Below are 57,671 nucleotides of genomic sequence, written 5' to 3' on the forward strand. Positions count from 1 at the left end.
GCCATCCATAATTGCGTCGATAGCATCCTGGGTTGAACGTTCCAGATCGGTATCTTCGATACGCAGAACGAACTCACCGCCCGCATGACGGGTGAACAACCAGGAGTAAAGCGCAGTACGGGCGCCACCGACGTGAAGATAGCCGGTTGGGCTCGGTGCAAAACGGGTTTTGATTTTCATTGGGTTCACTGCCTTATTACGCAACGCGTGTCGGCGGTTGCCGACGATTGCTCGGAATTTAAAAAAGTGGGCAACATTGTACCACCACGCGCTAATTCCTCAACGCTGACACGATATTGCGATGGCTGATTTCATCATCTCTGCGGCGCTTTACGCATAACAATGTGCAAAGATTCGACATTGCAGGCGATAAATATCGCATCCTGTTTAAATTTGCGGCGAACGATTGAAATCATTTTAAAAACCGTTGACTCACTTTCAACTATCCCTATAATGCGACTCCAACAAGACGGGGCGATTAGCTCAGTTGGTAGAGCATCTCCTTTACACGGAGGGGGTCGGCGGTTCGAGCCCGTCATCGCCCACCATCTTGTTGAGCAGTAAAGCAGTAAGAAATGAGAAGAATGAGGGTGATTAGCTCAGTTGGTAGAGCATCTCCTTTACACGGAGGGGGTCGGCGGTTCGAGCCCGTCATCACCCACCACTCATTCTCTTGTTTGGCAGTACCCGGAAGTTCTGAAGTGGGTGATTAGCTCAGTTGGTAGAGCATCTCCTTTACACGGAGGGGGTCGGCGGTTCGAGCCCGTCATCACCCACCACTTCTGCGGGTCGTTAGCTCAGTTGGTAGAGCAGTTGACTTTTAATCAATTGGTCGCAGGTTCGAATCCCGCACGACCCACCAATACAGAAAAAAGCGCCTTTTGGCGCTTTTTTCGCATCTACAGCACCGTAATCATCTCAAACACCGTTCTAACATAGCGCAGAGTGTCGTGCTGGATGAGAACCTGTGCAGGTTCGACAAAATTGCCCCGCCAATTTTGAACAGCGCTTGCGCTGGCCCGAAGGGTGAGGCCAAAGGCCGAGTTAATCCCGCACGACCCACCAATACAGAAAAAAGCGCCTTTTGGCGCTTTTTTCGCATCTGTCGTCCGGAAGTCATCCAGATCGCTATAACTCCCCTTTACCTCATAATGTTGCCAACCAGCGTAGGCACTTAATTGGTAGGGGTCGAACATGTTCGACCCGATGTAACCTATTAATCATTCAATCGGGCGCAGCATGCGGCGCCCCTACGATTAGCCACAAGGTAAAACCTGATGATCAGGCCGCCAGCGTCGCCCCACCATCAATCACAATATCCTGCATGGTGATATGGCTGGCGCGATCGGAAGCCAGGAACAAAATGGCATCGGCGATTTCCTGTGGCTGAGCAATTTTACCCAGCGGAATACCCAGTTTGAACTGTTCCGGGAAACCGTTAATGGTGTTCTGCTCACCGGATTCATCCTGCCACATACCGCGCTGCATCGGCGTATTGGTCGATCCTGGTGAAACCAGGTTACAACGTACGCCATAAGGGGCCATCTCCAGCCCTACGGTGTTGCACAGGCTGCGTAATGCCGCCTTGGAGGCACAGTAGGCCGCCATCCCTACACGCGGCACATGCGCGGCGTTAGACGCCACGCTAACAATCGCGCCGCGTCGTTGACGGCGGAATACCGGCAAGGCGTGGCGGAACATATTAAATGCCCCACCGGCATTGACGGCCAGGCAAGCCAGCCAGTCTGCGGTGCTGGTTTCATCCGCCAGCCCCATACGCAGAATACCGGCACCGTTGACCAGCACGTCCAATTCACCCTGCTCCACCAGCAAGCGTCCGCAAACCCGGTCTACGGCGTCACTGTCGGCGATATCCAGCACTTCGGTGCGGAATGCGTATTCCGGCTCACCAAAATGTTTATCAAAGCCAATCACTTCGGCACCGGCCTGCACAAATGCCAATGCCGTTGCCAGACCAATCCCGGCCCCAGCACCAGTGACCCAGACTCGCTTACCGGCGAAATCGCCCCGTTGTTCCATCAGGCATTTCCCTCCGACAACAGCGCCCACCAGCCATCGATGGTTGGGTTCTTGGCCAGCGCGATAAAATCAATATCGCCACGAATTTTACGCCAGCGTGCCGCCAACTCCATGATGCGAACCGAATCCAGACCGTAGTCGATCAGGTTCTCATCGTCGCCCATGTCTTCGCTGTCTTCATCGAGGAAAGGCATGATTTGCTGGCGCAGCGCAGCCTTGTTGGCAATGCCCGGCAACAGTTCGGCGGTGGTCACCACGCGGCCACAACGGCCTGCGGTATAGCGCAGCGCCATCAGATGCTCTTCACGAGAGAAATCGGCCAGGCCGTCAGCCACCATAAACGGCTGAATATTGCGCATGAAGGCGTCGATAGCCGTAGTCATGCAGCCGATATGGGCGTAGACACCACAGATAATCAACTGATCGCGTCCCGACTCCTGCAAAATTTCCTGCAGCGGTGAGCGGTGGAAAGCACTGTAACGCCACTTCACCAGCACCGTATCGTCTTCTTCCGGTGCCAGAGCGGCGACCACCGCCTGCTGTTCCGGGTGCTTGTTCAGGCCCGGTCCCCACATGTCATTCAACAAGGCACGATCTTCATCGCTCTGCTGATTAGGCTGCGCGGTGTAAAACACCGGAATACCCTGTGATTTGCAGTAACGACGCAGGTTGGCGATATTCTCCACCACCTGCTTGATCAATGGGCTGTCTTCACCCCAGAAATTCAGGAAATACTGCTGCATATCATGGATCAACAGTGCAGCGCGCTGCGGTTCTACCGTCCAGCTCACTTTGTTGGTCGGCAGTTCAGCCTGAGTCGGCAACGCGTAATCATTAAGTTTTGGAATGGCCATGACTTATTCTCCCTGGACCAGAGTCAGTTGTTGCGCCTCCAGGCGTTGGCGCAACAGTTTTTTATCCACTTTGCCAACCGGGGTGAGCGGCAGCGTATCAACCTGTATAAAGCGATCGGGTAATTTAAATTCGGCCACGCCCTCGCCACGTAAATGGCGGCGCAACACCACCGGCTTTAACGCGCTGGTCGCGATGATATAGGCGCAGCTTTTTTCACCCATCAGCTCGTCCGGCATCGACACCAACGCCGCATTGATCACTTCCGGGTGGCGCAATAACAGGTTTTCGATTTCTTCCGCCGCGATCTTTTCTCCACCGCGGTTAATCTGATCTTTCTGGCGCCCTTCAACTTTCACATAGCCATCTTCGGTCAGGCTGATCAAATCGCCGGAACAGTAGAAACCGTCCTTATCAAAGGCGGCGGCGTTGTGCTCCGGACTTTGGTAATAGCCGCGGAAGGTATAAGGGCCACGGGTCATCAGACGCCCGGTTTCTCCCACCGGCAGCGGGTTGCCGTCTTCGTCCGCGACCCACAGCTCGTCATCCGGTGACATCGGGCAGCCCTGGGTGGTTAGAATATGCTGGTCGTCGTCGTCCAGGCGGGTGTAGTTCACCAGGCCTTCCGCCATGCCGAACACCTGCTGCAGCTGGCAGCCGATCTCGGCCGGAATGCGTGCCGCCAGGGTTTCGCCCAGCTTGGCGCCGCCCACCTGCAGCAGCTTAAGGCTGGCCAGTTGCTGGCAACCGCCCCACTCTTCAATCGCCTGCAGCCACAGCGTCACCGCCGGCGGCACCAGCGCCGTCACGTTAATCTGATGCTGCTCGATCAAACGGAAACATTGTCCGGCATCCGGGTCGCTGGCAAACACCACCAGGCCGGCGCCATAAAACACGCCCAGAATGCCCGGAGAACTCATCGGATAGTTGTGGGCCACCGGCAGCGCGCACAGGTAACGGGTATCGACATCGAAATGGCAAATTTCCACGCTGCGGCGAATGCTGTAGTAGTAATCGTTGTGGGTCCGCGGGATCAGCTTTGGCGTGCCGGTGCTGCCACCGGAAAGCTGGAAAAACGCTACCTGATCGGCCGGGCTTGGCGTCGCGACAAAACCACTGCTGTCCTCTTCCAGCCAGGCCGCCAGCGACTGCTCGCCCCCGTCCTGATTGCGCAATGCCACCACGCGCAATGAAGGATGCTCGGCGCGAAACGCCGTCAGAAACTCGTCGTTGCCAAACAGCCCATGCTGGCGATCGGCAATCAGCAATGCCGGTTTGATCTGTACGGCGTAGGCGTTCAGCTCGTTGCGTTGATGGCTGAACAGCGCATTCACCGGCACCACACCAATTTTCAACAACGCAAAAAAGGTCACATAGAACTCAACCACGTTGCCCAACTGCACCAGCGCAGTCTCTCCGCTTTGAATGCCACGGCGCTGCAGGGCGGCAGCCAGCCGATCGGAGAGCTGATTAAGCCGCCGATAGCTCAGGATTTGCTCCGGGTCGATCAGCGCGATAGCGTCATTTTTGGCCTGGCGAGTGATGATGTCGGTCAGGGGCCGGTCGGTCCAATAGCCGCGTTCGCGATAACGATGGGCTAACGCCTCAGGCCAGGGGGTAAAAGCAATGGTCATGGGAATGTCTATCCTTGGTTCAGGCCAAACGCCCGCGAAATGGTACTGAGTTTGGTGCCGGTTTCATGCCATTCGGATTCCGGCGAAGAGTCTTGCACAATGCCGGCACCGGCAAACAGTCGCACCTGATTGCCCTGCACCGTGCCGCAACGGATGGTCACTACCCACTCACCGTTGCCTTCGGCGTCACACCAGCCGACGATGCCGCCAAACAGGCCGCGATCGAACGGCTCCAACTGCTTGATCACCTGATGCGCCAACGCGGTCGGCGTCCCGCACAGTGCCGGTGTCGGGTGCAGCAGGCAGGCCAGCGACAGCGCATTTTCAGCGCGGCTGGCGGCTTCACCGTCGATAGGCGTGGACAGGTGCCACAGAGTGGTGGTGCTCAATAATTCAGGCTCGGTGGGAATATTCAGATAGCGGCAGCGATCGGCCAACACCTGCCGCATTCCTTCAGTGACAAACTGGTGCTCATAGCGATCTTTTTCTGACACCAACAGCTGTTGGCTGACTTCCAGATCCCGCTGCGGATCGGCATCACGACGGGCAGAACCGGCCAGCGGATTGGAATAGAACTGCGCGCCGGATTTGCGTAACAGCAATTCCGGGCTGGCTCCCAGTAATGCCCCCTGTTCCAGCGGGACATGGAAGTGGAAGCCATGAGGATTCTGGGCGATGATCCGTGCCATCAACGCCTGGCGGTCTACCGGCTCACGCGTTTCAATCTCCAGCAGGCGCGACAGCACCACTTTATCCAACTGGTCACCGCGGGTCGCTTCCACCGCATCCGCCACCATTTGCATAAAGGGTTGTTGGGCAGGCACTTCATTTTGGCGGATAATTTCCGGCAACGCGTCTTGCGGGGAAGTTACGCCAGCCAGAAAGGCATCGCGCTCAAACCACTGGGTTTGTTGGGGAATAAACAGCGCAGAGGGCTGATGAGTGTCAAACGGGATCGCGCCGCACAGTACCGGGTTTTTAACCCCCGCCAGCCTGGCTTCGGCAAAAGCATGTTGTACCGCCTGCTGGAACTCGCCGTTAAGCTGATCCCCTCCCTGAGCCGGCAGGGTGATTTTGGCGAAACAACCTTGGGTGCTCAGGCTACGGAAAGGAGAGGTGAAGAAAAAGCCGGAGGTCGGCGACACATTTGCAGCAGGTTGTTCGCTATCCTGGCTTTGCGGCCTCTTCTGCCCGGTACTGTTTAATGTAACGCTCATCGGTGCTCCCTTTCGTATCATGAACAATAACCTGTATAATAATGATTATCATTTGTATTGAATCGCGTTAAATTACCCTCGTGAATATGCTATGTCAATAAATGTAAACAGTTCTTCTATTCATAATCGTGATATAAAACCAGCAGCTTTCATTATATAAATGATAAGTATTACTATTTAACTTCTAAGGAATGCATTGTGAAGAAGAACCCCGTCTTCAGCCTGATGCTGTTTGGGCTGATGCTGATTGGCTCGGCCCATGCCGCAGACGCCGGTTGGCCACGAAAAATTGAAACCTCACACGGCGTAGTGACCCTCGCGCAGCCCCCTACCCGCATCGTTTCTACCAGCGTCACCGTTACCGGTACCCTGCTGGCGATTGATGCCCCGGTGATCGCCAGTGGCGCCACCACCCCCAACAACCGGGTGGCAGACTCACAAGGGTTCTTCCATCAATGGAGCGCTGTCGCGACCCAGCGCGGCGTTAAGCGTCTGTATATCGGCGAACCCAACGCAGAAACCATTGCGGGTGTGGCTCCCGATCTGATTATCATCTCGGCTACCGGTGCCGATTCCGCCCTGCGTCTGTACGATCAGCTTTCCGCCATTGCCCCGGTGCTGGTGGTCAATTACGACGACAAAAGCTGGCAGGCACTGGCACTCGAGTTGGGCCAGGCCACCGGGCATGAAGCTCAGGCGCAGAAAGTGGTCAGTGATTTCGATGCGCGCGAACAATCGCTGAAGCAACACATGAAACTGCCGGAACAACCGGTTTCCGCCCTGGTCTTCAACGCCGACGGCAAATCCGCCAACCTGTGGACCGCCGCCTCTTCCCAGGGGCAAATGCTAAAACAGTTGGGTTTTACGCTGGCGACGCTACCGGCCAAGCTGAACAACAGCCGCAGCCAAGGGATCCGCAAAGATATTATTCAACTGGGCGGTGAGAACCTGGCGGAAGGCCTGAACGGCCAGACGCTAATGCTGTTCGCCAACAACGACAGCGATGTCCAGCGGCTGATGGCCAATCCTTTCCTGGCGGACCTGCCGGCGGTGCAGCACAAGCGGGTTTACGCATTGGGCAGCGACACCTTCCGGCTCGATTACTACAGCGCCAGCAACCTGCTGACGCTGTTGGAAAAGCAGTTTATTTCTCAGTAGTTCCCGCGGCGGGCTGGAGATCGCTTTCTTGCCCGCCACTGCCCACCTGACGCAAACCGCGCATCGCAAAAGCCAGCACCACGCCGAGCAGCGCCACGCCAAAACCAAAGCTGGTGGAGGTCATTGCCGGTAGCATAAACGCCCCCATCGCCCCCAGCAGCAGCGCGCCCAGTGCGTCACCCACCACGTTTTGCGCCGTCCACAGGCCATTGATACGGCCGAGGAACGCATCCGGCGTCAGGTTCTGGATCAAGCCGTATTGCAGCAGTGAATTCAGCGCGCTCAGGTAGCCGAAAACCACCAGGAAGAACAGTGCCAGGCCGTACCACGGCATCAGTCCGAACAGGCCAATAGCGACAAAAGCGCCAATCGCCGTCATCAGCATCATCCAGCCCGGCCGCGCGACATGAGCCACCCGGCCGCTGGTAAAGGCACCAATGGCTGCGCCCAGTGGCACCGCCGAATACATAAAGCCCAGCTGGGCCGCACTGACCTGCCACATACCGGACATCGCCGGATACAGCACCCGCACCGCACTGGCCATGGTCAACAGCGCGCCGATCAGCGCCACCATGCCAATCACCCGGTTACGAAACAGGAAACCAAAGCCACCGGCCAGCGCGCGTAGCGGATGTTCACGCGGCTGCGGGGGCGGCAGCAACTGTGGCAGACGTAGTAACGGGATCAGCGTCAGCAAGGTGCCAAATGCGGCCAGACCGTAGTTCCATGCCACACCGGCGTTGGCAATCACCAGCCCGCCGATCGCCGGAGAGAGGATCGAACCAAAGCGCACCGTCAGCATGCTGATGGCCCCGGCCTGCACGATATTTTCACGCCCTACCAACGCCGGTGTCGCCGCCAGCAGCGCCGTGACGCCAACCGCACCGAAAAAGCCGTCCCAGACTGCCAGCAGGTAAATCAGCGTTAATGAAGGCGTGGGCAGTGCGGCATTCAGGCACAGGCCGACAAAGCCAATGCCGCAGGTAGAGCGGGCGAACAGTATCAGGCGACGGCGTTCGTAGCGGTCGGCCAGTACGCCCCCCATCAGCAAACCGGCAAACATGCCGCTACCCGCCAGCGTTACCGATAACCCGACCAGCAACGTCGACCCGGTCAAGGCCTGGATCTGCACCGGGATCGCAATGGCCATCAACCCCAACGCTAAAATCGAAATAAAGCGCGCGCAAAAAACGGCACGAAAAGCGCCATTGGTCTTAAGCAGGCCAAAATCAAGCAAAATAGAGGGCTTACTCATGTGCTTTCTCACCAAAACTAAAGAAAAAGGGGCAGCGTCTGGGCTGCAATAGCGAAGGGACTCATGGTACCATAGATGAAAGCAATCAATAATGATAATAAAACTCATTTATATTCAATTAAATAATGGATTGGTATGTTACGGATTACACGCCCAGGCACACAGCCCGTCCCCGCTCCCCAGGAGCGCCTTATTGGCGGCACTTCCCGTTCATTTCGTCGCAGGCTGTTTGGCCTGCTGATTGCCGTTGGTGCGCTACTGATCGTTATGCTGCTCAGCCTGTCACTCGGCGCTAAATCTATTCCCTTCGACACGGTTATCCAGGCGCTGAAAGGCCAGTGCAGCGGCGCGGACTGCACCATCATCACCCACGCCCGGCTGCCACGTACGCTGGTTGGTATACTGGCCGGCATCGCGCTGGGCCTGTCCGGCGTGCTGATGCAAACCCTCACCCGCAACCCACTGGCCGATCCGGGCATTCTCGGGGTTAACGCCGGAGCAGGCTTTGCCGTGGTGCTGGGGATCACCTTCTTTGGTGCCGTCGACGTCGGCCAATATTTGTGGTTCGCCTTTGCCGGCGCGATGTTTGCTGCACTGCTGGTGGCGCTAATAGGCGCTCTGGGTGGCAGCAGCCTCAACCCGGTGCGCCTGACACTGGCCGGTGTCGCGCTGGCGGCGGTGCTGGAAGGCATGACCTCTGGGATTTCCCTGTTGAACCCACTGGTTTTCGACCAGCTCCGTTTTTGGCAGGCCGGTTCGCTGGATATTCAAAATATGCAGGTGGTGCGCACCGTCGCCCTGCCGATCCTGTTGGGTACGCTGATTACGCTGTGGATGAGCAAGTCGCTGAACAGCCTGAGCATGGGCAATGAATTAGCTACCGCGCTGGGTACCGGCATTGTCCGTACTCAGTTGCTGGGCCTGCTGGCGATTACCCTGCTGTGCGGCGGGGCTACCGCTGCCGTCGGCCCGATTGCCTTTGTCGGTCTGATGATGCCGCACATCGCCCGGCGACTGGGCGGTTCCGAACTGCACTGGATGCTGCCATGGACGCTGGTACTGACCCCTATCCTGCTGCTGAGTGCCGATCTGCTCGGCCGCTTCCTGGTGGCCGGTGAACTGCGCGTTTCCATCGTCACCGCCCTGATTGGTGCCCCGCTGCTGATCATGCTGGTGCGACAACGCCATATGTTCAGGAGGCAGCGCTAATGTCGACGTCCGCGGCCCGTCTGATGGCCATTCACAAAATGCGCGCCCTGTCGCGCCCAGTGCTGACCGTCCTGCTGCTGTTGCTGGCGGCTTTAGCGCTGGCGATTTACGCCCTGGGTTCAGGTGCCTTGTCACTGACGGCTGCACAGGTGATTGACGCCTTGCGTGGCGAAGGCCCGGCCAATCTGGCGGTGATCGTCACCCAATGGCGCTTGCCACGCGTGATTATGGCGCTGCTACTGGGGGCGGCACTGGGTCTCAGTGGGGCCATTTTCCAGTCGATACTGCGCAACCCGCTCGGCAGCCCGGACGTGATTGGCTTTAATACCGGTGCCTACAGCGGCGTACTGGTGGCCATAGTGCTGTTTAACGGTGGCGTTATCGGCATCACCGCCGGGGCGCTAGCCGGCGGCCTGTTAACCGCTGCGCTGATTTATCTGCTGGCATGGCGCAACGGCGTCGAGTCATTCCGTTTGATTATCGTCGGTATCGCGGTGCGCGCCCTGCTGGTGGCCGGCAATACCTGGCTTATTATCAGCGCCTCGCTGGAATCCGCCATGACCGCCGGACTGTGGAGCGCCGGCTCACTTAACGGCGTCAACTGGGCGAAAAGTCTGCCGGTGTTGGCGGTGATTGCGCTGTGCTGTCTGCTGCTGCTTACCCTGACCCGCCGTATGCGCCTGCTGGAGATGGGTGACGATACCGCCTGCGCGCTGGGCGTGCCGGTGGAACGCTCGCGCATTATGCTGCTGTTGATCGGCGTAACGCTAACGGCCGCAGCCACCGCCGTGGCCGGGCCAATCTCTTTTATTGCGCTGGTGGCCCCGCAGATTGCGCGACGTCTGTGTGCCAACCGTAGCGTGCTGCTGCTGACCGCTCTGATCGGCGCCCTGCTGCTGCTGCTCGCCGATATCGCGGCGCAGCGCCTGTTTATGCCTTATCAGTTGCCGGTCGGGGTGTTGACCGTCAGCCTGGGCGGCATTTATCTGATTTGGCTATTAATCCGTGAGTCACGAAAAAAATGAATGCTGAACCCCTGCAGTCCGCGCCGTTACGCGCCGAACACCTGACGCTGGGCTACGACAAAAAGATTGTCGCCAGCGACCTGTCCGTCTCTATCCCGCACGGCGAACTGACGGTGATTATCGGGCCAAATGCCTGCGGCAAATCCACCCTGCTGCGCACCCTCAGCCGCCTGATGCAACCGCAGGCCGGGGCTGTCTGGCTGAACGGTAAACACATCAGCGAATACGCCACCAAAGAGGTGGCGCGCCAGTTGGGGCTGCTGCCGCAAAGCTCCACCGCGCCGGGGGATATCACCGTGTTTGATCTGGTGGCCCGCGGTCGCTATCCGCATCAGCGCCTGTTCAGTCGTTGGAGCGAAGAAGATCAGCAGGCTGTAGAACAGGCGATGCGCTCCACCGGCGTATTCGAACTGGCCGAACAGCCGGTCGATACCCTCTCCGGCGGACAACGTCAAAGAGTGTGGATTGCGATGGTGCTGGCGCAGCAAACACCGCTGCTGCTGCTGGATGAGCCGACCACCTGGCTGGACATCACCCATCAGATCGATCTGCTGGAGCTGATGCGTCAGCTAAACCGTGAAAACGGCCATACGCTGGTGGTGGTGCTGCACGACCTCAACCATGCCTGCCGTTACGCCACACATCTGATTGCCATGCGCGACGGTAAAGTGGTGGCCGAAGGGGCGCCGAAGGATATTGTGACTGCGGAACTGATCGAAGAGGTGTACGGCCTGCGCTGCATGATCATTGACGATCCGGTTTCGCATACGCCGTTGGTGGTACCGCTGGGCAAATGAAATAATAGGTAGAACCATAGGATATATCATCAAATTATACCCTATGGATTTCAAGTTGCAGCTAGGCGCCCAGCTCACTCATCCCCAGGCGCTTACTTGAGTAAGTAACTGGGGTGACAAATCTGCCGGGAGCAGATTTGAACGCTGCTAGCAGCGGCCCCAAAGGGGTGTGGCCCACCGACGGGCCACATAACTGAGTGCAGGTAACAACGCTGCAGCTTGAAAGACGACGGGTATTATAGAGCGCGGAGTATGCGGTTCAGCAACGGTCCTAGTACCTTGAACGACGCCGGGGACACAATATCGACGTGCGCGCAGTCCAGTTCATGCACCTGCAAGGCATCGACGTATTGCGACCAGGTCTGCTGCACGTCCATCCCTTCCTGCAACGTCTGACGCGCGACAAACAGCGTCGCCTGCCCTTTGAAGTTCGCCGTATGGGTTGCTGAAAGCAGGCGCACTGAATCGGCATAGTTGGCTTCGATATTATCGAACATCGCCACCCGGGTTTCGCCCAATGCCGGATCAAGCGCATCCTCGGAAACCGCCAGGAACTGCTCGCGCTCGCGCTGGACTTCTTTGAGCACGTTGTCATCGAGCATCACGTCCCAGTTCTGGGTTTCCGGCGGATAGGTATCCAGCAGCCCCAGGAAGGCCACCTCTTCCCCCCGCGCCTGCAATCTGGCGGCGATGCCCTGCGCCAGGGTGCCCCCCAGTGAATAACCGATAAAGTGATACGGGCCCTGCGGCTGTACCTGCAATACCTGCTCCAGATGCGCGTCGCACACCTGATCCATATTCTCGCTCAGCGCCAGTGGGCCATCGGGACGCGGTGACTGAATACCCACCAGCGACCAATGCTGGTCGATATAGCGCGGCAGCACGCTGAATTGCCAGGAGAATCCGGAGGCCGGATGCAGGCAGAACAGCGTTGGGCCTTCGGTGGTCCGTAACGGCAGTACGCTGTCGAAACCGGTCCGATCGGCCTCTTCCTGCGTGCGATCTTCCGCCAGCAGTTGCGCCAGCTGTTCCACGCGGGAAGCCACCATCACCTGCCCGACCGAAACCGCTTTACCCAGCTCACGACGCAGCTCTGCCGCCAGGCGCATCGCCAGCAGCGAGTGCCCACCAAGGGCAAAGAAATCATCATCGGCAAACACGGTTTCACGCTGTAGCAAACGGGCGAACACCGCCGCGATCGCCGTTTCCAGCCCCGCTTCAGGCTCGCGTCCTGCGGCCCTGACCCCGCCTTGCGGTTGCGGCAGCGCTTTGCGATCCAGCTTGCCATTGGCACTCAGCGGCAGGGACTCCATCTCGACCAGGGCTACCGGTACCATATGCGGCGGCAAACGATCGGCCAGGGCGGCCCGCAATACTTCCAGATCAAGGCGTACCCCCGGCTGCGCTACCAAATAGCCCACCAGTTGGCGGGCATCGCCACCGGCCGGATCTGTCGGCGTATTATCCAGCACCAGCGCATGGGTCACCGCCTGTTTGATGCCCGGCAGCGACAGCAACGCATGATCGATTTCACTCAGTTCTATGCGTTGTCCACGAATTTTCAGCTGATCGTCGCTGCGCCCGAGATACTCCACTTCCCCGCCCGGTAACCAGCGCGCGACGTCACCCGTGCGATACATCCGCCCACCGTCGCCTGCCGGATCAGCCACAAAGCGGCTGGCGGTCAGTTCTGGTCGCCCCAGATAGCCGTGCGCCAGCTGTACGCCGGTGAGATACAAATCACCCGCGACACCCGGCGGCACTGGCCGCAAGCGTGCGTCGAGAATGCGCAGACCAGTATTCCATACCGGCAGACCAATAGGCACGTTAGCCCCGGTTACAGCGGCCAACGCCTCACCCCAGGCGGGATGCCAGCTGACGTCCACTGCCGCTTCGGTCGGGCCGTACAGGTTATGCAACGGCACCCCGGTGCGGCTTTGCCACAGGCGGCACAGCTCGGCCGGCAAGGCTTCACCACTGCAGAACACCTGCCGCAACGGCGCACAACACGCCACCGCCTGCCGAGTGTCCAATGCGCCGACAAAGGCCGCCAGCATCGAAGGCACAAAGTGCATAGTGGTGACCCGATAGCGGTCAATCAGTTGCAGTAGCTGTTCCGGATCGCGATGCGCCTCCGGCGGTGCCATCACCAACCGGGCACCCACCATCAACGGCCAGAAGAACTCCCACACCGAGACGTCAAAACTGCAGGGGGTTTTTTGCAATACCACATCGCCCGCGGCCATCGGATACTGATGCTGCATCCACAGCAGTCGGTTGACGATCGCCTGATGCCCCACCAGCACGCCTTTCGGCCGTCCGGTCGAACCCGAGGTAAAGATAATATAGGCCGGATGATGTGGCGTGGGGCCGCTGAGCACCACCTCCGCCGCGCTGTCTGCGGCCAGCGGCGCGTCATACAGAAAAATTTCACCCTTGCCGACAAAACGTGCCTGCTGGCTGGCTTCGGTGATAATCAGACGCGGCGTAGCATCCTCCAGCATCATGCTGAGGCGTTCGTCAGGATAACCGGTATCCAGCGGTAAATAAGCCGCCCCGGCCTCGACAATGGCCATTAACGCCAGCGACAGAAACACCGAGCGCGGCAAGGCAACGGCAACGATATCGCCGGGCTGCACGCCCTGAGCCACCAGTTGGCGCGCCAACGCGCTGACCTGTTCGCGGGTCTCGCGGTAGTTAAATTGATACTGCGCATCGGCCAGCGCCGGGGCATCCGGGGTTTTCTGTGCCTGCTTCGCCAGCAGGCCGCTGAGGGTTTGCGGCGCCACCGGATAAGCGGTGTCGTTGACCCGAGCCAATAATTGGTGATCCTGTTCGGTGAGCAAATCGGCGTCACCGATCGGCATTTGCGGCTGCGCGGCGAACTGACGTAACAACAACGGCAGGCGTTGCAGATGAGCCGCCAACTCATCCCGCTGATAACGCTCGGCATTGGCCAGCAGATCGACCTTCAGCGTACCGGCCTCATCAAGGTACAGAGCAATCTCCAGGTCACGTACCGGGCCGGAGGCCAGCTCATGGGTAATGCCTTCGATATCGCCAAAGTCCAACTGAAAATCGAACATCTTAAAGTTGAAAACGGTGCCATACAGCGGCTGGGCATCGCCAATCCGCCCCAGATCACGTTGCACCTGTTCCGCCTCGTAACGCTGATGGCGACGGACGGTTTTCAGCTCACGGCCGATATTGCCGGCAACCTCGCTCAGCGTCGCCTGGGGATCGAGGTGCATTTCGATCGGCAGTACGTTAATCACCGGGCCGTTGGCGCATAACGCGGCCGAGCCGGTACGGCGCATAAAGATAAAGCCGGCGCTGAAGCTGGCGTGACCGCTCAGGCGAGACACCCACAGCGCCACCAGCGCCAACGCCATATCTGCCACGCTGAACTGCTGCTGACCGGCGTTCACCAGTTGGCTAAAGTCCTGGCGGTCGCACAGCTGTGATAATCGATGAATACGGGTGGTCGGCGTCTGGCCGGCCAGTGGCTGCGGACAGAGCGTGGCTGGCGCAGGCAACTGCTTTGCCTTGTTCAGCCAAAAGGCCGCGTCACGCTGGCAAGTCGCCGATTGTGCGTAGCGTTGATATTCTTCAACCACTTCACTGAAGCCACTAAACGGCGTCGGGTCCGGCTGTTCATTACGCGACATCCGGGTGTAAATATGAGAAATTCTGCGGGCAATGGCAGTGAAACTGAAGCCATCTACCAGAATATGGTGATAACGCTGATACCAGAACCAACGTTGGTCCGACAAGCGGATCAACATATGACGATACAGCGCATTGCCGCTGCCGATGCGTAAGTCACCGGACATATCCAGTTGCATCAAGGCACGGGCTGCCGCTGCGGCATCGGGGGAGTCGCGCAGATCAATCAACTCCACCGGCAGGATCGCCAGTTGCAGGTCTCGCCACTGCATCGGCACCCCGTCACGCTCTTCAAAGCGGAACTGCAGGGTATCCACTTCGGACAGCCCCTGCGCGATCGCCCGCAGCAGGCAATCCTGGCTCAGCGGCCCGCAGAGTTCGATATAGTGGGAAACCGCATAGGCGTTGGCGTGCGGTGAAATTTGGTCGGCAACCCAGATCCCGGGTTGCGCAGCGACCAACGGCAACTCAGTGGCGAGTGGCGGTTCGATTGATAATAAAGTGCTGTCTGACAAGGGACTGACTCCTGTTCTCGGTATTATTGCCATCACGCCTTACGCAGTGATGCGGGCCGCATATCCTGCCAGTGTTGTTCCAGCCACAGCACGCACAGCGGCCGCGCCGCCGGGCCGAATACCGGCGTCCACCCCGCCGGTACTGCGCTAAATTCAGGCCACAGGCTGTACTGCAGTTGGTCATTGCACACAATCAGGCAAATTTGTTGTTCGTCATCGAACGGGTTCTGAGTTTCCATCACGGACTCCCTGGACAGTGAAGGTGAGTTTGGCCGCAGAGGCAGGAAGGCTATTCGCCCACAGTGCTTGCAGCCCGTCGACCAGACCGCCACGCCAGCACAGGTAGTCATGCCCGCCCGCCACGACCCGGTATTGCACCCGATGACCGGCATCACGCAGCAAATCCGCCATCCGGTCATTTACCCGATGCGCCACTTTTTCGTGCACCCCGGCTTCCATAAACACCTTCAATTGCCCTTGGCCGACGCCTTGCTCAACCTGATGCAGCAGCCAGCCGGCATCTGCCGGTATTTCTTCGCGCTGATACATATCGCGACGCGGCCACCAGAATGAACCGGACTGGCTGATCACCCCGCCGAAGCACTGTGGCCAGTGCAAGCCGGCATACAGCGACGACAGGCCGCCAAAACTCTGGCCGCATACCAAAGTCGTGGCCGGATCTCGGCTGTGAGGTGCCCATTCGGCCACCTGCGGCAGCAGCTCTTCTTGCACCGCCAGCCAGAAATCCTCGTTGCAGGCCAGTTCCTGAGTGCGGTGCTTGAGACTGATAATGTCGATCAGCAGATACACCGCTTCCGGCAATTGGCCTTCACGGGTCAACTGCATCAGCGGATCCCAGACCGGCATGTTGCTCGACCAGAACTGGCCGTCCAGCAACACCGCCAGGGGTCGCTGCGCCGGGTTGCTGTCGCCGGTGGTGTAAACCCAGACGTCGCGGGTATTGCCCAAGCGTTCGCTGTGCCAACTATGGCGCTGCAGCCGCGCAGGCGGCGCTGGCGTACAACGTCCACTGGCCACGGCGTAGCGATCAAAATCCTGCCAGGCCGGTTGCGCGGGTGCCTCCGGCATATGCAATCCGGACAGCACGTTGCCGGAGACACCGGCCCAGGAACGATGGGGATTAAGCAGGTCCTGGGTGGCACCGGCAAACACCTGATGCCACCAGTGACGGATCGAATGCATATTGGCGTGCGCATCCTCACCACTGTGTTCCAGCGGTCGGTCGTCCATACAGGGGATAAAGCAGTAGCTGCCGCGCCAGTCGGCGCTCAGCTCGGTTTGCCAGTACCAGACGTCGGTCCCTTCCAGCCGTTGCAGGCTCTGTGGCGGCGATGACTGGTGGTGGTCGGTCAGACAATTGATGTGGATCCAGACACGTTGATAGGCTGAAGTGAGTTCACATCCCTGCGGATCGCGCCATAAAAATGTGACCTTCCCTCGCCCATCCCCCAGCAACTCCACCAGCGGCGTACCGCGTTTGGCGATATTCAGCCACCATCCATGGCGCCCGGCGTGCTTGCTCGATAATAATCTGCTGCTTTCTGACTCGGATTTTGTTTTCAAAACGCCTATTCACTATTTAGCTGGCAGCTTCAGGAAAGCCGGTAAATTCGCGGCGCGAGGCGCTGCCCAAGAAAACCGTAAACCGAATACTATTGATAATTATTTGCGTTTGCAATAGTGTGTGTAGGCTCGCAAACCGGGCAGGTATTCTTCAACAGGGATGGATACCGGGTTTTAGCGCTGAATCCAATGTCGGTGATGTCGCATCCGTACCGGTTGGATTTTAATTTCCGAAAACACAAAAACTACAACCGCCCTTCTCTACTGCCGGAGGCCTGCTTTCGGTGCCCCGGGAAAGGCAGCAAGGTAGGAACTCTCACATGAACCGCAAATTATCTCGTTATTCCTTAGCCACACTCATCGGGTTAGGGTTAGGCGCGTCCGCCTTTGCGCACGCCGCACAGCAAACTGATACCCCCGCAGAAACCGACGCCGTCGCCAAGAACAATAAAGAAACTGCCGAGGACACTATTGTCGTCACCGCCGCCAAGCAGAACCTGCAGGCGCCCGGGGTTTCTACCATCACCGCCGACGAAATCAAAAAACGCCCGCCGGCGCGCGATATTAGCGAACTGATCCGCACCATGCCGGGCGTTAACCTGACCGGTAACTCCACCAGCGGCCAGCGCGGCAACAACCGCCAGATCGATATTCGCGGCATGGGCCCGGAAAATACCCTGATCCTGATCGACGGCAAACCCGCCACCAGCCGCAATTCGGTACGTCAGGGTTGGCGTGGCGAACGTGATACCCGTGGCGATACCGCCTGGGTCCCCCCGGAGATGATTGAACGTATCGAAGTGCTGCGCGGCCCGGCAGCGGCACGCTACGGCAACGGTGCCGCCGGCGGCGTAGTCAATATCATCACCAAAAAGAACACCAAAGAGCTGCACGGCTCGTTAAATGCCTTCTTCAACGTGCCGCAGCACAAGCAGGAAGGTTCCACCAAGCGCACCGACTTCAGCCTGTCTGGCCCGCTGACCGACGAATTAAGCTTCCGCCTGTTCGGTGGTTACAGCAAAACCCAGGCCGATGCCTGGGATATCAACGAATCGCATAAATCCGAGCGCGTAGGCATTTATGCCAACAGTACCCCTTCCGGGCGTGAAGGCGTGGAAGACAAAAACATCGATGCCATGCTGCATTGGGATTTTGCCCACCTGCAGTCACTGGAGTTTGAGTATGCCTACGGTCGGCAGGGCAACCTGTACGCTGGGGACACTCAAAACACCAACTCCAACGCGCTGGTGCAAAGTAACTACGGTAAAGAAACCAACCGTATTTACCGTGAGACTTTCGGTCTTAACCACCGGGGGGCCTGGGATAGTGGCGTCAGTACCAACAACTATATTCAGTTCGAACGCACCCGTAATACCCGCCTGAACGAAGGCCTGGCCGGCGGTACCGAAGGCATCTTCGATACCAAAAACGAAGGCTTTGGCACCACCAAGCTGGACGATTTCCTGGCGCACAGCGAAATCAGCGTGCCATTTGAGCTGGGCGTGACGCAAACCGCGACGCTGGGCACCGAATGGAACCAGCAGAAAATGAAAGATGGCTCTTCCACCAGCCAAACCCTGATGGGCGGCACCATTCCTGGTCAGGCAACCGGTACCCGCAGCCCTTATGCTTCCGCGCATATCTTCTCGCTGTTTGCCGAAGACAATATGGAGCTGACCGACAGCACCATGCTGACGCCAGGCCTGCGTTACGACCTGCACTCCGAGGCCGGTAACAACTGGAGCCCGTCGCTGAATCTGTCGCAGGAACTGGGCGACTTCTTCACCCTGAAGATGGGCATTGCCCGCGCTTATAAGGCACCAAACCTGTACCAGACCAACCCGAACTATTTGCTCTACAGCAAAGGGCAGGGTTGCTCGTCCAGCGATGTCAAAAATGGCTGTTACCTGCTGGGTAACGACGATCTGAAGGCGGAAACCAGCGTCAACAAAGAAGTGGGTCTGGAGTTCCATAACGACGGCTGGCTGGCTGGCGTGACCTATTTCCGCAACGACTACCACAACAAAATCGAAGCGGGTAACTCTCGCATCGGCACCAGCAGCACGGGTACCGCTATCTACCAATGGGAAAACGTGCCTAAAGCGGTAGTACAGGGATTGGAAGGCACGTTGAACGTGCCGGTCAGCGAGACCGTTTCCTGGACCAACAACGCCACCTATATGATTGAAAACAAGAATAAGACGACCGGTGATTACCTGTCGATTATTCCTGAATTCACCATCAACTCGACCCTGAGCTGGCAGGCCACAGAGGAGCTGTCGATGCAGTCGACCCTGACCTGGTACGGCCGTCAGAAGCCGAAGAAGTACAACTATCAGGGCAAACCGGTTAGCGGAACCGAAACCAAGGAAGTCAGCCCTTACGCCGTAGTGGGTGCCAGCGCCACCTATGATGTGACCAAGAACGTCAGCCTGACGGCCGGTATCGACAACCTGTTCGACAAACGTCAGTTCCGTGAAGGTAACTCGCAGAACGTGGGTGACCCGACCACTGGCGCGATTAACATTGCCGGTGCGGGCGCTGCCACCTACAACGAACCGGGCCGGACTTACTATATGAGCGTGAATACCCATTTCTAATGGTGGGATAAACCGGTAATGAAACGGGGCTGCCATGCAGCCCCGTTTCATTATTTCTCCAGCGAAACCTGTTTGAAGATGTGCTTGCCGAACGGGTCAATCTCGTAGCCCTTCACTTCCTTGCGTACCGGCTCAAAAATGGTTGAATGCGCAATCATCATCGCCGGCATTTGGTCATGCATCATCACCTGTGCCTGCTGATAAATCGCCACCCGTTTGGCGTGATCGTTCTCTTCCCGCGCCTGCTGGATCAGCTTATCGAACGGTGGATAGCACCATTTGGCCGAGTTTGAACCCCCGTTGGCCGAAACGCAGGTAAACAGCGGGCCGAAGAAGTTATCCGGATCGCCGTTGGCGGTGGTCCAGCCCATCAACGCAGCCTGATGTTCCCCGTTCTTTATCCGCTGCAAATATTCACCCCACTCAAAGGTGACAATCCTGGCCTTCACGCCGATTTTTGCCCAGTCGGCCTGGATCATCTCCGCCATGCGTTTGGCATTCGGGTTGTATGGCCGCTGTACCGGCATCGCCCACAGATCGATGGCGAACCCCTGCCCCAGACCGGCCTCCTGCAACAACTGTTTGGCTTTTTCCGGTGAGTACGGATAGTCCTCAATCTGGTCATTGCTTCCCCACTGGGTCGGCGGCAGCAGGTTCTTCGCCGGCTGGCCTGCGCCGTGGAATACCGCCTCGAGGATCGCCGGTTTGTTCACCGCCAGCGCCAGCGCCTGCCGCACCTTGAGGTTATCCAGCGGTTTTTTCTGGGTATTGAACGCCAGGAAACCGATGTTCAGGCCGGATTTCTCCATCACCTGGATATTTTTGTCCTCGCGCATGCGCTTGAGATCCGCCGGGTTGGGGAAAGGCATTACCTGACATTCATTCTTTTGCAGTTTGGCAAAGCGTACCGCCGCATCCGGGGTGATCGAGAACACCAGGCGGTCTATCTTCGGTTTGCCCTCCCAATACTGGTCGAATGCCTTGTAGAGGATCTTCGCATCCTTCTGGTACTGCACCAGTTGGAACGGCCCGGTGCCAACCGGATCGTTATCCACTCGCTGTGGCGTGCCGGCCTTGAGCATCGCATCGGCATATTCGGCCGAGAGAATAGTGGCGAAATACATGCCGAGATCGGCCACAAACGGCGCTTCGGCACGCGAAAGCTCAAAACGCACGGTGTGGTCGTCCACTTTGACAATGTTGTTGATCAGCGTGCCAAACTCCATCGACTCAAAATTGGTGTAAGCGCCGTTGGAGACCTTGTGATAGGGGTTATTGGGGTCTTTTTGCCGCATAAAGGAGAAGATAACGTCGTCGGCGTTGAAGTCGCGGGTGGGGGTAAAGTATTTATTGCTCTGGAATTTCACCCCCTTGCGCAGATGAAAGGTGTATTGCTTGCCGTCTTCACTCACCTGCCAGCTTTCCGCCAGGCTGGGTTGCAGCTCGACGGTACCAACTTTAAAGTCCACCAACCGGTTGTAAATCGTCGCCGAACTGGCGTCAACCGTGGGACCGGAGGTAAACAACTGCGGATTAAACCCTTCCGGCGAGCTTTCGGAACAATAAACCAGCGTGCTGGCGCGTGCGCCGCCCATCACCGCCAGAACCAATAATCCCAACGTCATTGTTATTGCTTTTTTATTCATTGTGCCATCCCCAGAGTAGAAAACAGACTCGAGGGATACCAATAAATCATGCAGTTAGGGATGTAAAGCACAAATTCTGAGCATAAAAAACGGGGAGTGCCGCATGCGGCATTCCCCGTGGTTGTCACGCTTGCTGAAATTAAATCATCTGGCTGAAGTTCATCTGCGCCATCAGTTTGTAGTTGTCGGCGTAATCCACCGGAATAGCGACCACCACCGGTCCCTGAATTTCCATTGCCTTGCGCAGCATCGGCCGCAAGTCTTCCACCGACTGCACGGCAAACCCGACCGCGCCGCAGGCTTCGGCATAGGCTTTAAAATCAATCGGGCCGAATTCCACCCCGGATTTACGCCGGTATTTGTTCACCTCCTGCATTTCTACCATGTTGTAGGCGTTATCCACCCAAATGACGTGCACGATGTTATTTTTCAGTCGTACTGCGGTTTCCAGCTCCATGCTCGACTGCATAAAACCGCCGTCGCCGGAGATAGAGACCACTTTGTCCCCCGGGCGCACCAAAGCGGCACCGATAGCCCACGGCAACGCCACCCCCATGGTCTGTTGGCCGTTGGAAATCAGTAGCTGGCGCGCCCGGAAGCTGTAAAGATAACGTGCAATCCAGATGTGGAAGCTGCCCATGTCCACGCACAGCGTCACGTCGTCGCTGACGATATCCTGCAACTCTTTCACGATACGCAACGGGTGAATTGGCATGCCGCCGCGCCGTGCAGCGCGTTCAGCCAGTTCATGGCGCTGACGGCCCAGATCGCTGAGGATCAATTCCACCTCCGTCGGCACGCTCACCACGCCGCTAAAGGCTTCGGTCATCATGTCGAGGGTAGCGCTGATATTGCCCACCAGCTCAATGTCCGGACGATAGCAGGTGTCGATATCCGCCGGCAGCACGTCGATATGCACCAGTTTCAATCGGCCCTGGCTGTTCCACATGCAGGGATCGTATTCAATTGGGCCATAACCGACGCTGACCACCAGATCGGCCTTCTGCAATAGCTGGTCGGCGGGTTGGTTATTGAACAACCCAACGCGTCCGGCAAAGCGCGCAAAGTGATTAACGTCGATCACCCCCGCTGCCTGATAGGTACCCACCACCGGCATATGGGTGCGATGCAGCAACTGACGCACCGACTCGCTGTTTTCCGGACGGCTGGCCTGCAAGCCCAACAGCAGCACCGGGCATTTCGCCTGCTGGATCAATTTGACCGCGGCGCGAATATCCTCGCTAGCCGCCGCCCCCATGCGTGGCAGTCGGCAACCCGCCAGCACCGGCGCGCTGACCGGCTCATTGACGATATCCATGGGCAGACTGATGAAAGAGGCCCCCGGACGGCCGAACTCGGCGTGGCGGAAGGCGTTGGCAATCACCTCTGAAATCGCCGAACCGGCATGCACCTCGGCACAATACTTGGTCACCGGCCGGAACATGCTGACGGTGTCCATGCTCTGGTGGGTCTGCTTCAGGTTATCGGCACGTTTCACCGCGCCGCCAAAAGCCACCACCGCATCCCCTTCCGAGGTCGCGGTTGCCAGCCCGGTGATCAGGTTGGAACTGCCCGGCCCGGAGGTCACCAGCGCCACCCCGGCCTTGCCGGTCAAGCGCCCGACCGCCGCTGCCATAAATGCCGCGTTGGCTTCGTGACGCACCACCACCGTTTCTATCGACGGCGCATCCTCCAGCGAATCAAATACCCGGTCTATCTTGGCTCCCGGAATACCGAATACGTGTTTGACGCCCTGCGCCTCCAGATTTTTCACCACCAAATCTGCGCCGCATGCCCAGTTATTGTCTGTTTTTGCCTTGTTCATGGAATACCTCCTGAAAACTAACCCAAGACTGTCGCGGAATTAACCCTCGGCAGAACGAATTGCACGATCCAAATCCTCTGGACAGAGGTCGGCGCGCAGAAAATCCGCGTCATGCGGCAACTGAAGATTGAGACGGGTGATCACACCAAATTGCAGGCGGCCGTGGTCGAGCTGGTAATCCAGCACGTGCCCACCGCCGTTGCGGTCTTCGGTGACAAAATGCTCGTGATAACCGGCCACGCCAATGCCCTGCATATAGTCAGGCGAGCGAAAACCGACCAGCGTGCCCTGGCAGTGATGGAAGGCAAAGGTAGGCTGCTCTTCAATCGCTTCCAGCATTGGGCGATAGGGGCGCTCCTGACGGGGCACAGTCCGGGTTTCCACGTGGCTGAACTCGCCGTCGACGCGCACCGCGCAGAACAGATTCGGCGAAGCCACCTGTTCATCAATGCACTGGTGCAGCTGCGCCTTGGTGATCGGACGATCAAAGTGTTGGGTGACGCTGGGTTGGAAAAAGGTGACGACGGCAAACGGGGTTTTCTGCTGCAGACTGGCCGGCCGCGCGCTACCGTCGGCACGCAACTGGTGAATTTCCTTGTCGAAGGCGATCAGTTCGCCGTCCAGGTGGTTGAAAGTCCCCAGGCCAAAATTGCCGTGCCTGAGCAACTCGCCAATGGTGACCTCCCCTTCGTAAACACCGCTGATTAACGCGCTCATCAGCGAGATTTGGTAGATCTCGCCCTCCCCAACGCTCAGCGACTGCCTGGCAAAGCCCTGCGCCAAATGCTGCGCACAGGCACACCCGTGATCTTCGTTCATAACCTACTCCTCCACCAGCACGGAGTGAAATGCCCCGTGCGTTCAAAATGCTCACCAGAAAGTGAGCAAAGATGTCGCCGGCAACCCGTTCAGTTGGAACGATTCAGCCATCGGCGACAAAAAAACCGGCACGGCAGGCCGGCGACGCCCAATGTCAACAACGGTTTAGTTTCACTAACCATTGTTGCCAGGCAGCACGTCAAATTGAACGGTTAATCTGGTGTTGAAGCAGCTATCAATCCCGCAGGCACACAGAAACGCCTGGGAAAACAAGTTATCTAACGTTCTAAAAACCGCGTGATTTATGCATTATTGCTCTACGCGGTGAGATCACGGCACGTTCTTACTCGCCGTAAGCACCCAAAAAGAGTAGCCGTAATGCGTCAGACGGAGAACCTGGTATTCATAAGAAACGCTTTTGCATATAATGCAAAAATGAATGACGCCCGCTATGTTGAACATCTGCCGATATTTCTCGAGGTCGCCCTATTGGGCAGCTTCTCCGCCGCTGCCCGCAAGCTGGGAATGGTACCTTCGTCCTTGGTACGCCACGTCGATGCGCTGGAAAATGCATTGGGTGCAGCGCTGTTTATCCGCTCAACGCGCGGCCTGATGCTGACAGATGCGGGGGAAATGTTGCAGGCGCGTGCCACCACCTTGCTGACAGACATCAGCGATATCCGCGCAGAACTGACTTCGTTGAACGACAGACCGCAAGGTACCTTGCGCATCAGTTGCCTGCCGACCTTTGGCAAAACCTATATCCTGCCGCTGTTGCCGACGCTGGCTGAACGCTATCCCCAACTGTTTGTTGAACTGGATTTGACCGAACGTCAGACCGATCCAACCCAGGAACTGCTGGATGCCGCCATTCGCATCGGCGAGCAGAAAGACAGTAGCCTGTACGCCATCCGGATAGCGACCCAGCGCTGGGTGATGTGCGCCAGCCCTGATTATCTCGCTCGCTACGGCAAGCCTGCCGACCTGAACGCTTTGCCGCAGCATCGGCTGATTGCCCGCTACCATAAGCAACAGCCGGCCTGCTGGGCGCAGATCCTCAGTGCCTCGTTGATGGATCGCTGCAGTCTGGTACTGCGCTGTGATGACTTTACCGCGCAGCGCGAAGCCGCACTGCTGGGGATGGGGATTACCTTTTTGCCCAACTGGGTGGTCGGGCCGGATATTCAGGCCGGTCGGTTGCTGCCGGTACTGGAGGATCCACGCCAGGACCAACAGGGAATTTATCTGCTGCGACCGGTGGCCAAGGTCTCAACCCGCTTGAATCTGTTCATCAGCTTACTCAAACAAGGTATCGGTCAGCCACCGAGCTGGGAATGAAGCGGTGTTATTCGCCCCTGCAACGCCGGGTTATCGCTTTCGTCCTTCAGTGTTATCCCGGTCAGGCGGCGCTGAAATGCCTGCTCCAGCAGCCACGCCAGTTTGAACGCCGCCTGCGGGTAGTCCAGCCCCTCCGGACGGACGTTGGAAATGCAATTTCGTTCCGACTCACGCCGCCGGGTATTCGGCCCCCAGGTGAGGTAGATCCCCAGGCTGTCCGGGGATGACAGGCCCGGCCGCTCACCAATCAGCATCGCCACAGCTCTGGCCCCTAAACATTCACCGATATCATCCCCCAGCGCCACCCGCGACTGGTGCGCCAGCACCACCGGTGCCAGCGAAAGCCCCAATAATTCGAGATAAGGCCGCAGCGCCTGCAACAACGGCAGTGCCTGACGATGTACCGCCTTGGAGGATAAACCGTCCGCCACCACCAGCAATAAGTCCACCGGCTTGCCAGGCAAGCCCAACAGCAGGCTACGGCTGTCCGCGGCCAACCGACGCCCCAGATCCGGCCGGCTGAGATAGGCGGTACGATCGACGGCCTGGCTGTGCACCGTCAAGGTTTGCCAGCCCTGATCCTGCAACGCCCCGCCCAAGGTATCGCTGTCGAATGGCTGGTGCACCGCATCACGCGCCTGCGCATGCGCCAGGCCAAATTTAAGCAACTCCTGGGTCGGTAAACTGGATCCCGTACGCCCCAACGCAATGCGCGCATCGGTAAAGGCTCGTAGCGCATCCCAACTGTTAACGTGAACCGGCTTGCTCAAGGTTGCTCTCCCTGTAACGCCAGCAGCAACGGGTGATTGGCCGCGGTGTCGCGCAGTCGGCCCAGATCGTCGGTGATGTGCATTTTCGTCAGCCAGTCGGCGAACTCCGGCGCGTGCTTGAGCCCCAACAGTTCGCGGATGTACAGCGCATCGTGGAATGAAGTGCTTTGATAATTGAGCATGATGTCATCCGCTCCCGGTACGCCTATCAGGAAGGTCAGCCCGGCGGTAGCCAGCAGCGTCAGCAAGGTGTCCATGTCGTCCTGATCCGCCTCTGCGTGATTGGTGTAGCACACGTCGCAACCCAGCGGCAGGCCAAGCAGCTTGCCGCAGAAGTGATCCTCCAACCCGGCACGGATAATCTGCTTACCGTCGTATAAATACTCCGGCCCGATAAACCCGACCACGGTGTTGATCAGCAACGGGGAGAAATGTCGCGCCACCGCGTAAGCGCGTGCCTCGCAGGTTTGCTGATCGACGCCATGGTGCGCATTGGACGATAAGCAGCTGCCCTGCCCGGTTTCAAAGTACATGACGTTATTGCCCAGAGTACCGCGCTTGAGGCTCAGCGCCGCCTGCTGTGCCTCCGCCAGCAGCGCCAGATTAATGCCAAAACCGGCGTTGGCCGCCTCCGTTCCGGCTATCGACTGGAAAACCAAATCCACCGGTGCACCGCGCTCGATCAGCCGTAGCGTATTGGTGACGTGTGTCAGCACGCAGGATTGGGTAGGAATAGCGAAACGCTGGATCACGTCGTCCAGCATGTGATTGAGTTTTTCCAGCAGCGGCAGGCTGTCACTGGCCGGGTTGATGCCCACCACCGCGTCACCGCTGCCATACAGCAGGCCGTCGAGCATGCTGGCCGCGATGCCCTGTAAGCTGTCGGTAGGGTGGTTCGGCTGCAGCCGCACGCTGAGGTGACCCGGCAGGCCAATAGTGTTGCGAAAACGCGTGATCACCCGGCATTTTTTGGCCACCAGGATCAGATCCTGATTGCGCATCAACTTACTCACCGCCGCCGCCATTTCCGGCGTAATGCCGGTGGCCACCCGCGCCAGCATCGCGCTGTCCGCCTGCTCACTCAGCAGCCAGTCACGAAAATCCCCCACCGTCAGGTGCGAAATTGGCGCAAAGGCCAATGCGTCGTGGCTGTCGATAATCAGCCGGGTGACCTCGTCTTGTTCATAGGGCACCAGCAACTGCTGGAGGAAAGTTTTCAGCGGCACCTCCGCCAGCGCTATGCGGGCAGCCATACGCTCCTCTGCGCTGTCCGCCGCCACTTCCGCCAGATAATCGCCGGAACGGGCCGGTGATGCCTTGGCCATCAACTGGCGTAAATCACTGAAACGATAGCTGCGCCGGCTAAGCGTTGCCTGATACATAGCGTCCCCTGTTCTGCCTGAATGCTTACCTGAAGTTGCAAACCCTGTACCAAGTGTAGTCAGTCGACCGGCGAATATATTCTCCTGCGGTTTCGCCCACGGCCACTTCAGGTTACAGTAGCCGCAACAAAGGAGAGGTAATGACCCGGCAACAAGAAATTATCCAATGGTTACAGCAAGATAATGAAAGAATGGCGATATTGCGCACCGCCCGCCGACTCGGTCTGAATGACTGGTGCCTGGGTGCCGGCTTTGTGCGTAATCTGGTATGGGATCGGCTGCACGATTACGCCACGCCAACACCGCTCAACGACATCGACGTGATCCATTTTGACGCACAGCGCCCGGAAGCGGAGCGTGACCAGATGCTGGAAGCACGGTTACAAGAATGGTTGCCGCAGCCCTGGTCAGTGAAAAATCAGGCGCGCATGCACCTGCGCAGCGGCCGGGCGCCCTACCTTAACAGCGAAGACGCCATCAGCTATTGGACCGAGCTGGAAACGGCGGTGGGCGTACGGCTGAATGCAGATGACAGCCTACAGCTGGTGGCTCCCTTTGGCCTCGACGGGCTGTTCGATGACACCATCACCTTCAATGCCAAAAACGGCGACCTCGACGCTTATGAACAGCGAGTGATCGCCAAAGGCTGGTTGCAACGCTGGCCGCGCCTGCGGCAAATCCGCGGGTAAAGTTTTGCCCCATCCTGCCGATACCCTGAGCAGCGGAATCAAAACTCAGGGAGAGTGTTATGTCGACCAGCATTACCATGATTGTCCCGGTGAAAAACACCGTACCCGGCATCAGCAACGTTTTTAGCGCCCCCGGTAACCAGGGCCAGTTGCTGATGGCCAAGCCGGTCAACCAGCAGCCGGAAGGCGGCAAGATGAAAGAAGCCAGGGAAACTGACGGTAACGATCAGGTGAAAGTGGCCGACAGCAGCGCCTCGGCACGGATTAAGTCGCTGAACAAGCAAATCCAGGGGCTGCAACAGAAACTGGCAGACCTGAAAGACTCGGATGCCGATCCCAAAGAAATTGAAAAACAGAAACAGCTGATTCAGGCGCAGATCAAAATGCTGCAGGCCGAGATCGCGCGCATTCAGAAAGAAGAGATGGAAAAACAACAGGCAGAGCAAATGGCTAAAGCTGCCGATAGTATCGCGCCGACCAAAGGCGACGGCATCAACCGCCCAACCGCGCTTAATGCCGTGGATGTGTATATTTGACTCAGTAATCCGCCTGCCGCTGACGCTGTTGTTGCAGCAAAGCCGCCTGCTGTCCCACCACCTGCCAGATGACCTCTGCCGCTGGGGTCAGCGAGCGGTTTTTACGCCGCACCAGCATCAGCGCACGGTTGATTTCCGGCACCAAACGGCGAACCCTCAACTGGCCGCCTTCCGGCAAGGGTAATGCCAGCGCCGGGAAAATACTGATGCCAATACCCGCGGCCACCATAGGAAACAGCGTCGCCGGGTGGCCGATCTCCTGTACCACCGTCGCTTCCACCCCTTGTTGGCGCAGCGCGCTGTCAATCAGTGGCCGACTGCCTGAGGCATAATCCTGCAACACCAGACGGCTACCGCTGAGTGCCGACCAGTGCACCTCAGGCAATGCGGCAAACGGATGATCGTTACGACACAACAACAGGAAAGGCTCGTGCAGGATCGGTTCGCAGTCCAGATCCACCGCCTGCACCGGATCGACCACAATGCCAAAATCGACCTCTGCATTGCGAATGCTGTGCAACACCTGCTGCTGCGCCTGATCACGCAACATGATGCGGATATCCGGATACTGCTTTTCCCCGGCGGCAATGCACTGCGGCATCAGGTGCGCGGAGATGGTCTGGCTAGACGCCACCCGCACCGTACCGCTGCGTTGTACGCCAAAGCTGCGCGCATCCAACAATGACGACTGCAACTCATCCAGCAAACGTTCAACCCGGTTGGCCAGCCGTTGCCCGGCGTCGGTCAGCAGCACTTCACGGGTGGTTCGATCGAGCAGGCGAACGCCGACCTCCGCCTCCAGCTCTTTCACACTGTGGCTAACCGCAGACTGCGTCAGACCAATGGCCTCTCCGGCCCGGCTGAAACTGCGGTGCCTGGCAATAGCGACAAAGACTTTGAGTTGTTTAATCGAGTAATTCATGTTTTTTATTCATATATGAATTAAATAAATCAATTTAATTATTATATCCGGTCGCGCGACAATGGGCGCATTGATTTTTCTTCGAGTACGCCGCCATGAGATTTTTGCCCGATCGCTTTACCCTGACGTTGATCGCCACCGTGCTGTTGGCTTCGTTCCTGCCTGCACGCGGCGAGTTCGTCGGCTGGCTGAATGCGCTGACCATCGCCGCCATCGCCCTGCTGTTCTTTATGCACGGTGCCAAGCTGTCGCGCGAAGCCATTCTGGCCGGCAGCAATAACTGGCGGCTGCACCTGTGGGTAATGTTCAGCACCTTTATTATTTTCCCGACGCTCGGCGTGCTGTTTAAATGGTGGTCGCCGGTCAACGTCAGCCCCGAACTGTATTCCGGCTTTATCTACCTGTGCATTCTGCCCGCAACCGTGCAGTCGGCCATCGCCTTTACCTCACTGGCGGGTGGCAACGTGGCCGCTGCGGTGTGCAGCGCATCGGCTTCAAGCCTGCTGGGAATTTTCGTCTCGCCACTGCTGGTCGGGCTGTTGATGAATGTTCACGGGGAAACCGGCAGCCTGCAACAGGTCGGCTCCATCGTGCTGCAATTGCTGGTACCGTTTGTTGCCGGACATCTGTCACGGCCGCTGATCGGCAAATGGATTGAACGCAACCGCAAACTGATTGGCAAGACCGACCAGACCTCAATTCTGCTGGTGGTGTATGCCGCCTTTAGCGAGGCGGTGACGCATGGCATCTGGCATCAGGTCGGCATCGGTTCGCTGGTATTTATTGTGGTGGGTAGCCTGGTGCTGCTGACGATCGTGCTGGTGGTAAACACTTATATGGCGCGCTGGTTGGGCTTTAGCAAAGCCGACGAAATCACCATCGTGTTCTGCGGCTCGAAGAAAAGCCTGGCGAACGGTATCCCGATGGCCAATATCCTGTTTCCGGCCTCAACCGTGGGCATTATGGTGCTGCCGCTGATGGTGTTCCATCAGGTGCAATTGATGACCTGTGCGGTATTGGCACGACGCTATCAGAAAAAACAGCAGGAACAACAGGCGACGCCCAATGCGCAAGCCGTGCGAGAATAAATAAATGGGTGCGGCTGACACCGCACCCGGCAGCTCAACTTTTCTTCAGCGGCTTGACCAGGTGGTCGAGCCCTTCAATTTTAATCGCCAACGTCATTTCCATCAGCATACCAAGCTTGCCCTGGGGAAACTCCCCCTTACGGGCAAACCACAACAGGTATTCTTCGGGCAGGTCAATCAGCACCCGCCCCTGATACTTGCCGAACGGCATTACCGTATTGGCAATCTCCAACAGATTCTCTTTTTCCATCAGGCACCCAGCAGGCGGATCATTTCCGCTTCGTCGATAACCTCAATACCCAGCTCCTGCGCCTTCACCAGTTTGGAACCGGCGGCTTCACCTGCAATCACCAGATCGGTTTTCTTCGAGACGCTGCCGCTGACCTTGGCACCCAGCGCCGTCAGGCGATCCTTGGCCTCGTCGCGTGACAGCTGGCTCAACGAGCCGGTCAGCACCACGGTTTTACCGGCGAACGGGCTGTCTATCTCTTCCGCCACTATCACCACCGGGGCCGGCCAGTTAATGCCGATTTCGTCGCTGACCAGTTCCTGGATAACCTGTTGGTTGAGCTCTTCGTCAAGGAAATGACGCGTGTGCTTCGCCACGATTTCACCGACCTCCGGCACTTCTTTCAACGCCTCGATATCGGCGGCGAGCAGCTTTTCCAGCGTACCGAAGTGCGCGGCCAGATTGGCCGCCGTGGCTTCACCGACTTCGCGGATGCCAAGCGCATACAGGAAACGGGCGAAGGTGGTCTGCTTGGATTTTTCCAGCGCATTGACCAGATTCTGCGCCGATTTTGGCCCCATGCGATCCAGCCCGGTCAGAATACCGGCGGAGAGACGGAACAGATCGGCCGGATTCTTCACGTACTCTTTTTCCACCAACTGCTCGATGATTTTGTCGCCCATGCCATCGACGTCCAACGCCCGACGGGAAACAAAGTGCTTCAGCGCTTCTTTGCGTTGTGCAGCGCAGATCAGTCCGCCGGTGCAACGTGCTACCGCTTCGCCTTCCACTCTCTCAACGTCGGAACCGCATACCGGACAATGTTGCGGGAACAAAATTTCACGCGCGTCCGCTGGACGGCGATCGGCTATCACTCCCACCACCTGCGGGATCACGTCGCCGGCACGGCGCACAATCACAGTATCGCCGATGCGTAGGCCCAAACGTTCAATTTCATCGGCGTTATGCAACGTGGCATTGCTGACGATCACCCCGGCAACCAGCACTGGTTCCAGTCTTGCCACCGGCGTGATCGCACCGGTACGGCCAACCTGGAACTCCACCTCGCGCACCTGGGTAATCTGTTCCTGCGCCGGGAATTTGAATGCTGTCGCCCAGCGCGGCGCACGCGCCACAAAGCCCAGCGTTTCCTGCAGGTCGATATCGTCAATTTTTACGACCACACCGTCGATATCAAACCCGAGTTGCGTGCGGTCCTGCTCCACCTGACGGTAGAACGCCAGCACTTCGTCGCTGCCGGTACAACGTTTGGCGCGATCGCTGACCGGCAACCCCCAGTCCTTGAACTGCATCAGGCGCTGCCAGTGGCTGCGCGGCAATTCGCCGCCTTCCTGCAAACCAACGCCATAGCAGAAAAAGGTCAGTGGGCGTTTGGCGGTAATACGCGGGTCGAGCTGACGAATCGAACCGGCAGCGGCGTTACGCGGATTGGCGAAGATCTTGCCATCCTTGCGACGCGCCTCTTCGTTCATCTGCTCGAAACCGGCCTGCGGCATAAACACTTCGCCACGCACTTCCAGCCGGCGCGGGATATTGTCACCTGTCAGCCGCAGTGGAATAGCGCGAATGGTGCGCACATTAGAGGTAATGTTTTCACCGGTTGTGCCGTCGCCGCGCGTTGCCGCGCGAACCAGCTCGCCATCTTCGTACAGCAGGCTGACCGCCAGACCGTCCAGCTTCAGCTCGCAGCAGAAGGTCAGCGGGTCGCTACTCTTCAGGCGATCCTGCACTCGCTTGTAGAATGCCAGGAAGCTTTCTTCGTCGAAGACGTTGTCCAGCGACAACATCGGCACTTCATGACGAACCTGATCGAACGCCGCCAGCGGGGCAGCGCCCACACGCTGGGTCGGCGAGTCTGCGGTGATCAACTCCGGGTGTGCGCTTTCCAGGGCACGCAGTTCACCCATCAGGCGATCGTATTCCGCATCCGGCACTTCCGGCGCGTCCAGCACATGGTATTGATATTCGTGATGGCGCAGTGAGGTTCGTAGTTGATTGATTTGTTGGATTATCGATTCCATGGCTCACCATCAAAGATAAAAAACCCCCGGCAAGCGGGGGCTTTGTTGTTACGGATGTTCAGTGCGCGTGGCCGTCGATCAGGCGTTGTTTTCCAACACTTCACGAAGGCGCGCTTTGTAGGTTTCCAGCTTCTGCGGGGTCATCATGCGGCGCTCATCGTCCAGCACCACACCGCCCACATCGTCGGCGATCCGCTGTGCCGACTGCAGCATCAGCTTGAAGTTCTGATTAGCGTCGCCATAAGACGGCACCATCATGAACATCGACACGCCCGGCGTAGAGAAATCAGACATCATCTCAGGATCAAAGGACCCTGGCTTAACCATATTCGCCAGGCTGAACAGCACAGGACCGCTGCCCGCAGGGCTGATATGGCGATGGAAGATGCCCATTTCACCAAACTGGAAGCCCGCCTGCAGCACGCTCTGCAGCAGAATTTCGCCGCCGATCACGCCACCCTGATGTGCGGTAACGTGCAGCACCAGTACGGTTTCTTTCAGTTTTGCCGGTTTGATGGCAGCTGGAGCAGGCTGAGGCTCGTGCGCCACCGCTGGTTTCACTTCCGGCTGCGGCTGATGAACAGGTTCGGCATGGAACGCCGGCTCTGCTGCAGGTGCCACAGGCGGGAGATCGTCAACGCGCGGTTCACGGCGTGGCGCAGGCTGCTGCGGCTCGTCGTCTTCGTCCTGCGCGTAGTTGTCCAACAGGATGTCATCATAATCCGGCCGCTGGGACAGCGGTGGCGGAGTCTGATGGGCAGCCGGTTGAACGGCACGCGGTGCTGGCTCAGCCGCCGGAGCAGGCTTGGGCGCAACCACGGGTTCTTCGCGAGCGGCATCAAAATGACCAAAGGACGGCTCGTCTTCCGGGTGAGCGGAGCGTACACGTACCTCCCCCACACCTTCATCGAGTTCGTCGATCGGGGATTGTTCACGTTCCTTTTTGGAACGTTTGGCTGGGCGATCGCGAAAAAGCGATGAGCGTTCCTTACGACTGGTCCAAAGACCGTGCAATAACAACGCTATTATGGCGATCGCGCCAACAACGATTAATATCAGACGCAAATCCTGCATCATTGCTATCTCTGTTGTTCCAATACATTGCCACCGCGGCAAACATTCACTCTTTAACTCTATTTGCCCGAGCACACAAGTGCAAGTCCGTGCTGAACTTTATGCCAATAAAGATGATTATACTGCCTTTTTTTGCTGTTTTTTCAGCCAATGTCACCCTAGCCAGTAGAAAATCATCCCGATATGATAGCTAAGCCTGTTCAGACAAAGAGATAACTTAAGATATGTCCTATACGCAGTCACCTTCCCACTCCACCAGCGGCCTGCATTATTTTGCCGAAGGCTGGCGCCTGATTTCACGCCCGGGGATTAAACGCTATGTAGTATTGCCATTGCTGGTCAACGTATTGCTGATGGGATCCGCCTTCTGGTGGCTGTTCAGTCAGCTCGGCGACTGGATCCCCAGCATGATGAGCCATGTTCCCACCTGGTTGCAGTGGCTGAGCTATTTACTGTGGCCGCTGGCGGTCATTTCCGTGCTGCTGGTGTTCAGCTATCTGTTCAGCACCATCACCAACCTGATTGCCGCCCCCTTCTGCGGCCTGCTGGCCGAGCAGTTGGAAGGCAGCCTGACCGGCAAACCGCTGCCGGACACCGGTATCTTTGGCATCGTGAAAGATTTGCCGCGCATTATGGCGCGTGAATGGCGCAAGCTGGCCTACTACCTGCCGCGCGCATTGTTGCTGCTGATACTCTATTTCATTCCGGGCATTGGCCAGACGGTGGCGCCGGTGCTGTGGTTCCTGTTCAGCGCCTGGATGCTGGCAATCCAGTATTGCGACTATCCGTTCGATAACCACAAGGTGAGCTTCGCCGATATGCGCCGCGCACTGCGCCAGCATAAGACCGACAATTTGCAGTTTGGCGCCATGGTCAGCCTGTTTACCATGATCCCAATCCTCAATCTGGTGATCCTGCCGGTCGCGGTTTGCGGCGCCACGGCGATGTGGGTTGATCGTTACCGCCCACAATTCGTTCGTTCCTGAGCCGTTTTATCGGCCGCATTACGATTAATTCTTCGACAGGGCGCGCAATTTGCGCCCTTATCCTTGTGCTTAAAACTTATTTCCTAATAACATATAGATATACCAATTCTTTACTTCCCTGCCGGTACTGTTAGCGTATGCTTTCGACGTTCCCCACATTTTTCATAGAGTTAAAGGACGGGCTATGAGCAAGATATATGAAGACAACTCATTAACGATCGGCCATACGCCGCTGGTTCGTCTGAACCGTATCGGCAACGGACGCATTCTGGCCAAGGTTGAATCACGCAACCCGAGCTTTAGCGTCAAATGCCGCATCGGTGCCAATATGATTTGGGACGCAGAAAAACGCGGTGTCCTGGTCGCCGGCAAAGAACTGGTGGAGCCAACCAGCGGCAACACCGGTATCGCCCTGGCCTTCGTCGCTGCCGCACGCGGCTATAAGCTGACGCTGACCATGCCGGAAACCATGAGCATCGAACGCCGCAAACTGCTCAAGGCACTGGGCGCCAACCTGGTGCTGACCGAAGGCGCTAAAGGCATGAAGGGCGCGATCGCCAAGGCGGAAGAAATTGTCGCCACCGATCCCAACCGCTACCTTATCCTGCAGCAGTTCAGCAATCCGGCCAACCCGGCGATCCACGAACAAACCACCGGCCCGGAAATCTGGGAAGATACCGATGGCGAAGTTGACGTTTTCATCTCTGGCGTCGGTACCGGCGGTACGCTGACCGGTGTCAGCCGCTATATCAAGAACACCAAAGGCAAGGCGATTACCACCGTGGCGGTAGAACCTACCGACTCACCGGTGATCACCCAGGCGCTGGCCGGTGAAGAAATCAAACCGGGCCCGCACAAAATTCAGGGCATCGGCGCAGGCTTTATCCCCGGCAACCTGGATCTCGACCTGGTTGATCGTGTCGAGCAAATCACCAACGACGAAGCCATCAGCATGGCGCGCCGCCTGATGGACGAAGAAGGCATTCTGGCGGGTATTTCCTCCGGTGCCGCCGTGGCCGCAGCGGTGAAACTGGCTGAAGAACCAGAGTTCGCCGATAAAACCATCGTGGTGATATTACCTTCCTCCGGCGAGCGCTATTTGAGCACCGCCCTGTTCGCCGATTTGTTCACCGAACAAGAATTGCAACAGTAGTGCCAGCCGCGCACTAATCGCTAAAAAAGCACCTTACGGGGTGCTTTTTTGTGGACTGGATCAAAGTTTATAGCAGTCGAAGATTGATTTTACCCGCCAGCTTTAGTATTTAACGGTGCATTATTTCGATGCGCGAAATTAATCACCCTCCATTCGTTGTTTAGGCTGAATCGATTTACTCGTTTGTCGCGGATGCGGTAAACACGGCATAATGGAGAGCGGATTTAAACGACGGTAGAAGCCAGGTTTTTTGATCTGAAGTGCCAAAGTCGTCGTTTTCTGTTGCATCAATGCTCGCCCCTGTACCATAGTCAGGCGCTAACCAGACAAGCTAAAGTCATACCCTTGGGCTAAACTTTAGCTCCACAACACACCAATAAGTTGGGGAAACATCAATGTTCCAGCAAGAAGTTACTATTACCGCTCCGAATGGTCTGCACACTCGCCCTGCCGCTCAGTTCGTGAAAGAAGCCAAAGGCTTCACGTCTGACATCACCGTGACCTCTAACGGTAAAAGCGCCAGCGCCAAAAGCCTGTTCAAACTGCAAACTCTGGGGCTGACTCAAGGGACCGTAGTGACCATCTCCGCTGAAGGTGAAGACGAGCAGAAAGCCGTTGAACACTTGGTAAAACTGATGGCAGAGCTTGAGTAATCGGCCCGTCTTCTTAGTTAACACCAGTCAAGAGTAAGGTAGGGTTATGATTTCAGGCATTTTAGTATCACCGGGTATCGCTTTTGGTAAGGCTCTCCTACTGAAAGAAGATGAAATTGTCATCAACCGGAAGAAAATCTCTGCAGACGCTGTAGAGCAGGAAGTCCAACGTTTTCTTGATGGCCGCGCCAAGGCATCCGTGCAGTTGGAAGCGATCAAGACCAAAGCTGGCGAAACCTTCGGCGAAGAGAAAGAAGCTATCTTCGAAGGCCATATCATGCTGTTGGAAGACGAAGAGCTTGAGCAGGAAATCATAGCCCTAATCAAAGACGATCTGGCTTCTGCGGACGCGGCTGCCTACACCATCATCGAAGGCCAGGCGAAAGCGCTGGAAGAACTCGACGATGAGTACCTGAAAGAGCGCGCGGCCGACGTGCGTGACATCGGTAAACGCCTGCTGCAGAACATTCTGGGCCTGGCTATCGTCGATCTGAGCTCAATTCAGGACGAAGTGATCCTGGTTGCTACCGATTTGACCCCGTCTGAGACCGCGCAGTTGAACCTGGACAAGGTTCTGGGCTTCATCACCGATCTCGGCGGCCGTACTTCACACACCTCCATCATGGCACGCTCCCTGGAATTGCCGGCAATCGTGGGCACCAGCGACGTGACCAAGCAGGTGAAGAACGACGATTACCTGATTCTGGACGCGGTTAACAATAAAATTTACGTTAACCCAACCGCTGACGTTATCGATCAGCTGAAAGCCGAACAGAACCAGTACCTCACCGAGAAAAACGATCTGGCCAAGCTGAAAGACCTGCCGGCAATTACGCTGGACGGTCATCAGGTTGAAGTCTGTGCCAACATCGGCACCGTGCGCGACGTCGCAGGTGCAGAGCGCAACGGCTCTGAAGGTGTCGGCCTGTATCGTACCGAATTCCTGTTCATGGACCGCGACTCACTGCCAACCGAAGACGAGCAGTTCCAGGCTTATAAAGCCGTTGCGGAAGCCGTAGGCTCACAGGCCGTGATCGTACGCACCATGGATATCGGCGGTGACAAAGACCTGCCGTACATGAACCTGCCGAAAGAAGAGAACCCGTTCCTCGGCTGGCGCGCCATCCGTATCGCCATGGATCGCAGAGAAATCCTGCACGCCCAGCTGCGTGCCATCCTGCGCGCCTCAGCGTTCGGCAAATTGCGCATCATGTTCCCGATGATCATTTCGGTAGAAGAAGTTCGCGATCTGAAAGGCGAAATCGAAACGCTGAAAGCGCAATTGCGTGAAGAAGCCAAGGCGTTTGACGAAACAATTGAAGTGGGCGTGATGGTGGAAACACCTGCCGCGGCGGTGATTGCTCATCACCTGGCGAAAGAAGTCGACTTCTTTAGTATTGGGACAAACGATCTAACCCAGTATACTCTGGCGGTAGATCGCGGCAACGAGCTGATTTCTCATCTCTATAACCCGATGTCCCCATCAGTGCTTGGCCTGATCAAACAGGTTATTGATGCATCTCACGCAGAAGGCAAGTGGACCGGCATGTGCGGTGAACTGGCTGGCGATGAGCGTGCTACACTGTTGTTATTGGGCATGGGGCTGGATGAGTTCAGCATGAGTGCGATTTCAATCCCGCGCATCAAGAAAATTATACGTAATACTAATTTCGAAGATGTGAAGGCGTTGGCAGCGCAAGCCTTGGCACAGCCAACGGCGCAAGATCTGATGAATTGCGTGAATAAATTCATCGAAGAAAAGACGCTCTGCTAAACTTCCACGACACTGGAACGCCGCCCAATTTAATGCTTAGGAGAAGATCATGGGTTTGTTCGATAAATTGAAATCTCTGGTTTCTGATGACAAGAAAGACACGGGCACTATCGAGATCGTAGCTCCACTTTCTGGCGAAATCGTTAATATCGAAGATGTACCTGACGTAGTATTCGCTGAAAAAATCGTTGGCGACGGCATTGCCATCAAACCAACGGGCAACAAAATGGTTGCTCCGGTTGACGGCACCATCGGTAAAATTTTCGAAACCAACCATGCTTTCTCTATCGAATCCGACAGCGGCATCGAGCTGTTTGTCCACTTCGGTATCGACACCGTTGAACTGAAAGGCGAAGGCTTCAAACGCATCGCTGAAGAAGGCCAGCGCGTCAAGAAAGGTGATGTGGTTATCGAGTTCAATCTGGCCCTGCTGGAAGAGAAAGCCAAGTCTATCCTGACGCCGGTGGTTATCTCCAACATGGACGAGATTAAAGAACTGATCAAACTGACCGGTAACGTCACCGTCGGTGAGACCCCGATCATTCGCATCAAGAAGTAATAGCGAATGAACGCAAGAACGGCGCCCTCGGCGCCGTTTTTTTTATCTCTGCCATTCAAGCCAATCGCAACAACAATTAACTCCAGCGCGGAATTCGCAGGGTAATCACCAGCCCTTCCCGTTCACCGTTGCGCGCTTCAACCTGGCCACCGTGCGCCAGAACCACCTTGCGGGTGATCGCCAGCCCCAGCCCATAACCCTTGCCCGACATCGCCGATTTCACCCTGACGAACGGATCAAAAATACTGGAAAGTTTCGACTCTTCCACACCTGGCCCCTGATCGCTGACCTCAATCTGGAACAGTTGCTCAATACGCGTCAGCACCACCGTCACCCGCTGCCCGTGGCTGGAGAAACGCAACGCATTACGCACGATATTATCCACCGCTCGCCGCATCAGTTCGGCATTGCCCTTGACGGTGTAATCCACGTCCGAACTGGCCTGCAGCACGATTTCCACCCCTGGTATCTGTGCCTCGTAGCGCGCATCACTCACCACCGCGTCCACCAGCCCATACAGGTCGAAATACTCTTCATCCGGCAGGTTACTGCTCTCGGTACGCGACAGCGCCAACAGTTCACCGATCATTTTATCCAGCCGCCCCGCTTCGTGCTCAATGCGCTGTAACGAGTTCTCTACGTTACCCGCATTTTGCCGTGCCAGGCCGATGGCTAATTGCAAGCGGGCCAGCGGCGAACGCAGTTCGTGCGAAACGTCATGCAGCAACTGTTCACGGGCGCTGACCAACAGCTCCAGCCTTTCGGCCATGCTGTCAAAGTCACGCGCCACCTCGGAAAGCTCGTCATGCCGTCGGCGCATTGCCGGGAACAGACGCACCGACAGGTCGCCCTGCGCCACGCGATCAAAACCGTCACGCAGCCTGCGCATCGGCCGGGTGAGGTTCCAGGCCAGTACCGCGCTGAACAACAGCCCTGCCAGCCCCCCAACCCAAAGCATCGGTGCAGGAATATTGAAGAAATGCGAACGCTTTTTCGGCCGATACTCTTCCCGCAGGCCACGCATATCGTAACTCAGCCAATAGCCCTTGCCGCCCTCGACCTCAACCCAGGCGGTGACTGCTTTCGGCATCCGGCGGCTCTCAAACACCGGCTCCTCAGCTACCGGCGCAGGCGGTTTGTCCAGTGGGGTCACGGTCAACAGACGCCGGTCATCATCAGACCAGTCTTTCAGCATGGCATCCAACGCGAGCATTCCGCCGCTGCGCAACTGAGTGGCGGCCGACGTCAATTGCAGCGTGACCACCCGCCGGGCCATGGCGTTTTCCGGTGGCTCGTAACGATCGCCATACAAGGAAAAAGCGACCCACAGCGCCTGAGTCATGATGATAAAAGTCAGCCAGAAGCCGAGCAGGATTTTCCAGAACAGTCTTCCACGCATAGGCATTATCGGATGCGGTAGCCGATGCTGCGCACCGTCTCAATGCTGAGCGCGTTGTCCGTCAACGCCCCCAGCTTCTGGCGGATATTGCTGATATGTACGTCAACGCTGCGGTCATAGGCTTCCCGCGGACGGCCTAAACCTTTTTCTGACAGCTCGTCTTTTGATACCACACGCTCCGGCGCGCGCAGCAGCAGCTCCAACAGGTTGAATTCGGAAGCGGTCAGATCAAACGCCTTGCCGCGCCATTCGCTGCTGCGGGTTGATGGGTTAAGGGTCAGCTCGCCGAAATTAATCGCAATCTCGTCATCCACCTCATCCGGGCGCTCGTCGAAGCGGCGCAGTACTGCACGCAGGCGCGCCACCAGTTCGCGGGGATAGCACGGCTTGGGCATATAATCGTCTGCGCCCATTTCCAGACCGATAACCCGATCGATGTTATCGCCCTTGGCCGTCAGCATGATGATCGGCATGCGGCTCTTTTTACGCACGTCGCGCAGCACGTCGATGCCGCTCATGTCCGGCAGCATGATGTCGAGGATCATCGCGGTGTAATCACCCGACAACGCGCCTTCCACCCCGGCCTTGCCGGTCAGCACCAGCGTGGCGTTAAAGCCTTCGCCGGTCAGGTATTCGCTCAGCATGGTGCCGAGTTCGAGGTCATCATCGACCAATAAAATTTTCATGCCTTGCTCCTTCGCGGATTTTCGTCATTTTCACGCCTATTTGTCTGCTTCGCAGCCGGTTTTACTCAATCCTTACATATTCCCGAACGCCACTTAACCTCAGCCCGGTCGACGGCGCGTTAAATTGGTGCCCACAGATTTTTGCCGCGCTTTTATGCCAGGGAAGCCCACCGTTATTGTGGTCGCTATCGCCTTATTTCTCTACTTCAGGTCACCAGGCGGCGAAGAAATTCTCTTTATATCACCCTGGTGGTCCAAAATCGGGCCAGATAAAGGCGCTGGGCGATTAACAGCATAAAAGGCAATGGTGGGCCGAGACTGACGACTTAACCCGCTAGAACGCTCTGAGAGACGTAGAAAGGGTATTGGCGGAATTTTGATTTCATCCCGGCGCAACAAGCCACCGGGATGGACTCGATACAGGCGTTGGAAAGGAAATAACGGTTAGGCAAAAACGCCGGTGGAGAGATAGCGATCGCCGCGATCACAGATGATAGCCACAATCACGCTGCCCGGATTGGCTGCCGCAATCCGCAGCGCACCAGCGACTGCCCCGCCGGAGCTGACGCCGCAGAATATACCTTCGCGCTGCGCCAACTGACGCATGGTTTGTTCAGCGTCGGTTTGTTCGATGTCCAGCACCTGATCCACCAGGTCCGGCCGGAAGATCCCCGGCATATAAGCCGGTGCCCAGCGGCGAATGCCGGGAATACTGCTGCCTTCCGCCGGTTGCAGGCCAATAATCTGCACCTGCGGGTTTTGGCTCTTCAGATAGCCGCCCACACCGGTAATGGTGCCGGTGGTGCCCATGCTGGAAACAAAATGGGTCACCCGCTGATGGCTCTGCTGCCAGATTTCCGGGCCGGTGGTGGTGAAGTGAGCGTAAGGGTTGTCAAGATTATTGAACTGATCCAGCACCTTGCCCTGCCCCTGACTCTGCATTTCCAGTGCCAGATCGCGTGCGCCTTCCATCCCCAGTTCGCGGCTGACCAGGATCAACTCTGCACCGTAGGCACGCATCGCCGCCTGACGTTCCTGGCTCATGTTTTCCGGCATCAGCAAGGTCATCGAATAGCCTTTCAGTGCCGCTATCATCGCCAGCGCAATACCGGTGTTACCACTGGTGGCCTCGATTAACCGATCGCCGGGCTTTATCTCACCGCGTAGCTCCGCCTGCTGGATCATCGCCAGCGCGGCGCGATCTTTCACCGAACCGGCCGGGTTATTGCCTTCCAGTTTGAGCCAGACCTCGCTGCCCAGGCCTGTAGCCAGAAGTTGTAATTTTACCAGCGGGGTATTACCGATGCATTGTTCGAGCGTTGTCACGATCTTTGCCTGTGTTGAAGTGCGAAAAGTAAAAAGGCAACCCCGGGGTTGCCTTTAAAATTCTGTTGGGGGCTAAAAACTATCAGGCGCTTTTAGCTAACGCAACAGGTTGTAGCAGTTGATCACCGGCGTACAGGCGCGCATTCAGGCTGCCAACGTAGTAACGGCCACCGCGTACCGGCGGTTCGTTGCCATCCGGCAGCACCACGCTGACCGGTTCCTGATGCCAGCCGATCGGCTGTACGGTCATCTGCCAGAAATGGCCGCGTGGGCTGACTTCCAGCACCTGCACCGGCAACGGACAGCGGTCGCTGCTCTCGGTACCCACTTCCATTTCCCACGGGCGCAGGAACAAGTCCACGCGGCCCTGATGCATTGGCTGGAACGACAGCGGCCACTGGTGCGCACCGACGAACAGCTGAGAACCGCGGATCTCGCCGCTCAGACGGTTTACTTCGCCCATAAATTCCAGCACGAAGCGGCTGGCCGGTTCACGTACAATCTCTTCCGGCGAACCAACCTGCTCAATATTGCCCTGGCTCATCACCACGATGCGGTCGGCCACTTCCATCGCCTCTTCCTGATCGTGGGTAACGAACACGCTGGTGAATTTCAGCTCTTCATGCAGTTGACGCAACCAGCGGCGCAGCTCTTTACGCACCTGCGCATCCAGCGCACCGAAGGGTTCGTCCAGCAACAGAATTTGCGGTTCGACCGCCAGAGCACGCGCCAATGCCACGCGCTGTTTCTGGCCACCGGAAAGCTGTGACGGATAACGGTTAGCCAAATGGGCCAACTGCACCATTTCCAGCAGCTGGGTCACTTTTTGTTTGATCGCCGCGGCATTCGGGCGCTCACGGCGCGGCAGCACGGTCAGGCCAAAGGCGATGTTATCGAACACCGTCATGTGGCGGAACAGCGCGTAATGCTGGAACACGAAGCCCACCCGGCGATCGCGTGCATGCACGTGGCTGACGTCGGTGCCGTGGAAGCCCAGCTTGCCGCCGCTCTGGCTTTCCAGCCCAGCGATAATACGCAGCAGCGTGGTTTTACCGGAGCCGGACGGCCCCAGCAGCGCCACCATCTCACCGGAGGCAATATCGAGCGAGATATCGTTCAATACCTTGGTACGACCGAAAAATTTATTGATACCGTTAATCTCAATGCTCATGATTTTCCTCCCGCTCGAGACGTGCATTCTGACGTTCCAGACGCCATTGCAGGCCACTCTTCAAAAATAGGGTCACTATCGCCATCAGGGTCAGCAAACCGGCGGCGGTAAAAGAACCGACCGTGTTGTAATCCTGTTGCAATAACTCAACCTGCAGCGGCAGGCTGAAAGTCTCACCGCGAATAGAACCGGACACTACCGATACCGCGCCGAACTCACCGATGGCGCGCGCGTTGGTCAATACCACGCCGTACAACAACGCCCAGCGAATGTTGGGCAACGTCACCCGGCGGAACATCTGCCAACCGGAAGCGCCCAGCAAAATGGCGGCCTCGTCTTCCTGACTGCCCTGGCTGAGCATCATCGGCACCAGCTCACGTACCACGAACGGACAGGTCACGAAAATGGTCACCAGCACCATGCCCGGCCAGGAGAACATCAGCTGGATATTATGCGCATCCAGCCAACCGCCCAGCAGGCCATTACTGCCGTAGAACAGCAGGTAAATCAGCCCCGCAACCACCGGTGAAACGGCGAACGGGATGTCGATCAGCGTCAGCAACAGTTGGCGGCCGGGGAAGGTGAAACGCGTCACCAGCCAGGCCAGCAAGGTGCCGAAAATCAGGTTGAACGGCACGGTAATCAAAGCAATCAGCACCGTCAGCCAGATAGCGTGCAACATGTCGTGATCGACCAGGTTGCCCCACATCACACCCATCCCTTTGGAAAAGGCCTCGGCGAAAATCGAAATGATCGGCACCACCAGCAGCAATACCGAAAACAGCACGCCGATACCGATCAGCGTCCACTTGCCCCAGTTGACGCGCGGGCGTTCGACGCCGTTAAACTCAGAGATATCCGCCATCAGTGCCCCCCGATACGTCGGCCAAAGCGGCTCTGCAGAACGTTAATGCTGAACAGCAACAGCAGCGAGGCCGCCAGGATCACCGAAGCAATCGCACTGGCCGCCGGATAATCAAATTCCTGCAAACGAACAAAAATCATCAGCGAGGTCACTTCCGTCTTCCAGGCGATGTTGCCGGCGATAAAGATCACCGCGCCAAACTCGCCCAGGCTGCGGGTAAAGGAGATCGCCGTACCGGCCAACAGCGCCGGTGCCAGCTCGGGGATGACCACACGGCGAAAGCTCTGCCAGCGTGTCGCGCCCAGGGTTTCTGCCGCTTCTTCGTATTCCGGCCCCAGTTCTTCCAGTACCGGCTGAACAGTGCGCACCACGAACGGCAAGCTGGTAAACGCCATCGCTACGGCAATGCCGAGCCAGGTAAAAGTCACTTTGATGTCGAAATGCGCCAGCCATTGGCCATACCAGCCAGTGGTGGAAAACAGCCCCGCCAGCGTCAGGCCGGCTACCGCCGTCGGCAGTGCAAACGGCAGATCGATCAGACCGTCCAACAGCGTGCGACCGGGAAAACGATAGCGGGTCAGGATCCAGGCCATCAGCATGCCAAACACCGCGTTAAACAGGCTGGCAACGCCCGCCGCCAGCAGCGTGACTTTATAAGCCGCCACCACCTGCGGGTTGGAAATCACTTCCCAATACTGCGCCAGGCTCATCTGCGCCAACTGCATCACCAACGCGCTGAGCGGCAACAGCAGGATCAGGCAGGTATAAAACAGGCTGCTCCCCAGACTGAGGCCGAACCCAGGCAGAACCCGCTTGCTGGTCAACGACAACATTACTTATGCCCTGCGGCTAACAGTTGATCCAACTCACCACCGGTGGAGAAATGCGTTTTCATCACCTGCGGCCAACCGCCAAACTGATCTTCCACCCGGAACAGCTTGGTCTCCGGGAACTGGCCTTTGGCCGCGGCCATCGCCTGCTTGTCGTAAACACGGTAGTAGTAGCTGGTGATCACCTGCTGCGCTGCCGGGCTGTAGAGATAATTAAGGTAATCCTTGGCCGCCTGTTCGGTGCCATTTCTTGCCACGTTTTTATCGACCCAGGCCACCGGGAACTCCGCCAGAATATCGACCGGCGGCACGATCACCTCGTATTTGTCTTCGCCATACTGCTTGCGAATATTGTTCACTTCCGACTCAAAGCTGATCAGCACGTCACCCAGGCCACGTTCCACGAAGGTAGTGGTCGCGCCGCGGCCGCCAGTGTCAAACACCAGCACGTTTTTCAGAAAACGGGTCATAAAGGCGCGGGTTTTGGCTTGGTCATTGCCATCCGCCTGGTTGGCGGCACCCCAGGCGGCCAGATAGGTATAACGGCCGTTACCGGAGGTTTTCGGGTTCGGGAACACCAGCTTCACGTCGTCACGCACCAAATCATTCCAGTTATGAATGCCTTTTGGATTGTCCTTACGCACCAGGAAAGCCATGGTGGAATAGAAAGGTGAGCTGTTGTTCGGTAAACGGGTCTGCCAGTCAGCCGGGATCAGTTGGCCGCGATCGTGCAGGATCTGCACGTCGGTCACCTGGTTGTAGGTCACGACATCGGCGCGCAAACCCTGCAGGATCGCCAGCGCCTGCTTGGAAGAGCCGGCGTGGGATTGCTTGATGGTCAGCTTGTCGCCCGGATGCTGCTGGTTCCATTGCTGCTCAAAACCTGGGTTCAGCGCGGTAAACAATTCACGGGAAACGTCATAGGAGCTGTTCAGCAATTCCGTTGCCGACAGCGGGCCGCTGGCTAACAGCGCCGCCGCCAACCATCCTTTCAGTACGATATTTTTAACCCGCGTTTGTTTCATTGTGCACCTTATTACTGAGTCATTCCGTCGGGCTTTCGCCCTGATGTTGACCAGTGTATTTATAACTAGGTGCGGAGCTGTAACGCTTTTATATACCGTTTAGTGATTTTCAAGCATCAAACGCTATAAGGCAGGAACGGAGCGGCATGGCAGAGGGGGAAGTAAAACCGGAGCAGGCGTAGCCAACCCCGGTAAAGGTGTTACAGCGACAGCAAACGCGTCAGTGATGGCGCAAAGTAATAACTGCCGGTCACCGCACGGCTGAAACGCAGCATCGCGTCGCGTTTGCCGTCCAGATCGCCGAACATGCTCAGCAGTTGCTTTTCGATGTTGTGCAGGCGCGCGCAGTAGGCGATGAAATATAGCCCGTGCTTGCCGCTGGCGGTGCCGTAAGGCAGGCTTTGGCGCAGGATCTTCAGGCCCTTGCCCTCTTCTTTCAGATCAACGCGGCTGACGTGCGAGGTGTCCGGGCGTTGCTCCGGCGGCAGTTCTTCGCTGTCATGTTTGGTACGGCCGATAATCTGCTCCTGCTGTTCGGTGGTGAAACGCTGCCACTGACGCAGGTTGTGTTCATAACGCTGCACCAGCACGTAGCTGCCGCCTGCGTCTTCTTCGCCTTCGGCAATCACCGCCACTTCCGGTCGCTTGTCGCCCTGCGGGTTTTCCGTGCCGTCGATAAAGCCGCTCAGGTCACGCTCTTCCACCCAGCGGAAACCGTGGGTTTCTTCTTCAATTTTGATGGCGTTGCCGAACGCCGCCAGCGCGGCCTGGGCCAGCGTGAAGTTAACATCATGACGCAGGGATTGAATATGGATCAGCAGGTCACGCTGGGTGGCCGGTGCCAGCCCTTTGCCGAGCGGGGTGAATGGCTTCAGCTCTTTGGCGCCCTGACCGCTGGACAGGTCATGCCAAACGTCATAGCCAAAGGCAACCACCGCGCCCAAATGCGCATCGGGGAACTGCTGTTGCAGCTCGCTCAACGTCTGGCAAAACTGCTTGCAGCCCTGACGGAGTTCGGCAAATTCGCCCTGTACCGTGGCTTCCATAAAAATGGCGAAACGGCAGTGTTCCAGCAAAATGCCGCTCTGAACCTGTGTCATTGTCGTTATCCTCAATAGCAGAATCGGGTAACAGTAGCCTGTTACGAATGCGCAGCATCATACCGCAAGCAAGGGTCATTGCCTTGCCCGAACGCAAAGAAAATAAGGATATCCGTCGAGATGAAGGGAGCTGGGGCGCCGCAAATCGGGCGCCCAAAAAGAAAGGCTTACTGAGGTTTAGCGTGCCAGATGATCTTGCTGATCGTCCAGCTTTTCAGCGTGTCATCCGGTGGGATGATGTCCTGCTGGCCAGCCCACTTGCCGCTGAAGATGTAGGTCACGTACTTGCTCTGCTCCGCCACACACTCCACTTTGCCGGCATCGTCGCCGTCGGCCGGTTTACAGGCACCGAACGCTTTGCTGTACAGATCGCTGAACGGCGTACCAAGTTTGCTGCCCCACTCGGTCGCCACCTTGCTGTCCATCACGTCCACCCGTTGCACGTGGCCCTTGGGTTCACCGGTGATCACCAGTTTCACGTCATTGCCGTCCATCGCCTGATAGTAAGAAACTATCTGGCCCTGGCTGGTGGCCATGCCGCCGCGCAGGCGGTAATCGCCTTTCAAGCCGTCGTTGATGGCGCTTTCCGACATCGGGGTGCCGGCGTTCAAATCGCCAACGCCCTTGGCGCTGACCTCAAGGCTGCTGTCAAACCAGTTAAGCGGCGACAGGCTCGACCAGGAGAAGTTCGACATCGTCGAACAGCCAGTCAGTAACAGCGGGAGCCCTAACAATAGTGGGCGAATATTCATCTCTAGCTCCTTAACATCAAAGGCATGGGCCCGGCGTTTTGCTGCGTGCCAGCCTCTCACAACTGCCCACGCTTCGCCATCGGTTGCGAGCTTGGAGTGCAGAAAATAGGAAAAGTGCCGCCGCAGGCGGCAATTACCCGGCTTCGTTCTGTACGGTAAAGCAGGCTTTTAGCCGCTGGTTCAGCAACAAATAGGCCAGGGCCAATGCATCAAGCAGTATCAGGACAGCATCCAGCGGTGGCTGATTGTCGGCCTGTTGCCACAGGTTGAACACCGAACCGCCCAGTGCCGCCAGTAGCGAGAGGCAAAGCACCCAACGCCAGGCGCGCCACAATCGCGGCCATTGGTGACACCGTGGAGCCAACAGAAATGCCAGCGCCGCCGGCAGCCCCAGCATGATGCCGTACCAGAACCTTTGGGTGTCAGGATAAAACAGCTGCAGCAGCCCTTCCCCCTGCTGGCGCGAAGCACCGGCCATCACGAACAAAATCCAGGTCCGGGCCTGTAAAACCAGCACGCCCCAAAACCACAGCGGCAAACGCAGCGCGCCATGATGATCGTAATCGTCGGGGGAAAAACGGTGTGGGAGTGACTTCAACGTCGGTTCCTTGCCAATTTCATTTTATTACTCCTTCAAATGGGAGTCCTGTTTAGCATTTTCAATGTGCCCGCTTAAGAACCCCTTAAGATTTTCATGCTTTACTTAACCCCATCAAACCAGCAGTCCTGATTGGCAGGGCTTTAATTCTCGATTGAGATAAGGAAGCTTCAAATGAAAAAATATACCCTGGCCGCATTAATCGCTCTGTGCAGCGCACCGGTTCTGGCACAACAAGGCGGGTTCCTCGATCCTGCGGCACCGCAGACACAAACGCAAAATACCCAGCAGGGCGGCTTCTCCGGCCCAAGCGCAGCGCTGACCACGGTAGACAAGGTGAAGTCGATGAGCGATGACACCTGGGTGATGCTGCAGGGCAATATCGAGCAGCGCGTTGGTGACGACACCTATACCTTCCGCGACGCCAGCGGCACCCTGACGGTGGAGATCGACAAAAAACGCTGGAACGGCCAGACCATCACCCCGAAAGATAAAGTGCAGTTGGAAGGGAAAGTGGATAAAGACTGGAGCAGTGTGGAAGTGGATGTGAAGAACATCAAAAAACTGCCTTAACACGCAGCAACGGGCGGTGAGGTTTCACCGCCCGAATAACCACTCAATATTCCTGATCTTCGATCAGTCGTTTGCCCAGATTGGTCACATTCTGGATCTCGTAACCGAGTTTTTCGTACATCTCGATCACCGTGTCGTTGTCTTCACGCACCACCAGCTGGATCTTCGGGCATCCGCGCGCGATCAGCTTCTTCTCCAGACGGTTAATTAACGCATTGGCAATACCGCGCCCGCGATAATCAGGATGCACCCCCAGATAATACGCCGAACCGCGATGGCCATCGTAACCGCCCATCACCGAGCCCACGACTTCTCCGCCCACTTCGGCAACCAGAAACAGGTCCGGATCGTGATTCAGTTTACGCTCGATATCCATCTCGGGATCGTTCCACGGTCGCAGCAGATCGCAGCGCTCCCACAGGGTAATGACTTCTTCAAAGTCGTCTTGTCGAAATACGCGAATTTCCATCGATGTTCGCCGCTGTTAATTAAGATGTTTATCTGATTATCGCGTGATTATTCACTTACGCAATATCAAACTGCGATTTACCCCAGCAATTATCCAGAAATAGTCGGTAACCCGCGTAATAAATGGACATAGTTATCAGGTCGATTAATGATTATCAATACGATATAACGTCGCAAAATAGAATTTGTCGATGGAGCGTAGCATTATGAAAAAGCAGGTTAAACAATTCCTCAATTTTAAGCCGCTCTCCGTTTCCCCCACGCGACGTCAATTACTGCTCTCCGGCCTGGCGTTGGTACTGCTCGGCAGCAAAAGCCAAAGCGCCGAAGCCGAGTCCGGTGGCATGCTGCGCAACCAACATCCCAAACCGACAAGCAAGCCGGCAGCTAAACCGTCCGGCAGTAAAAGGCTGGTGATGATCGACCCAGGTCACGGCGGTATCGACTCCGGCGCGGTTGGCAGCGAAGGCTCACAGGAAAAGCACGTCGTGTTGGAGATTGCCAACCACGTGCGCCGCATCCTGCACGAACAGGAACACGTCGAAGTCCGTCTGACGCGGGAAGAAGACGAGTTTATCCCGCTGTTCCAACGGGTGGAGATTGCCCACCAGCATCAGGCCGACCTGTTTATCTCGATTCACGCCGACGGTTTTACCAGCCCGGAAGCCTCTGGCGCTTCGGTGTTTGCCCTGTCCAATCGCGGTGCCAGCAGCGCCATGGCGCGTTACCTGTCCAACCGTGAAAACGCCGCCGATGACGTGGCCGGTGGCAAGTACAAAAACCAGGACAACTATCTGCAACAGGTGCTGTTTGATCTGGTGCAGACCGATACCATCAACAACAGCCTGACGCTCGGTCGCCACGTGCTCGGCCAGATCCGTCCGGTACACCACCTGCACAGCAACAGTACAGAGCAGGCGGCATTTGCGGTGCTGAAATCCCCGTCTATTCCGTCAGTGCTGGTAGAAACTTCATTCATTACCAACCCGGCAGAAGAGCGCCTGCTTGGCACCACCGCCTTCCGCGAGAAAATCGCCCGCGCCATTGCCGATGGGGTGATCAGTTTCTTCAGCTATTACGATACGCACCAACGAAAACCCGGCTGATACTGCCAGCCGCGGTGAATAAAGGTATACTCTGCGCCTTGTTCAGTCAGACGCTGTGAATTATCCCGTATGAGTTTATCGACCATCGCTGAAGTAAAATCCTTCCTGCTGGCGCTGCAGGACCGCATCTGCAGCCAGTTGGCCCAGGCCGACGGCAGCGCCGTTTTCAACGAAGACCGCTGGACGCGTGAAGAAGGCGGCGGTGGCCGCAGCCGGGTGTTGACCGACGGTGCGGTGTTTGAACAGGCGGGCGTCAACTTCTCACACGTCTCCGGCGCTACCCTGCCCGCTTCCGCTACCGCGCATCGCCCCGAACTGGCCGGACGCAGCTTCCAGGCGATGGGCGTCTCGCTGGTGATCCATCCGCGCAGCCCCTACATTCCTACCAGCCACGCCAACGTGCGCTTTTTCATTGCGGAAAAACCGGGTGAAGAACCGGTGTGGTGGTTTGGCGGTGGCTTTGACCTGACGCCGTTTTATGGCTTCGAAGAAGACGCCGTTCACTGGCACCGTACCGCCGAACAGCTGTGCGCGCCCTTCGGGGAACAGGTTTACCCCAAATACAAAAAGTGGTGCGACGACTATTTCTTTATCAAGCACCGCAACGAAGCACGCGGCATCGGCGGCCTGTTCTTTGATGACCTGAACACCCCGGACTTCGCCACCTGCTTCGCCTTTACCCAGGCGGTGGGCGAAGGCTTCCTCGAGGCCTATCTGCCGATCGTAGAGAAACGCAAGGCGCTGAGCTGGGGCGATCACGAGCGTCAGTTCCAACTGTATCGCCGCGGCCGCTACGTGGAATTCAACCTGGTCTGGGACCGGGGCACGCTGTTCGGCCTGCAAACCGGTGGTCGTACCGAATCCATCCTGATGTCGATGCCGCCGCTGGTGCGTTGGGAATACAACTATCAACCGGCGGAAGACAGCCCGGAAGCGGCGCTGTACCGTGATTTCCTGCCGGTACGCGATTGGCTGAAGGAGCCGGAATGATGCAGATTTGGGTTGATGCGGACGCCTGTCCCAACGTAATCAAAGAAGTGCTGTTTCGGGCGGCGGATCGCACCGCAATGTCGGTGACGCTGGTAGCGAACCAGCCGCTGAGAACGCCGCCGTCAAAACACATCCACACCCTGCAGGTGGCGGCCGGTTTTGACGTGGCGGATAACGAAATCGTGCGCCGCTGTGAGAAAGGCGATCTGGTGATCACCGCCGATATCCCGCTGGCAGCAGAAGTGATAGAGAAAGGGGCGGTGGCGCTGAATCCACGCGGTGAACGTTACACCCCGGATACCATTCGTGAGCGCCTGAACATGCGTGACTTTATGGACACCCTGCGCTCCAGCGGCATCCAGACCGGCGGCCCGAATACGCTGAATCAGCGCGACCGTCAGCAGTTCGCCAACGAGCTGGACAAGTGGTTGCAGCAGGCAAAACGGGCGCAGTAATTGCGCCCGCATTTCGCTTAGAATCGCACCTCGCCGCCGAAGATATAGGTTCGGCCGCGGGCGGTGTTGGTCGGTGAGAAATCCCGTGATTGTGATGGCATGGCGTTCATCTTGTTCAATGCATCGGAATAATCTTTGTCCATCAGGTTCTGCACGCTGAATTTCAACAGCAGATTGCGGTTGAATTGATAGGTACTGTACAGATCGATAACGGTCGGGATATGCGGCGCAGGCTCTTTCAGCAATTGCTCATTCTCATCGACGTTAGAATCGGGAGAAAGGCGCACAGCCTTGCCGGTGTATTTCACCAGCCCGCCCAGCGTCAATTTCTCATCCAGCAAACGCACACCCGTATCCAGCGTGAAGTACAACTCCGGTAACTCGCTGATATCACCAGCACCGAACACATTGCTGGCCTGATTGGTCGGCTGACTGGTGTGCTCCTTGCTCAAAGACAGTTTGCTGTAGGCGAAACCGGCGTCGTACATGGCCTCTATTTCCACCCCACGCGACCTGACTGGCTCGTAAGAGTTGCTGTACATGGTCATGGCGACATTCACATCGGCGTTATCCCATTCCTCCTGACTAGTCTGGGCACGATTACATTTTTGGCGATTGCTGCACACCATGTAGCTCTGGCTGGAAATGTAATTTTTGATTTTCGACTCAAAATACACCGCCTTGAGCTGGAAACTGTCCTGTTTAAACAGCAGGTCATGAGCATTGGCGTTAAAACCCGCCTGATAGGTTTCTGCGGTTTCCCCCTTAAGGAACGGGTTCATCGACTGCCCGCCGCTGTTGGCGAAGAACACCTCCTGAATATTCGGCCCACGCATCGATTTGTTGTAGCTGACGAACGGCTGCAGCCACGGCGTCACCTGTGCGGACAGCATCACCGCCGGGTTAAAGCCGTGCTCTTTCAAATTGATGGCGCTGGCCCCCTGCGGGAAACATTGCACCCGATCGTCGCAAGCCGGTTTATAGCCGGAGATATCATAGGCGCTGTAGTTCAGGTCAAAGTTACCCTGCCAGATGCCGTAATTAAGCTGCAGCCCACTGTAAAGGCTGGCAATGTTTTGTTTGCCTGCAATACCCACCGGCGAACTTTCCGCCTGACCCTCATCTGTCACCAACCCGGAGGCGCGCTTCTTGTATTCGTTGCGGATCAGCTTGCCGCCATAGCTAAAGGCAAAATCGACCTCCTGCAGGCTAAAGCGACTGGTATTATTCATATCCAGCGCGTCGGAGATATTTTTTGCGGTGCTGTCGCTGAATCCCGCCATATTATCGGACATAAACTGCTGTTCGCCCCGGCTGGTACTGGCGGTCAGATTAAAATCAATCAGCTCTGAAAACGGGGCGTAATGATATTTAATATAAAAGTCATTACTGTCGATATGGCGGCGGGTGATCTTGTTCTGATAAGTTCGGGCCGACAGTTCAATGCTATTGAACGCATCCGGTTTAATATCCACTTTATATAACTGAGATTTGGGATTCTGACGATAGGTTTTATCGACATTAAACTCTTCACTGTCAAACCCTGAACCGTTCTTATAATTAGAGGTGATAGAACTGCCGCTGATAGCCGCCATGGCTCCCAAACTACCGCCGTCGCCGAATGCGTCGGTTTTCCCACCCACGGCAATCATACCGCTGCGGCCAATACCGTTATTGCCTACAGAAAATTTGGTGCGCACGCCAAACGGGTTATCCGAAAACACCACGTCATCCACACCAATAGTACGGAAGTTGGCGCTGCCCGCCAATGCATTGACACCAGCGGAACCCGTCGCATTACCGCGTGCCACATCAACGCCGACGATAAAGTTAGGATCGATCAGCGCACCAAACTGACTGGTGGGCAAACCGCCATGCGCCGCGTCGCTGGGTGAACTGCCATAATAGTTCTGAGTGATGCCATCGACCATGGTATTAACGCGGCCAAAGCCGCTCATGCCACGGATATTAACGCTGACCGAACCCTGACCTGGGTCTATCTGGGTATAGGTACCCGGCATGCTGCGCAGGATGCTGTCTACCGACTCCAGATTCTTATTTTCCCCGCGTGAGCTGAAAGCGCCGGGCTTTTCCAGCGCTTCTTTTTCACTGCTACTGTTACTACTCTCTGCCGCCGAAACATTCAATGGGCTGAAAACGACCTGGCCCTTTCCCGCTTCAACCCCGTTCTGCGCAGCCGTCGCCATCCCGCTCAGCGCTATTCCCGCGCCGATCAGGCTTACTATTAATTTGATTTTCATATATCCCCAGAAATTGCCAAAAAGATTTGGTGGCCGACAATGCCCAGCAAAAAGCCCGCCGAAATCGACGGTAAATTGATTTTTTATAGTTTTAATAAACCGCCGGGTTTATTACCCGACGGTGATAGTGGTTATTTCTGTGTTTTCTGATCCATCGCCATAATAAAGCTGTATTCCAGAGCGTTATTTTCCAGCCGCGTCAGGCGACCCGATTTCCCGCCGTGGCCGGCCGTCATATCGGTCGCCAACAGCAACACTGAATTGCCCTGTTTAAAACGACGCAGTTTGGCTACCCATTTGGCCGGTTCCCAATATTGCACCTGGGAATCGTACAGACCGCTGGTAACCAGCAGGTTCGGATAGGCCTGTTTACCCACGTTGTCATACGGGCTATAGGACTTGATCAACGCATAAGCCTGCGCTTGATTCGGGTTGCCCCACTCTTCGTATTCACCAACCGTCAGCGGAATGCTGTCGTCCAGCATGGTGGTCAGCACATCCACGAAAGGCACCTGCGCCACCACCGCGTTATACAACTGCGGAGCCTGATTGATAATCGCCCCCATCAGCAGCCCGCCCGCACTGCCGCCCATGGCGTAAATGCGACCCGGCTGGCCATAACCCTGTTGGATTAATGCCTGGGTAGCGTCGATAAAGTCGCTGAAGGTGTTCGGTTTATGAGTCAACTTGCCCTGTTGGTACCAGTTCTGCCCCAGTTCACCGCCACCGCGCACGTGGATTAGCGCATAAACGAAACCGCGATCCAGCAAACTAATGCGGTTGGCGCTGAAGGCCGGATCCATACTCATGCCATAGGCACCATAACCGTACACCAGCAGCGGGCTGTGCCCCGGTTTGAACATGGCTTTGTTGTAGACCAGCGAGACCGGCACCTTCACACCGTCACGGGCGTTAATCCACACCCGCTCGCTGTGGTACTGGCTGGGATCCACCCCCTTCACTTCCTGCTGTTTCAGCAGGGTGCGCCCGCCTTTGTTGAGATCCCATTGGTAGGTGCGGGTTGGCGTCGTCATGGCCGAATAGCCATAGCGCAGCTGCTGGTTGTCCGGATCCGGGTTATAGCCCAGCCAGGCCATATAGCTGGCGTCATCGAACGGAATACTGCGCTGGGTTTTACCGTCCCAACTGATTTGCCGTAGTTGCACCAGGCCATCAGCACGTTCCTTCACTACCAGCCAGTCGCGAAACACCGTGAAACCTTCCACCTCGCGTTTTTCCTGCGGTGCTATCAGCGTTTGCCATGGCTTGCCGACGGCCGCGGTCTGGTACAGGCCAAAATGCGGGCTTTGGTGGTTGGAACGCAGATAAAACTCACCACGATAGTGGTCTAAATAATACTCGTAGCCGTTCTTGCGCGCGGCAAACAATACCGGTTTACTCAGAGGCTGATTAGCGTCAATCAGTCGCGCCTCGGAAGTGGTATTACCGCTGATGGTAATAATGACGTAGTCACGAGAAGAAGAGCGACCCAGGCTCAAATAGAACCCACCATCATTTTCCTGATATACCAGCTTGTCGTCCGCTACCGGCGTGCCGGACTGGTGGCGATAAACCTGATAGGGCAACAGGGTTTGCGGGTGGTTGCGAATATAAAATAGCGTCTTGCCGTCATTGGCCCACGCCATGTCACCGGAGGTGTTTTCAATCACTTCCGACGCCCATTTTCCACTGTCTATTTCACGCAGCGAAATACGGTACTGCCTGCGCCCTTGCAAATCTTCAGCGATCGCCATCTGCTGGTTATCCTGGCTTATCTCCATCCCACCCAGGCGATAATAATCCTGCCCCGCCGCGCGTTGATTGGCATCCAGCAAGGTTTTCCAAGGCGCATCGGCCGTCAGGGCCTGGCGCTGATACAGAGCAAAATCTTTGCCTGCCGCATAGCTTTCCTGATAGCGATACCCGTTCAGTTGATAAGGCACCGAGCGCTCTTCCGGGCTGATGCGGCCCAGCATTTCCTGATACAACCTATCGCGCAGTTTTTTATACGGCTGCATCATCTGCTCGGTATAACGGTTTTCCGCCGTCAGATAATTCAGCACCTTTTTATTCTGCCGGCTGTCATCTCGCAGCCAATAATAATCATCCACCCGGGTTTCGCCCTGGGCAGTTAATTGATGCGGGATAATCTCAGCGCTGGGTGCCAGCGGCTCCGCCCTGGCGGCCTGGCCCAATAAGCTCAATGAAATCATGGCATAGATGGCCGTTCGGCCCGACAGAAGTGGATGTTTCATAATCCCTCACGATGGTTTGGCATCAGCAGCCCCGCCCTTTGGTTAGGTAAATAAAAAGCCGCTGCTCATAGAATAAATTATTGGCCGGTGTTCAACGCCGCCAGATTAAAATCGATGGGCATCGTCACCTGAACCTTGCCCTGCCGCAGCATTTCGACCGGCGGTGGCGGCAGAGGCTGCGCCCGCATAACCACGGCTAACGCTTCCCGATCCAGCGAGGCAGTGCCCGACGGGGCATGCAAGGTCAGATCGAAAACCCGTCCCTGTGCATCCACAGAAAAAGACACCTGCGGCATGCCACTACGGCGGCGGCGCTGGGCGTCCGGCGGATAGCGTTTGATGCGGTTTAGCATTCCCTTTACCCGACTTTCCCACGACAGTGTGACCTGCTCGCGACTTGCGGAATCGCTGTTCAGCGGCGCGGCCGTCTGCCGGGCCATGTTCAAGGATTTCGGTGCGGCAACGCTGGAGACAGCGGCGCGTTTAACCTCTTTCACCTGCTGTTCCGGCTTTGGCTGGGCTTTTTGCGGGGGTCGGTGTTCGGTCCGCTTTTTCTCAGCTACGCTAATCCTGGTCTTTTCGGCCCGCGCCAGCCTGGGCAAGTCCGGCTGCTCCTGCTGTTCGGCAGGTTGCGCCGCAGCGGACTCAGCCTGTTGCACGCCCAACGGCAGCGGCTTGGGGCTTTCCGGTGCTTCAATCTGCGCCGCCCAACTCATCATCACCGCCGGTGGCGGTAGCTGCATCGGCGGCAACGATGTGGACGGCCAATAAAAC

50 protein-coding genes, 4 tRNA genes and 1 other RNA gene (2 of these 55 cut by a window edge) are annotated in these 57,671 nt (G+C 57.0%); 23 read left to right on the top strand and 32 right to left on the bottom strand.

Translation table 11 applies throughout. From position 1 onward, the window contains the following. Positions 1–180, bottom strand: partial view of a glutamate--tRNA ligase gene (gene gltX, locus FCL49_RS13200; RefSeq protein WP_174353936.1) — the start only. The gene continues 1,230 nt to the left of window position 1, outside the view; only the first 180 of its 1,410 coding nucleotides appear in the window; it begins with the start codon at positions 178–180; the stop codon falls past the left edge of the window. Between the two features lie 292 nt (positions 181–472). On the opposite strand from gltX, the gene FCL49_RS13205 reads away from it, so the two are divergent. The 5 genes from FCL49_RS13205 to FCL49_RS13225 all read left to right on the top strand — a co-directional run bounded on the left by FCL49_RS13205 (position 473) and on the right by FCL49_RS13225 (position 1,065). After that, positions 473–548, top strand: a tRNA-Val gene (locus FCL49_RS13205). A 40-nt stretch (positions 549–588) separates the two neighbouring features. Further along, positions 589–664: transfer RNA gene (locus FCL49_RS13210), tRNA-Val, on the top strand. A gap of 39 nt (positions 665–703) precedes the next feature. Beyond that, positions 704–779, top strand: a tRNA-Val gene (locus FCL49_RS13215). Between the two features lie 7 nt (positions 780–786). Further along, positions 787–862 (top strand) — tRNA-Lys (locus FCL49_RS13220). A gap of 74 nt (positions 863–936) precedes the next feature. Then, positions 937–1,065, top strand: a non-coding RNA gene (locus FCL49_RS13225) — RtT sRNA. 216 nt (positions 1,066–1,281) lie between these two features. On the opposite strand, the gene dhbA is transcribed toward FCL49_RS13225, so the two are convergent. The 4 genes from dhbA to FCL49_RS13245 are packed head-to-tail and all read right to left on the bottom strand — an operon-like array spanning position 1,282 to position 5,743. After that, on the bottom strand, positions 1,282–2,040 hold the full coding sequence (gene dhbA / locus FCL49_RS13230) for a 2,3-dihydro-2,3-dihydroxybenzoate dehydrogenase (RefSeq protein WP_174353937.1): 759 nt from the start codon (positions 2,038–2,040) through the stop codon (positions 1,282–1,284). Further along, the gene (locus tag FCL49_RS13235; protein WP_174353938.1) at positions 2,040–2,894 is read right to left on the bottom strand and encodes an isochorismatase; all 855 of its coding nucleotides are present in this window, start codon (positions 2,892–2,894) and stop codon (positions 2,040–2,042) included. The genes dhbA and FCL49_RS13235 overlap by 1 nt, the downstream gene beginning before the upstream one ends. A gap of 3 nt (positions 2,895–2,897) precedes the next feature. After that, positions 2,898–4,526 carry a (2,3-dihydroxybenzoyl)adenylate synthase gene (locus FCL49_RS13240; RefSeq protein ID WP_174353939.1) on the bottom strand — a complete coding sequence of 543 codons (1,629 nt, stop codon included), beginning with the start codon at positions 4,524–4,526 and terminating at the stop codon, positions 2,898–2,900. Between the two features lie 8 nt (positions 4,527–4,534). After that, complete coding sequence (locus FCL49_RS13245) at positions 4,535–5,743, bottom strand: isochorismate synthase (RefSeq protein WP_174353940.1); 1,209 nt, start codon at positions 5,741–5,743, stop codon at positions 4,535–4,537. A gap of 225 nt (positions 5,744–5,968) precedes the next feature. Between FCL49_RS13245 and fepB the strand changes: the two genes are divergently transcribed. Next, positions 5,969–6,901, top strand: coding sequence for a Fe2+-enterobactin ABC transporter substrate-binding protein (gene fepB / locus FCL49_RS13250; protein ID WP_174354004.1), 933 nt, complete (start codon positions 5,969–5,971; stop codon positions 6,899–6,901). On the opposite strand, the gene entS is transcribed toward fepB, so the two are convergent. Beyond that, entirely contained in the window at positions 6,888–8,156 is a 1,269-nt protein-coding gene (gene entS, locus FCL49_RS13255) for an enterobactin transporter EntS (RefSeq protein WP_174353941.1), read from the bottom strand. The genes fepB and entS overlap by 14 nt on opposite strands. Positions 8,157–8,291: 135 nt before the next feature. On the opposite strand from entS, the gene fepD reads away from it, so the two are divergent. The 3 genes from fepD to FCL49_RS13270 are packed head-to-tail and all read left to right on the top strand — an operon-like array spanning position 8,292 to position 11,187. Then, positions 8,292–9,365, top strand: coding sequence for a Fe(3+)-siderophore ABC transporter permease (gene fepD / locus FCL49_RS13260; protein ID WP_174353942.1), 1,074 nt, complete (start codon positions 8,292–8,294; stop codon positions 9,363–9,365). Beyond that, complete coding sequence (gene fepG, locus FCL49_RS13265) at positions 9,365–10,390, top strand: iron-enterobactin ABC transporter permease (RefSeq protein ID WP_174353943.1); 1,026 nt, start codon at positions 9,365–9,367, stop codon at positions 10,388–10,390. Before fepD ends, fepG begins: the two co-directional genes overlap by 1 nt. Then, positions 10,387–11,187 carry an ATP-binding cassette domain-containing protein gene (locus tag FCL49_RS13270; protein WP_174353944.1) on the top strand — a complete coding sequence of 267 codons (801 nt, stop codon included), beginning with the start codon at positions 10,387–10,389 and terminating at the stop codon, positions 11,185–11,187. Before fepG ends, FCL49_RS13270 begins: the two co-directional genes overlap by 4 nt. A 236-nt stretch (positions 11,188–11,423) precedes the next feature. Here the strand turns inward: FCL49_RS13270 and FCL49_RS13275 are convergent, their stop codons facing one another. The 3 genes from FCL49_RS13275 to fes are packed head-to-tail and all read right to left on the bottom strand — an operon-like array spanning position 11,424 to position 16,952. Beyond that, positions 11,424–15,368 (bottom strand): enterobactin synthase subunit F, encoded by a 3,945-nt coding sequence (locus tag FCL49_RS13275; RefSeq protein WP_174353945.1) that lies wholly within the window; start codon positions 15,366–15,368, stop codon positions 11,424–11,426. A gap of 32 nt (positions 15,369–15,400) precedes the next feature. Further along, positions 15,401–15,607, bottom strand: coding sequence for an MbtH family protein (locus FCL49_RS13280; RefSeq protein ID WP_017893570.1), 207 nt, complete (start codon positions 15,605–15,607; stop codon positions 15,401–15,403). Continuing rightward, complete coding sequence (gene fes, locus FCL49_RS13285) at positions 15,582–16,952, bottom strand: enterochelin esterase (protein ID WP_174353946.1); 1,371 nt, start codon at positions 16,950–16,952, stop codon at positions 15,582–15,584. The genes FCL49_RS13280 and fes overlap by 26 nt, the downstream gene beginning before the upstream one ends. Before the next feature lie 320 nt (positions 16,953–17,272). Here fes and FCL49_RS13290 point away from each other — a divergent pair, with 320 nt between their 5' ends. Then, positions 17,273–19,552, top strand: a complete 2,280-nt coding sequence (locus FCL49_RS13290; protein ID WP_174353947.1) for a TonB-dependent siderophore receptor — start codon at positions 17,273–17,275, stop codon at positions 19,550–19,552. Positions 19,553–19,602: 50 nt separating this feature from the next. On the opposite strand, the gene FCL49_RS13295 is transcribed toward FCL49_RS13290, so the two are convergent. From FCL49_RS13295 to budA, 3 genes are all read right to left on the bottom strand, one after another. Further along, positions 19,603–21,198 (bottom strand): ABC transporter substrate-binding protein, encoded by a 1,596-nt coding sequence (locus FCL49_RS13295; RefSeq protein WP_174353948.1) that lies wholly within the window; start codon positions 21,196–21,198, stop codon positions 19,603–19,605. A gap of 139 nt (positions 21,199–21,337) precedes the next feature. After that, positions 21,338–23,023, bottom strand: coding sequence for an acetolactate synthase AlsS (gene alsS, locus FCL49_RS13300; RefSeq protein WP_174353949.1), 1,686 nt, complete (start codon positions 23,021–23,023; stop codon positions 21,338–21,340). Positions 23,024–23,062: 39 nt separating this feature from the next. After that, positions 23,063–23,842 (bottom strand): acetolactate decarboxylase, encoded by a 780-nt coding sequence (gene budA / locus FCL49_RS13305; RefSeq protein WP_174353950.1) that lies wholly within the window; start codon positions 23,840–23,842, stop codon positions 23,063–23,065. 378 nt (positions 23,843–24,220) lie between these two features. On the opposite strand from budA, the gene FCL49_RS13310 reads away from it, so the two are divergent. Then, positions 24,221–25,180 (top strand): LysR family transcriptional regulator, encoded by a 960-nt coding sequence (locus tag FCL49_RS13310; RefSeq protein WP_174353951.1) that lies wholly within the window; start codon positions 24,221–24,223, stop codon positions 25,178–25,180. On the opposite strand, the gene eutC is transcribed toward FCL49_RS13310, so the two are convergent. Together eutC and FCL49_RS13320 are read right to left on the bottom strand one after the other, a co-directional pair. After that, positions 25,159–25,950, bottom strand: a complete 792-nt coding sequence (gene eutC, locus FCL49_RS13315; protein WP_174353952.1) for an ethanolamine ammonia-lyase subunit EutC — start codon at positions 25,948–25,950, stop codon at positions 25,159–25,161. The genes FCL49_RS13310 and eutC overlap by 22 nt on opposite strands. Continuing rightward, positions 25,947–27,332, bottom strand: coding sequence for an ethanolamine ammonia-lyase subunit EutB (locus FCL49_RS13320; protein WP_174353953.1), 1,386 nt, complete (start codon positions 27,330–27,332; stop codon positions 25,947–25,949). Before FCL49_RS13320 ends, eutC begins: the two co-directional genes overlap by 4 nt. A 140-nt stretch (positions 27,333–27,472) precedes the next feature. Here FCL49_RS13320 and FCL49_RS13325 point away from each other — a divergent pair, with 140 nt between their 5' ends. Together FCL49_RS13325 and FCL49_RS13330 are read left to right on the top strand one after the other, a co-directional pair. Further along, complete coding sequence (locus tag FCL49_RS13325; protein ID WP_174353954.1) at positions 27,473–28,021, top strand: nucleotidyltransferase family protein; 549 nt, start codon at positions 27,473–27,475, stop codon at positions 28,019–28,021. A 59-nt stretch (positions 28,022–28,080) separates the two neighbouring features. Continuing rightward, the gene (locus tag FCL49_RS13330) at positions 28,081–28,557 is read left to right on the top strand and encodes a FlxA-like family protein (protein WP_174353955.1); all 477 of its coding nucleotides are present in this window, start codon (positions 28,081–28,083) and stop codon (positions 28,555–28,557) included. Between the two features lies 1 nt (position 28,558). On the opposite strand, the gene FCL49_RS13335 is transcribed toward FCL49_RS13330, so the two are convergent. Further along, a complete protein-coding gene (locus FCL49_RS13335) occupies positions 28,559–29,479 on the bottom strand; it encodes a LysR family transcriptional regulator (RefSeq protein WP_174353956.1) in 921 nt (306 codons plus the stop codon). Positions 29,480–29,574: 95 nt separating this feature from the next. Here FCL49_RS13335 and FCL49_RS13340 point away from each other — a divergent pair, with 95 nt between their 5' ends. Then, positions 29,575–30,567, top strand: coding sequence for a bile acid:sodium symporter family protein (locus tag FCL49_RS13340; RefSeq protein ID WP_174353957.1), 993 nt, complete (start codon positions 29,575–29,577; stop codon positions 30,565–30,567). Between the two features lie 34 nt (positions 30,568–30,601). On the opposite strand, the gene FCL49_RS13345 is transcribed toward FCL49_RS13340, so the two are convergent. From FCL49_RS13345 to zipA, 3 genes are all read right to left on the bottom strand, one after another. Then, positions 30,602–30,817 (bottom strand): DUF3820 family protein, encoded by a 216-nt coding sequence (locus FCL49_RS13345; protein ID WP_012146156.1) that lies wholly within the window; start codon positions 30,815–30,817, stop codon positions 30,602–30,604. Beyond that, complete coding sequence (ligA, locus tag FCL49_RS13350; protein ID WP_174353958.1) at positions 30,817–32,838, bottom strand: NAD-dependent DNA ligase LigA; 2,022 nt, start codon at positions 32,836–32,838, stop codon at positions 30,817–30,819. Before ligA ends, FCL49_RS13345 begins: the two co-directional genes overlap by 1 nt. 78 nt (positions 32,839–32,916) lie before the next feature. Next, on the bottom strand, positions 32,917–33,915 hold the full coding sequence (zipA, locus tag FCL49_RS13355; protein WP_174353959.1) for a cell division protein ZipA: 999 nt from the start codon (positions 33,913–33,915) through the stop codon (positions 32,917–32,919). Between the two features lie 221 nt (positions 33,916–34,136). On the opposite strand from zipA, the gene cysZ reads away from it, so the two are divergent. From cysZ to crr, 5 genes are all read left to right on the top strand, one after another. Continuing rightward, positions 34,137–34,898 carry a sulfate transporter CysZ gene (gene cysZ / locus FCL49_RS13360; RefSeq protein ID WP_135317471.1) on the top strand — a complete coding sequence of 254 codons (762 nt, stop codon included), beginning with the start codon at positions 34,137–34,139 and terminating at the stop codon, positions 34,896–34,898. A 184-nt stretch (positions 34,899–35,082) separates the two neighbouring features. Next, a complete protein-coding gene (cysK, locus tag FCL49_RS13365; protein ID WP_135317472.1) occupies positions 35,083–36,051 on the top strand; it encodes a cysteine synthase A in 969 nt (322 codons plus the stop codon). 395 nt (positions 36,052–36,446) lie between these two features. Continuing rightward, positions 36,447–36,704: a phosphocarrier protein Hpr gene (gene ptsH / locus FCL49_RS13370; RefSeq protein WP_004936458.1), complete on the top strand. Its 258-nt coding sequence runs from the start codon at positions 36,447–36,449 to the stop codon at positions 36,702–36,704. A gap of 46 nt (positions 36,705–36,750) precedes the next feature. Then, a complete protein-coding gene (ptsI, locus tag FCL49_RS13375) occupies positions 36,751–38,478 on the top strand; it encodes a phosphoenolpyruvate-protein phosphotransferase PtsI (protein WP_135317473.1) in 1,728 nt (575 codons plus the stop codon). A 49-nt stretch (positions 38,479–38,527) separates the two neighbouring features. Continuing rightward, the gene (gene crr / locus FCL49_RS13380) at positions 38,528–39,037 is read left to right on the top strand and encodes a PTS glucose transporter subunit IIA (RefSeq protein ID WP_012146162.1); all 510 of its coding nucleotides are present in this window, start codon (positions 38,528–38,530) and stop codon (positions 39,035–39,037) included. Positions 39,038–39,113: 76 nt separating this feature from the next. Here the strand turns inward: crr and FCL49_RS13385 are convergent, their stop codons facing one another. The 10 genes from FCL49_RS13385 to FCL49_RS13430 all read right to left on the bottom strand — a co-directional run bounded on the left by FCL49_RS13385 (position 39,114) and on the right by FCL49_RS13430 (position 48,789). Then, positions 39,114–40,436: an ATP-binding protein gene (locus FCL49_RS13385; RefSeq protein ID WP_174353960.1), complete on the bottom strand. Its 1,323-nt coding sequence runs from the start codon at positions 40,434–40,436 to the stop codon at positions 39,114–39,116. Positions 40,437–40,441: 5 nt separating this feature from the next. Further along, entirely contained in the window at positions 40,442–41,122 is a 681-nt protein-coding gene (locus FCL49_RS13390; protein ID WP_012146164.1) for a response regulator transcription factor, read from the bottom strand. 444 nt (positions 41,123–41,566) lie between these two features. Beyond that, complete coding sequence (gene cysM / locus FCL49_RS13395; RefSeq protein WP_174353961.1) at positions 41,567–42,448, bottom strand: cysteine synthase CysM; 882 nt, start codon at positions 42,446–42,448, stop codon at positions 41,567–41,569. A gap of 82 nt (positions 42,449–42,530) precedes the next feature. Further along, positions 42,531–43,619, bottom strand: coding sequence for a sulfate/thiosulfate ABC transporter ATP-binding protein CysA (gene cysA, locus FCL49_RS13400; RefSeq protein ID WP_174353962.1), 1,089 nt, complete (start codon positions 43,617–43,619; stop codon positions 42,531–42,533). Beyond that, positions 43,609–44,484 (bottom strand): sulfate/thiosulfate ABC transporter permease CysW, encoded by an 876-nt coding sequence (gene cysW, locus FCL49_RS13405; RefSeq protein WP_174353963.1) that lies wholly within the window; start codon positions 44,482–44,484, stop codon positions 43,609–43,611. Before cysW ends, cysA begins: the two co-directional genes overlap by 11 nt. Next, positions 44,484–45,317 carry a sulfate/thiosulfate ABC transporter permease CysT gene (gene cysT, locus FCL49_RS13410; protein WP_012146168.1) on the bottom strand — a complete coding sequence of 278 codons (834 nt, stop codon included), beginning with the start codon at positions 45,315–45,317 and terminating at the stop codon, positions 44,484–44,486. Before cysT ends, cysW begins: the two co-directional genes overlap by 1 nt. Continuing rightward, positions 45,317–46,339: a sulfate ABC transporter substrate-binding protein gene (locus tag FCL49_RS13415; protein WP_012146169.1), complete on the bottom strand. Its 1,023-nt coding sequence runs from the start codon at positions 46,337–46,339 to the stop codon at positions 45,317–45,319. The genes cysT and FCL49_RS13415 overlap by 1 nt, the downstream gene beginning before the upstream one ends. A 200-nt stretch (positions 46,340–46,539) precedes the next feature. Then, positions 46,540–47,439, bottom strand: a complete 900-nt coding sequence (locus FCL49_RS13420) for a Dyp-type peroxidase (protein ID WP_174353964.1) — start codon at positions 47,437–47,439, stop codon at positions 46,540–46,542. Between the two features lie 167 nt (positions 47,440–47,606). Then, on the bottom strand, positions 47,607–48,191 hold the full coding sequence (locus tag FCL49_RS13425; RefSeq protein ID WP_174353965.1) for an RpoE-regulated lipoprotein: 585 nt from the start codon (positions 48,189–48,191) through the stop codon (positions 47,607–47,609). A 133-nt stretch (positions 48,192–48,324) separates the two neighbouring features. Then, positions 48,325–48,789, bottom strand: coding sequence for a DUF2919 family protein (locus FCL49_RS13430; protein WP_174353966.1), 465 nt, complete (start codon positions 48,787–48,789; stop codon positions 48,325–48,327). A 174-nt stretch (positions 48,790–48,963) separates the two neighbouring features. Here FCL49_RS13430 and FCL49_RS13435 point away from each other — a divergent pair, with 174 nt between their 5' ends. Beyond that, entirely contained in the window at positions 48,964–49,362 is a 399-nt protein-coding gene (locus tag FCL49_RS13435; RefSeq protein WP_174353967.1) for a YgiW/YdeI family stress tolerance OB fold protein, read from the top strand. Positions 49,363–49,405: 43 nt separating this feature from the next. On the opposite strand, the gene FCL49_RS13440 is transcribed toward FCL49_RS13435, so the two are convergent. Next, a complete protein-coding gene (locus tag FCL49_RS13440) occupies positions 49,406–49,831 on the bottom strand; it encodes a GNAT family acetyltransferase (RefSeq protein WP_061808110.1) in 426 nt (141 codons plus the stop codon). Between the two features lie 205 nt (positions 49,832–50,036). Here FCL49_RS13440 and amiA point away from each other — a divergent pair, with 205 nt between their 5' ends. The 3 genes from amiA to FCL49_RS13455 all read left to right on the top strand — a co-directional run bounded on the left by amiA (position 50,037) and on the right by FCL49_RS13455 (position 52,381). Continuing rightward, complete coding sequence (gene amiA, locus FCL49_RS13445; RefSeq protein WP_174353968.1) at positions 50,037–50,936, top strand: N-acetylmuramoyl-L-alanine amidase AmiA; 900 nt, start codon at positions 50,037–50,039, stop codon at positions 50,934–50,936. A 69-nt stretch (positions 50,937–51,005) separates the two neighbouring features. Next, complete coding sequence (hemF, locus tag FCL49_RS13450; protein ID WP_174353969.1) at positions 51,006–51,926, top strand: oxygen-dependent coproporphyrinogen oxidase; 921 nt, start codon at positions 51,006–51,008, stop codon at positions 51,924–51,926. Then, entirely contained in the window at positions 51,926–52,381 is a 456-nt protein-coding gene (locus FCL49_RS13455) for a YaiI/YqxD family protein (RefSeq protein ID WP_037424104.1), read from the top strand. The genes hemF and FCL49_RS13455 overlap by 1 nt, the downstream gene beginning before the upstream one ends. Positions 52,382–52,398: 17 nt before the next feature. Here the strand turns inward: FCL49_RS13455 and FCL49_RS13460 are convergent, their stop codons facing one another. The 3 genes from FCL49_RS13460 to FCL49_RS13470 form a co-directional block, all read right to left on the bottom strand. Then, on the bottom strand, positions 52,399–54,642 hold the full coding sequence (locus FCL49_RS13460; protein WP_174353970.1) for a TonB-dependent receptor domain-containing protein: 2,244 nt from the start codon (positions 54,640–54,642) through the stop codon (positions 52,399–52,401). A gap of 131 nt (positions 54,643–54,773) precedes the next feature. Next, positions 54,774–56,897, bottom strand: a complete 2,124-nt coding sequence (locus FCL49_RS13465; RefSeq protein WP_174353971.1) for a S9 family peptidase — start codon at positions 56,895–56,897, stop codon at positions 54,774–54,776. A 77-nt stretch (positions 56,898–56,974) separates the two neighbouring features. Continuing rightward, positions 56,975–57,671: the 3' portion of a TonB family protein gene (locus tag FCL49_RS13470; RefSeq protein ID WP_174353972.1), read on the bottom strand. 104 nt of this gene lie beyond the right edge of the window; only the last 697 of its 801 coding nucleotides appear in the window; its start codon lies off the right edge, out of view; the stop codon is at positions 56,975–56,977.

The organism is Serratia proteamaculans, from assembly GCF_013337185.1.
Taxonomy (GTDB): domain Bacteria; phylum Pseudomonadota; class Gammaproteobacteria; order Enterobacterales; family Enterobacteriaceae; genus Serratia; species Serratia proteamaculans_D.

Bases quoted from the DNA above. Each gene is read 5' to 3' on its own strand.
- dhbA (WP_174353937.1), bottom strand. From the start codon at position 2,040: ATGGAACAACGGGGCGATTTCGCCGGTAAGCGAGTCTGGGTCACTGGT.
- FCL49_RS13235 (WP_174353938.1), bottom strand. From the start codon at position 2,894: ATGGCCATTCCAAAACTTAATGATTACGCGTTGCCGACTCAGGCTGAA.
- FCL49_RS13240 (WP_174353939.1), bottom strand. From the start codon at position 4,526: ATGACCATTGCTTTTACCCCCTGGCCTGAGGCGTTAGCCCATCGTTAT.
- FCL49_RS13245 (WP_174353940.1), bottom strand. From the start codon at position 5,743: ATGAGCGTTACATTAAACAGTACCGGGCAGAAGAGGCCGCAAAGCCAG.
- fepB (WP_174354004.1), top strand. From the start codon at position 5,969: ATGCTGTTTGGGCTGATGCTGATTGGCTCGGCCCATGCCGCAGACGCC.
- entS (WP_174353941.1), bottom strand. From the start codon at position 8,156: ATGAGTAAGCCCTCTATTTTGCTTGATTTTGGCCTGCTTAAGACCAAT.
- fepD (WP_174353942.1), top strand. From the start codon at position 8,292: ATGTTACGGATTACACGCCCAGGCACACAGCCCGTCCCCGCTCCCCAG.
- fepG (WP_174353943.1), top strand. From the start codon at position 9,365: ATGTCGACGTCCGCGGCCCGTCTGATGGCCATTCACAAAATGCGCGCC.
- FCL49_RS13270 (WP_174353944.1), top strand. From the start codon at position 10,387: ATGAATGCTGAACCCCTGCAGTCCGCGCCGTTACGCGCCGAACACCTG.
- FCL49_RS13280 (WP_017893570.1), bottom strand. From the start codon at position 15,607: ATGGAAACTCAGAACCCGTTCGATGACGAACAACAAATTTGCCTGATT.
- FCL49_RS13290 (WP_174353947.1), top strand. From the start codon at position 17,273: ATGAACCGCAAATTATCTCGTTATTCCTTAGCCACACTCATCGGGTTA.
- FCL49_RS13295 (WP_174353948.1), bottom strand. From the start codon at position 21,198: ATGAATAAAAAAGCAATAACAATGACGTTGGGATTATTGGTTCTGGCG.
- alsS (WP_174353949.1), bottom strand. From the start codon at position 23,023: ATGAACAAGGCAAAAACAGACAATAACTGGGCATGCGGCGCAGATTTG.
- budA (WP_174353950.1), bottom strand. From the start codon at position 23,842: ATGAACGAAGATCACGGGTGTGCCTGTGCGCAGCATTTGGCGCAGGGC.
- FCL49_RS13310 (WP_174353951.1), top strand. From the start codon at position 24,221: ATGCGTCAGACGGAGAACCTGGTATTCATAAGAAACGCTTTTGCATAT.
- FCL49_RS13320 (WP_174353953.1), bottom strand. From the start codon at position 27,332: ATGTATCAGGCAACGCTTAGCCGGCGCAGCTATCGTTTCAGTGATTTA.
- FCL49_RS13325 (WP_174353954.1), top strand. From the start codon at position 27,473: ATGACCCGGCAACAAGAAATTATCCAATGGTTACAGCAAGATAATGAA.
- FCL49_RS13330 (WP_174353955.1), top strand. From the start codon at position 28,081: ATGTCGACCAGCATTACCATGATTGTCCCGGTGAAAAACACCGTACCC.
- FCL49_RS13335 (WP_174353956.1), bottom strand. From the start codon at position 29,479: ATGAATTACTCGATTAAACAACTCAAAGTCTTTGTCGCTATTGCCAGG.
- FCL49_RS13340 (WP_174353957.1), top strand. From the start codon at position 29,575: ATGAGATTTTTGCCCGATCGCTTTACCCTGACGTTGATCGCCACCGTG.
- FCL49_RS13345 (WP_012146156.1), bottom strand. From the start codon at position 30,817: ATGGAAAAAGAGAATCTGTTGGAGATTGCCAATACGGTAATGCCGTTC.
- ligA (WP_174353958.1), bottom strand. From the start codon at position 32,838: ATGGAATCGATAATCCAACAAATCAATCAACTACGAACCTCACTGCGC.
- zipA (WP_174353959.1), bottom strand. From the start codon at position 33,915: ATGATGCAGGATTTGCGTCTGATATTAATCGTTGTTGGCGCGATCGCC.
- cysZ (WP_135317471.1), top strand. From the start codon at position 34,137: ATGTCCTATACGCAGTCACCTTCCCACTCCACCAGCGGCCTGCATTAT.
- cysK (WP_135317472.1), top strand. From the start codon at position 35,083: ATGAGCAAGATATATGAAGACAACTCATTAACGATCGGCCATACGCCG.
- ptsH (WP_004936458.1), top strand. From the start codon at position 36,447: ATGTTCCAGCAAGAAGTTACTATTACCGCTCCGAATGGTCTGCACACT.
- ptsI (WP_135317473.1), top strand. From the start codon at position 36,751: ATGATTTCAGGCATTTTAGTATCACCGGGTATCGCTTTTGGTAAGGCT.
- crr (WP_012146162.1), top strand. From the start codon at position 38,528: ATGGGTTTGTTCGATAAATTGAAATCTCTGGTTTCTGATGACAAGAAA.
- FCL49_RS13385 (WP_174353960.1), bottom strand. From the start codon at position 40,436: ATGCGTGGAAGACTGTTCTGGAAAATCCTGCTCGGCTTCTGGCTGACT.
- FCL49_RS13390 (WP_012146164.1), bottom strand. From the start codon at position 41,122: ATGAAAATTTTATTGGTCGATGATGACCTCGAACTCGGCACCATGCTG.
- cysA (WP_174353962.1), bottom strand. From the start codon at position 43,619: ATGAGCATTGAGATTAACGGTATCAATAAATTTTTCGGTCGTACCAAG.
- cysW (WP_174353963.1), bottom strand. From the start codon at position 44,484: ATGGCGGATATCTCTGAGTTTAACGGCGTCGAACGCCCGCGCGTCAAC.
- cysT (WP_012146168.1), bottom strand. From the start codon at position 45,317: ATGTTGTCGTTGACCAGCAAGCGGGTTCTGCCTGGGTTCGGCCTCAGT.
- FCL49_RS13415 (WP_012146169.1), bottom strand. From the start codon at position 46,339: ATGAAACAAACGCGGGTTAAAAATATCGTACTGAAAGGATGGTTGGCG.
- FCL49_RS13420 (WP_174353964.1), bottom strand. From the start codon at position 47,439: ATGACACAGGTTCAGAGCGGCATTTTGCTGGAACACTGCCGTTTCGCC.
- FCL49_RS13425 (WP_174353965.1), bottom strand. From the start codon at position 48,191: ATGAATATTCGCCCACTATTGTTAGGGCTCCCGCTGTTACTGACTGGC.
- FCL49_RS13435 (WP_174353967.1), top strand. From the start codon at position 48,964: ATGAAAAAATATACCCTGGCCGCATTAATCGCTCTGTGCAGCGCACCG.
- FCL49_RS13440 (WP_061808110.1), bottom strand. From the start codon at position 49,831: ATGGAAATTCGCGTATTTCGACAAGACGACTTTGAAGAAGTCATTACC.
- amiA (WP_174353968.1), top strand. From the start codon at position 50,037: ATGAAAAAGCAGGTTAAACAATTCCTCAATTTTAAGCCGCTCTCCGTT.
- hemF (WP_174353969.1), top strand. From the start codon at position 51,006: ATGAGTTTATCGACCATCGCTGAAGTAAAATCCTTCCTGCTGGCGCTG.
- FCL49_RS13455 (WP_037424104.1), top strand. From the start codon at position 51,926: ATGCAGATTTGGGTTGATGCGGACGCCTGTCCCAACGTAATCAAAGAA.
- FCL49_RS13460 (WP_174353970.1), bottom strand. From the start codon at position 54,642: ATGAAAATCAAATTAATAGTAAGCCTGATCGGCGCGGGAATAGCGCTG.
- FCL49_RS13465 (WP_174353971.1), bottom strand. From the start codon at position 56,897: ATGAAACATCCACTTCTGTCGGGCCGAACGGCCATCTATGCCATGATT.